The organism is Flavisolibacter nicotianae (assembly GCF_003628535.1).
In the GTDB taxonomy this organism is placed as follows: Bacteria; Bacteroidota; Bacteroidia; order Chitinophagales; family Chitinophagaceae; genus Flavisolibacter; species Flavisolibacter nicotianae.
This window is the reverse complement of the sequence record NZ_RBCI01000004.1, coordinates 346,029-403,699: the sequence shown is the minus strand read 5'-3', so window position 1 is coordinate 403,699 and position 57,671 is coordinate 346,029. Positions and strand designations below refer to the sequence as shown.

The window sequence follows — 57,671 nt, the reverse complement described above, 5'->3', positions numbered from 1 at the left end:
GGCGTTTGTTGCCTTCCATCAGGAATAGCTGGTTGATCTTTTCAAATGAACCATTGCTTTCGTTTACAAGCTCCATCCCGGTTTTAATTGTTCCGGAGTAGACCTTGAAAAAAGACATGTCGCCAACATGCGGTTCGGAGATTGTTTTGTACACAAAAATGCACGCCGGGCCGTCGGCGTCACAGGGCAAATCTTCACCTTTACGGGTTTTTTGCGGGGGCATTTCGTTGGCACTCGGGCAAACGTTGTCAATAAAACCCATGAGCCGTCCGCTGCCCATGTTCCGTGTTGCACTGAGGCAAAAGAGCGGGAAGATGTCGTGATGGATCATTGCTTTTTTGAGCCCTTCTTTCAGTTCATCTTCTTCGAGTTCTCCCTTGTCGAAATATTTTTCCATCAGGGCTTCGTCGTTGGCGGCAACTGCCTCCACCAATTCCTTGTGCAAATTGTCGGCTTTTTCCCGTTCGTCGTCGGGAATGGCCAGTTTTTCGGGTTTGCCACCGCTGTCGTGAAACTTATACATCGTCATGCGCAGCACATCGATGATTTCGTGAAAGCCGGCGCCCTGTTGTCGCGGGTATTGTACAACAGTCACTTTGCTGCCAAAATGGTCTTTGGCCTGCTGGACCGTTTTATCAAAATCTGCACTGTCATCATCCAGCTTGTTCACTGCAAAGATCATCGGTGTCTTGAATTTTTCCGTGTATTCCCAGATGATATCGGTGCCAACTTCCACACCCATCGCGGCGTTGAGCAACATCACGCCTGTGTCTGCAACACGCAGCGCCGACAGAACTTCGCCTACAAAATCGTCATAACCCGGTGTATCGAGAATATTGATTTTGTAACCGCGCCATTTGGTGTGCATCAGTTTTGAAAAAATCGAGTTGCCGCGTTCCTGTTCCAGTGGGTGGTAATCGCCAACCGTGCTGTTTTCTTCAACAGTGCCGCGGCGGTTGATGAGGCCTGCTTCGTAAAGCATGCATTCCGCCAGGGTTGTTTTGCCGGACCCGGCGTGGCCCAGCAAAACAACATTTTTGACGTGTGAGGTATCAAATTCGGCTGCCATTTGATTTGTGTTTTAAGTGAGGCAATGGAGTAATCGGCATACGGTGCCGCATGCGTAAAAACAAAAAAGCTGATAAGAAGGTCTTATCAGCAGGTCGTATTGTTTATAAAATTCCTGAACTCGTCCCGGAGTTCCTGTAAAGTGCCTTCCAGGCCCAGGAACTCGTTGAGCAGGTGTTCGTGCTCGGAAAAGACGTCATCACCGGCACTTTCCTGCTGCGCTTTTCGTTCGTGTGTTTTGATGGTTTGTTTGAGGTCGTGAATGTTTCGGAGCTGAATGTCGAACTGGTTTTGAAAGTGTTCGACCTGCGTGAGGTGGTCTTTCGTAAGAGACTGTTTGCACGTTTCTGTCAGGGCTTTTTCGCAACTATGGAACTCGTCACGATAATTGCGAAGGATTTGCCGCCAGTCTGCGCACTCTGCGGCCAACTGCGAGATGTCTGTCTGAACCATGAGGTGAAAATTTAAAGGTTAAAAAATCGAAATTGTTCGTTTTCATTTTCGTGTTCCTCCAGGTGTAGATGGTAGGTTAAATTTAAACCTCTTTTCAGGGAAAAAAATCTATTTTTTGTCAGGTCTTTTCTTTAAATTATCACCAAGCAAGCTGATTATTTTCATTTGTTTCCTCGTAAAACAAACCGATGCCGTTCAGCAATTTTATCCAGTTCATTTGTGCGGCTCGTTTATATTTGACCTCTTGTGATCACGCAAAACACCATACAACAAATTCTCTCGCGGCTTGACATCGTTGAGGTCGTCGGCTCCTTCGTGAAGCTGAAAAAGCGCGGTGCCAATTACCTGGGCAACTGCCCGTTTCACAACGAGCGGACACCGTCGTTTACCGTATCGCCTTCGAAGGAGATTTTCAAATGTTTTGGGTGCGGCAAAAGCGGCAATACAGTTTCCTTCCTGATGGAGCACGAGAAGCTGACCTATGTAGAAGCCTTGCGCTGGCTGGCCAACCGCTATAATGTCGAAGTCGAGGAGACCGAAACTTCCCCGGAGCAAAAGCTCCACCAGCAAACGGCTGAAAGCCTGCACATCATCAACGCATTTGCACAAAAGTTCTATGCCAGGCAGTTGCTCGAAACACCGCAGGGAAAAGCAAACGGGTTAAGCTATCTCGATGAGCGAGGTTTTACCAAAGACATCATCCAAAAATTTGGTTTGGGCTATGCGCCCGAGTCGCGGGATGCGCTGACAAGTGAGGCCCTCACCAATCAATACAACAAGGAGTTGTTGCAAAAGGCCGGCCTCGTGGTGGAGCGGAATGGGCAACTCCAGGATAATTACCGCGACAGGATCATTTTCCCTGTTCACAACAACAGCGGCAAGGTGATCGGTTTTGGTGCCCGCCTGATCAAAAAAAACGACAAGGCGCCAAAGTATATCAACACGCCGGAGAACGAATTGTACGTAAAGAGCAAGATACTTTATGGGACCTACTTCGCACGGCAGGCCATCGACAAAGCCAACGAATGCTACCTGGTGGAAGGGTATACCGATGTACTATCGCTTCACCAGGCAGGGATTGAAAACGTGGTGGCCAGCGGCGGTACCTCGCTCACGCAGGACCAGCTTCGGCTGATCAAGAAATTTACGACCAACCTAACCATCATTTACGACGGCGACTCGGCTGGTGTCAAGGCTGCGCTACGGGGCCTGGATATGGCACTTGAAGAAAGCCTCGTCGTTAAACTGGTGTTGATCCCGGATGGTGAAGACCCGGATAGCTATGTTCGGAAAGTGGGTGCAGCCCGTTTTCACCAGTTCGTCCAGGAAAACAAAAGAGACTTTATCCTTTTCCAGCTTGATGTCTTGTTGAAGGACGCCGGGAATGATGCGGCAAAAAAATCGCAGGTCGTCAACCAGGTGGCCGAAACGATTTCGAAAGTTGACAAAACGGAAGACTTCACCCGGCAGCAGGATTACATCCGGCAGTGTTCGCAATCCTTGCATATCGACGAAGCCGGCTTTACGGCGCTTGTCAATAAATTTATCCGCAACCGTCTTTCTTCCGATAAAAAGCTGCCTTTTGATGAAGCACAGTTTTACGAAGAAAATGCGCAAAAAGCCGCTGTTAACGAGTACGACGACAATACCTTCAATCTTCTTTTTAAAGACGAATTGCAGGAGCGGGAAATTGCAAGGGTTTTGCTGGAACTCGGCAACAAGCCCTGGGAAGATGGCTTGCCAACAGCAACCTATATTTTTTCGGAGTTACCGGAAGATGACCTGTTTGAAAACGACACGGTTCTCCGGATCTTACACGATTACAAGAACCACATTGACCAGGGCGAACCCATAGACAAAAATTATTTTATCTATCACCCGGATAGCAAACTGAGTACATTCGCTGTATCCCTTTTTGAATTTCGCCACCAGCAAAGTCACCACTGGAAAAGCGACAAAAACCAGTCGGCCGGTTACCAGGACCGTTTGTTTCGCCAGGATTTTAAGTCCTTTATGCACACGGTCGACAAAAACAATTCACAGGCGTTGGAGCATTTTTTAAAGATAGAAGAAGACCGCAGCCATGAGGAAGTGCTGTCGGCTATTACCTACCTCAAGCTCAAAAAGATCAAAAAGCTGCTTACGCAAAACCAGGCGGATATGGAAAAAGCGCCACCCCAGGAACAAATGACTCTTTTTCTTACCCATCATCACCTGAAGCAAATGGAAATGGAATTAACCGGGCGGCTCGGCAGCGTAATTGTCAAATAAGGTTGTTTGCTTGTACCGCGAAGTTTTTATTCCGGTTGTTTTGCAGTTTTGTCTCCTGGTCAATTCCTCACGACTGCAGCAGAAGAAAAACATGGGACAGGCCGTCTACAAGGTGGGAGGGAAGCATCGCTTCTTTAGAAAAACGCTTAGCCGCTACATCGCCTGCCCAGCCATGAATGTAAACGCCCAGTTTTGCCGCATCGATCGGCGAATAACCCTGGGCAAGCAGGGACGAAATAATTCCCGTTAAAACATCTCCGCTTCCGCCTTTGGCCATCCCGGCATTGCCGGTAGAATTAAAAAATGCCTGCCCGTCGGGACAGGCGATCAGGGTATGATGTCCTTTTAAAACAACAATGAGATTTAATTCGGTGGCTTTTTGACGGGCTGTCGCCATCCGCTCAAAATCGTTGGGATGATCGCCAAACAGGCGATCAAATTCCTTTGGATGCGGTGTAAGGATAGAAGAGTGCGGAATAGAGGTAAGCCAACCTTTGTGTTGCGAAAGACAATTCAGGCCATCAGCATCAATAACCAAAGGCTTGGAATAACGACGAAGGACAAATGATAATAGAGAAGCCGTCTCCGGCGCCGTTCCCATACCAGGCCCAATCCCGATGGCACTAAACCGGTCAATGTCATCGGGCAGTGTTGTCAGTTTATCCTCGCTTTCGTCAATAAGCGTCATGGCTTCAGGCAGCGCTGTTTGCATGATGCCGTATCCGCATTTTGGCAGAAACGCAGTGGTCAGGCCGGCACCGGTGCCTAGGCAGGCTTTGGTTGCCAGCACCAGGGCACCCATTTTTCCATAACTGCCGCCAACAAGTAGGGCATGACCAAAACTACCTTTATGCGCAAAGCGTTTTCGGGGCCGGAAAATTTTCCGGATCATGACTTCGTCGAGTAACTCTGTCTGGCTATGTGTTTGTTGAAGGTAGTCTGGATGAAGGCCGATGTCGAGCACCTGGATCTCCCCGATAAACGGTGCATTTTCCTGCAACAGCAAGCCGGTTTTGTAACACTGAAACGTGAGGGTGTAATCCGCTTGGATGACTGTGTTCCCTAAAGAGCTTTGATCCATAAAAAGCCCGCTCGGCAGGTCGATGGAAACAACGGTTGCATGAACATGGTTGAGATAACCAACCAAATCGGCGCTTAGTCCGGAGAGGGGCTTGTTAAGCCCTGCGCCAAAAAGGGCGTCTACAACAATGTCTTCTTTTTGCAGGATAGGAAAGTGCGAGGCAGATTGCAGGAAGTGTAAATCCGTGGCGGGTATGTCGTGCAGCCGTTGAAGATTGGTTTGAAAATCTTCGCTGCCCAGTTTTCCGAATTCCAATATGTAGAAAGAAACCGTATAGCCTGCGCTCAGCAGCATGCGTCCAATGGCCAGCCCGTCGCCGCCATTGTTGCCTTTGCCGCAAAAAATACGGAAGTTCCGTCCTTTCCAGCTCATGTCTTTCAGCCAGTCGACGCATTTGCGGGCGGCCCGCTCCATCAGGTCAATGGAGGCAACCGGCTCGTGCTGAATCGTGTACTGGTCCCAGGCCCTGATTTGTTCTGCTGATAGAATTTGCACGCTTAAAAATACAACGCGGAATGCACGTGTACGCAAATGAAAATCGCCAATTGCGAACGGCCTTCGTTTTTTGCATCAACCGGTTGATCGGTCGGGCCTAAACGAAATTACCATTGACAATTGGCGACTGTTTTTTGACGTCTTATTCTTCGCCGTCTTCGGGCTTGCCGTTGTACCGGCCAAAAACTTCGTAAACTTTTTTGGCCACGGTATAAATGAGGTTGTTGTGCTTGTTGGTTAAAATGATGATGGTGGCATCTTCATTGGGAAGTCGCGAGAAGGCCGAATGGAATCCATGCCAGTGGCCGTTGTGATAAATGACTTCCTTGCTTTGTTCCGGGAAGAACAACAGGCGCCATCCCAGGCCATAATTGTGAACACCCGGCTTTTCGTTGCTATAAGGTGTGTAGGCAGAATCCAAGGTGGCTTTTTGCAGGACTCTTCCATCCGTTAGCGCCCTGTCCCATGTGAGGAGGTCGCGGGGTGTGGAATAAATATTTTTGTCACCGTACGGACCATCCGAAAAATCGAGGGCCCAAAGCGCATTGTTGCCCTGGAAGGAAACCATATGTCCCGGCTGCTGGTTCGGGCCAATGACAAAGGAATGGTTCATGCCCAGGGGCTCGAAAAAGGTTTTCTTCATGAAATCGGGAAACGCCTGTCCGCTCACTTTTTCCACGATCAGGGCCAGCAACACATAGTTGGTATTGCAGTACTGAAAGCGTTTGTCTGCCGCTGCAGATTTTGGCGGTTGCCACTGGATCAGCGAGTTTAATACATCGGTATTGGTGACCTGCTGCTGGCGGTTCCATTTCGCTTTTTCGAAATAATACAAATAATTGGGCAGACCGCTGCGGTGGTTGAGAAGGGTTTTTATCGTTACGCCGGGATAAGGAAAGCCCGGGAAATATTTTGTCACTTCATCGTTGATGTTCAGTTTTCCCTGTTCCCACAACTTCAGTACAGCCGCTGATGTCATCGTTTTTCCTGTGGAGGCAATCTGAAAGGAGGTTTCTGCGCTCAGGCTGTCTTTCCCTTTCAGGCGGGGGTCCATCACACCGGCATAATGCTCGTACACGACGTTGCCGTTTTTGGCCACCAGGATAGCACCGTTAAAGGAACCCCGTAACAGGTTTCTTTGCATGATGTCCTCGACAGTGTCGTGGTATTTTTTCAGTTCGGAAGGGGGGAGAGGCTTGACCTGGGTTACAACCGGGGCCGGTTCATCTTTTAGCTGCGGAACATCGGCTTTTTGCGAATGGCAACTGCAAAAGGCTGCCAGTAAAAGAATAGATAGATATGAGTTTTTCAAAAGACGTAGATTGTTTGTTCGAAAAGCCGTAAAAATAATTTTTTAATCTGTTACAAAAACTTCACCAGCCCTAAATTTTTGCATCTTTTACGATTCAACATCTTCCTGCATCTTTGCGCCATGGAAACCACAAGCTACCCCAGGGAAAAAATCAAGATCCTGTTGCTCGAAAACATCAGCGACACCGCTGTAAGAAGCTTCAAGGCAAATGGTTATGTACAGGTTGAAAAGCTCACCAAGGCCGTTCCTGAAGAGGAACTGGTGCAACTGGTGAAAGACGTTCACCTGCTGGGTATCCGTTCCAAAACCCAGATTACCGAGAATGTTTTAAAGGCCGCCAAAAAATTGCAGGCCATCGGTTGCTTCTGTATCGGCGTCAACCAGGTGGATCTCCATACCGCGACCATGTGTGGCGTGGCCGTCTTTAACGCACCTTATTCCAATACCCGCTCTGTAGCCGAACTGGTCATCGGGGCATCCATTATGCTGATCCGTCGCATTCCCGATAAAAACGTCGCAGCCCACAAAGGCGGCTGGATGAAGGACGCCAAGGGCAGTTACGAACTGCGGGGGAAAACGCTGGGGATTATCGGCTATGGCAACATCGGCTCACAGGTTAGCGTGCTGGCCGAAAGCCTGGGCATGAAGGTGATTTTTTACGATATCGAAACCAAGCTGCCGCTGGGTAATGCGTCCGATGCTAAAACACTCAAAGAGCTGCTGTCGCAGGCAGATATCGTCACCTTGCATGTTCCCGAAACCGACCAGACCAAAGACCTGCTGAATAAATCCAATCTCAAATACTGCAAAAAAGGATCGATCATCCTGAACTATGCCAGGGGAGAGGTCATCGAACTTCCCGCCCTGGCCAAGGCCATCGAGAGCGGCCAGATTGCCGGTGCCGGCATTGACGTTTTCCCGGTCGAGCCCGAAAAGAACGGTGATGTGTTCAGCTCGCCGCTGCAGGGTCTTCCCAATGTCCTCCTGACCCCGCATATCGGTGGATCGACAGAAGAAGCCCAGCAAAACATTGGTGAAGATGTGAGCGCCAAGCTGCTCAACTACCTGGAAAAAGGCATTACCTTCGGATCGCACACAGTGCCGGCGCTTTCGCTTCCTCCACAGGCAGGTGCCCACCGGATCCTACATATCCACCGGAACGTTCCCGGTGTGCTTTCTGCGATCAACAGCGAACTGTCGCGGAACAAGATCAACATCCTGGGACAATATCTCAAAACCAACGAGGAGATCGGTTATGTTGTGGTTGACGTGGACAAGCAGCTTTCCAAAAAGGCAGAGGCATTGCTTCGCCAGGTTCCGGAAACCATAAAAGTGCGCCTGCTGTACTAATGCCGGGAGAAAGGCTAGTCGTGTTCTTTTTCTTCGTTTACAGTGGCCTGCGATCCGGCGCTGCCTGACTTGGCGCTTTTAAACCAGTTGATCAGCATTTTCTGCTGTGCTTCGGAAAGCTTTGCATCGCCGTGCATCAGCAGGTACGACTTCAGCGGCATTTCTCCTTTTTCGATCTGCTCGGCGCTTTCGTCCAGTTTTTTTGCCTTGCGGCGTTGGTTGTATTCGGCAAAAGTGGAGAAATTGAGCTCCCTTTTTCCTTCGTTGATGTGGTGGTTCACCCACCAGTTCACCGGTGTGATATTGTCGTACCAGGGGTAGGTGGTATGGTTCGAATGACAGTCGTAACAGGATTTTTTCAGGACAGTCATCACGCTGTCGGGTACCTGCATCGCGGCTGTAATATCGGTTGGCCCGGTTGGACTTCCCTGGTTTTTGGATGGCTGAATGGCCTGGACTGCAATAAATAAAACCATTAATCCCAGCAGAATCTTCTTTCGTTTGCTCCAATTTTTCATGTTTCTAATTTAAGTACGAACCAAAATAATTTACCTGACTTTAGACAACTTGCAAGAATCTTTCCTGCAAACCACAACGCATTCATTTTATATTTTCAATAATTTTTGAAAATATAAAAACATTTGTTTTCTTTGGCTTGTGAAACTCGCAGAAGCCAAAAAGCAATTCGTTCAGACCTGGGCACGGTTGGGTGCCGAATGGGGCATCAACCGCACCATGGCGCAGGTACATGCGTTGCTCCTGGCAACGGAAAAACCCCTGAGCACCGATGAAGTCATGGAAGAACTGAGCATTTCACGGGGAAATGCCAATATGAATCTCCGCGAACTGATGAACTGGAACCTGGTTTACCGGGAGCTGGTGCCGGGTGAGCGCAAAGAATATTTCCGTGCGGAAAAAGACATTTGGGAGGTGGCCAAACGCATTTCCCGTGAACGGAAGAGGAGGGAAATTGAGCCGCTTTTGCGCGAACTTTCGCAGATGGAGACGGTTACCGATGATTCCACAGAAGCAAAGCAGTTTGTCAAAACGGTGAAAGACATTCACGAGTTTGCCGGTAAAATCGATAAAAGTGTGGAAACGATGCTGAAGGCCGACGAAAACTGGTTTTTTGGTGCGATCCTGAAACTGTTGCGATAATTTTTTTCATTTTAATTTTCAAAATTTATTGAAAATATGAAAACATTAAAAGATCACGTCATTCTTTACGATGCGGTTTGCCCGATGTGTAATTTGTATACGAAGGGCTTTGTCGACACGGGCATGCTCGATAAAAACGGCCGTTTGCCTTACCAGGAGATGCCTGACAAGATTGCCTGTCTGGTAGATCCGGACCGGTTTACCAATGAAATCGCACTGGTGCATTTGCCGTCCGGCAAGGTCTACTATGGTGTCGAAAGCCTGCTACAGATCATCGGGAACTCCTTTTCCTGGTTGCGGCCCTGCCTGCGAAACAGAGCCTTATTTAAAATGTGCACTGTCCTTTATAAGTTTGTCTCTTTCAACCGACGAGTTCTTGTACCTGCAAAAAAAGATGAGGCGAGAACCAGCCCGATGGAACCCTCTTTCCACAAAGGATACCGGATAGCCTTCCTGGTTTTTACCTGGCTGATTTCCTCCTTTTTCCTTTCGAGGTATAGTTTACGACTGTCTGCCATTTTGCCGCAAACGTCCGGATACCGCGAGTATTTGATCTGTGGCGGACAGGTGGCCTGGCAGCTGGCTGCCGTTTGTCTGATCCGGAAAGAAAGAGCATGGGATTACCTTGGCAACATGATGACGGTTTCGTTTGCCGGGAGCATTTTGCTCGGCCTCATCATGATAATCGGTAATTGGATGGCCTTGCGCAACCCCGGTTTTTACGCGGCTGGGTTTGGAATGGTGGTGACCGCCATGCTGCTCGAGCACATGCGACGGGCCGCCTTGCTGGGGATTGGCCACCAGGTCACGGTTAGCTGGATCGTCTATCGCCTGTTGGTTTTGCTGCTCATTTTTTAAACCTCCTTTATGTTTACGAAAATTATCCTCGCTGGCGGTTCCGGTTACCTGGGCAAGGTTCTCGCAGATTATTACAAAGACAAAGCAAAAGAAATCGTCATATTTAGCAGGAGTGAAGCCGATACCGGCCGGCCCGGATGCCGGATTGTGAAATGGGATGCAGAAAGCCGTGGTGGCTGGGAAGCGGAACTGGACAACGCCGATATGGTGATTAACCTGTGCGGCAAGAACGTCAACTGCCGCTACACAGCAAAGAACAGGGCAGAAATTTTCCGCTCCCGGTTGGTGCCCACAACGCTGTTGGGCGAAGCCATTGCAGGGGCAAGCCGACCGCCAAAACTGTGGATCAATATCGCCTCGGCTACCGTTTACCGGCATGCGGAAGACCGGCTGCAGGATGAAGAAACCGGCGAGGTTGGCTCGGGTTTTTCGGTTGATGTTTGCACGGCATGGGAAGAAAATTTTTGGAAAACAGAAACTCCACAAACGCAAAAACTGGTTTTGCGGGTTGGATTGGTGCTTGGCCGGGCCGATGGCGTTTTTCCCCGGCTGAAGCGATTGGTGGCCACGGGTTTGGGCGGACACCAGGGCACGGGAAACCAGCTGGTTTCATGGATACACGAGCAGGATTTTGCCCGGGTGACGGAATGGGTTTTTGGGCAGCAAAAGCGGGCTGACGTTTACAATTGTACCGCACCGGGAGCTGTTTCCAACCGGAAACTCATGCAACTGATCCGGCAGACGTATGGGATCCCGGTAGGTTTGCCCACGCCGCAGTGGATGCTCGAAATCGGTGCGAAACTGATCGGAACGGAAACGGAGCTGGTGCTGAAAAGCCGGTGGGTTTATCCACGGAGGCTGCTGGGTGAAGGATTTACATTTAGTTTTCCGGAGGCAGAACACGCCATTCACGAAATCATGAGCACAAGAACGTAGAGCAGGGATGATTTCACAGACCGTTGGCGTCCGGGCTTGCCGTTTTTGCGTACTTATACAAAAAGACGATGCGTATTGGTTTTCTACCGTTCCTGGCGCTTTTCTTCCTGGCTTCCTGTGAAGAACGGAAAGGTTTTGTCTTCAAAGCGCCGCTGCCCGACAGTACGGCACCGGCAAAAAACGAAGCGGTTGCGACGTTTGCCGAGGGCTGTTTCTGGCACACGGAAATTGTTTTTCAAAGCCTGGCCGGCGTTCGTGATGCCGTGTCGGGTTATGCAGGCGGAAGCAATCCGGCGCCGGGCTACGAAAATGTCAGCACCGGAAGCACCGGTCATGCAGAAAGCGTGAATGTCTATTACGACCCGGCCAAAATTTCGTTTGACCGGCTGGTGGCGGCTTTCTTTGCCAGCCATGATCCAACCCAGGTTGGGCACCAGGGACCGGACATTGGCCCGCAGTACCGGTCGATTGCATTCTACCGGAACGACCACGAAAAGGCGGTCATCGTCAAGGCCATAGCGGCAATTGATGCATCCGGCAAATACGGCAAGAAAGTCGCAACGGAAGTTTTGCCGCTGACCAATTTTTACCCGGCAGAAGCCGTTCACCAGGAATACATCGCACATCATCCCGGGAATATTTACGTGAACAATGTGAGCATTCCGGATTATCTCAAATTCAGGCAAAGCTTTGCCGGGCCGTTCAGGGACACGCTGATCCGGCGCTAAAGCCTTATCTCGGAAAATCTAGTTTTTGCCTATAATTTATATTATGTTAAGTAGGCGCTTCTTCACAGGGGGCTGTGCTTTGTTTGTCTTTTTTTTGCCAACGCACCGCGAAGCGTCGATGGTTACAGGTAGCGACGTTTATAGAAGATTGTTAGAGGCGTGATAATGATAAAAGTCTTTACTATCTTGAGCGGAACTAAAACTTTAAACCGCTAATGACTATTCTTTTTGACCTCGAAATTTTAGAACCAGAATTTTACCGGAACGGATTGACGTTTGAAGAAAAGATTGTTTTTGAAGAAATTAGAAAGTATATGATGCAAAGATTTAGCGCACTTTCAGAAGAAATGAATAAAGAAGAAAGTCAAAAAACCTGTGCTGTTATCATACACTTGTTGCCGCTTCCAGAAGGCAGCGACCTGCCCGAACACCTTCGCAAGAACCCTATCAACATAGCTATTAGAGGCTACTCATCTAATCTTAGAGACAAGCTCCACGCCTCTTTCACGCAGACGGACGTAGAGATTATCGAGCAGCGGCTTCAAAATGTTTTGAGTAGATTGGGGAATTAAAACAAAGGTTGCGTCTCCGCCATAACCTTTAGCAAACTTTACAAGGGCTTCTGTGTTTTCTATCATAGAGTAAATCTATGAAAAATATACAACATATAGAGAATATCTATTTGCAGGTTGGGGGCTGAACACCTATTTTTATTGTACGTAAACACAACGCAGAAATGCGGTTCGTTCGTGGGCAATGGTGGTGGCTTAAAAAGACCAACCAAAACTCCGAACAAAATTAAAGGTCGGATTCATCACCCGACCTTTATCAATCTTGCTGGCAATTCCGCCATCAATAAACCGTATAGTATGAAAGTTCGTTTACGTATCAATTGGAAACGCCTACGAGTTCGTCTACAGATTGAATTTTAGATGTATCCGACCCTCGGTCTGATGAACCGGGGGTTTTGATTTTTACGAAACGACTACTTTGACAAATTTGCCGAGGCTTCGCTTTTGCGGTGGGAGGCAAAAGCAGGCTTAACACGTATGCCTTGCGGCATTGCTTAGACCTTTCAGGTCTATACTCCGTGGAGAAAAAAAAGACAAACAGCCGCCCACGCGGACGGCCTACGCCCAGGTGGATTTGCGTCTGAAATGAAAGGTCGCAAATCCCCACCCGCCCGTCGGCCAACCTACTTAGACATAATACGAGTTATCGGCAAAGTCTACCACTCTCGCCTTACAAGAAAGGGATTTTCCGAAGCGCCCCCGCAAAGTGGAATACCCACCGCACAGGCTTGGAAAATCCCTTTCTTGTAAGGCGGCAACCGCCTTCGCCGATAACTGCCTTTTATGTTAAGTAAGCGCACAGGGCTTTGGCTTCAAGTCCACCCTTCGGGTGTCTTTATTTTTTTGCCCACGCTTCTTGGTGTACTGAATTATTAGGGTCGCCTACTGATAGGTAAAGCGGGCTGCTTATACAATGAAGTTTACTTTTCGATTTTCACCCTCTTTACGGAAGTATCTAAACTCTGAAGGATTTTCTGAATCTCTTGGAAATTTTGTTGTGTTTGCTGTTGCGTTTGCAGTATTTGCTTTAGTTGTGGTATCTCTGTGCTTGTTTTTTGCGTCCTATCCTTGTCCGCCAGCCAAATAATCAACGGGACAAAAGCAGTTATTGCGGCTACACACAAAGAAATATAAGTTACGTTCCTCGAAAATTTGGTGTTAGCAATCGCTTGCCGTTTTATTTTAATGTCCAATCTTTCATTTTCGGCTTTTGATTCCTTATCACGCTTTAGCTTTTCAAGTCTTGTTCTGCCTGTGTGATTTAGTACATATCCATCAATTGTAGGATTATCAATGTACTTATGTATCTCATCCATCCAATCATAAAACCCGTTAGCTGTTCCAGGTATTGGCTGACCGTCTATTTTAGAGTGATATTTAAAATTATCAGGGAAGTCAAAATCATGAACTGGCTCATTCCTGTTATTCATAAAAACAAGGAATGCGTACTCAAAGTCATCAATTATGTGTTCTTCGATCAATCTGCTTTCCGCTTTTTCCTTTTCATTTATTGACCTTATGGCCAAATCGGTAGCGTAAACTCGACCATCCTCAAAACGCAACAACCCATTCCTCTCAAGATTTGCAAGAAAATCATCGCTCCAGCAGTGCCGAGTTATTAGTTCACGCAATCCTTCAATAGTAAATGGCTCCCTGCGTTGCTGTCTATTCAAAACCCTATTAATCAAGTGAAGTTCCCTACCCCTTATGTCTACGGTATGCATGGCATCGAAAGTTTTGGTTAATCACCTAAGATAACCAAGAAACTTTTTCGCAGAAACCTTTCTTATTGTAATTTAGTTGCAGAAGTAAAAAGCCGCTTCTTAATTCAGCGTTTGACCCGATCTATTGTCGGGGCGCTACGATTAAGAACCGGCTTTTTACATTTTTAGCTTGGAAGGCTAATCACGACCCTGCGAAAACATTTCTATGCTCTCCCGCAAAGAGTGCTAGTCCCGTTTCTACGGGACTTTTGTTTTCGGTCAGTCCTACAAAATTATGCTTGTTTTGAATTGCGGTCTTTTTTGGCCTGACGGCCATTGTTCGGCTTTGCAAGCCGATGCTCCGCTGATGAAAAAAATCAATACACCCCCGCCGCACAACCGGCGCTGCCCCACGCGATCGGCCAACGCCCAGGAAAAATGCGTTGCGTAAAACATACGCATTTTCCACCCGCCCGTCGGCTAACTTACTTAGACATAATATAGAGTTATCAGCAAAGCCCATAAATGGTGTAGCCGCTTGTTTCCAAATTTGCGGCGAACTTGCTAAGCAACAAAAGCTGGGAGTAAGTTCGCCGCAAATTTGGAAAGCGGCTACGTTCTATTACGTGGGCTTGATAACTGCCTTTTATGTTAAATAGGCGCTCCGCACAGGGGCTAAGCTTGTTTGTCTTTTTTTGCCAGCGCACCGCATAGCGACGTAGAGCCGTGCTATATTTAGGGATAAACTAAACGCTTATGACAGGTAATGTAACTCCCCTTGCTCTTGATGTTATCAAATGGGAAACAAGCAAAACGCTTGAACAAGAGTTTCCCGACTTCACAGTATTCAACGTTGAACCGGATGCGGTTAGAATCCAGAAAATAACTTACAGGAAATTTGGCAACAAGTCTATTACAAACTATATAATTTGGAATTATGAACTTAAGGGGTTCATAACCTTTGTTGCCACAGATACCGTCTTTTTGGAATGCAACAATTTTGACAATGCCGAAACGCTCATAGATGAATTTGTCAGACAATCCTACAAGCGTTTCTCTGATAAGTTCGATGAACTCAAGAAGCAGAATAACATTCGGTTTGCGTTACCTCCCTTATCAGAGGCCATCCGCCTGAATTATCGGAATAAATTAATTGAGACGCTACGTGCGGATGCAGATTTACAGAAGTAATTGGAATATCAACTTCGTTGATTGGTTCGCCTAACGGCTCACTCTCTAATATTTTCACTATCTTTACGATAGTTCAACATCCCCGAAGCGGTTTCTACCCTTTGGGGATTCTGCTTTTATATTGTTAGATAATAATCCTTTATCCGAGGCTTCGCTTTGCGATTGGGAGGCAAAGCAGCCCGACCTCTTTCGCCTACGGCGATTATTCGGCAAAGCCGATACTCCATGGATGAAAAAAAGACAAACAGCCCCCGACCCCCATCAAAAGAATCTCCCCGCTACACCACCCAATACCCCTTTTTCGGTATTTTCTCCAATGCGGGCAGGGCTATCTTTGCTATTCCGAGACTAACTGCCAAATGCTATCCGTAGCAAATTATGAAAGCGGCCGCAAGCCGCTTTTATTTTTTAGACCGGTAAGCCGGTCAGGGCTCAGCCAAAAAACAGGTAGGCCAGCACGATGGAAGCGATAATCCCCACCAGGTCGGCCAGCAACATGGCTCCCACCGCGTACCGCGTATTCTTTACGGCCACGGCACCAAAATAAACGGCAATCACGTAAAACGTGGTATCCGACGATCCCTGTAACACGCAGGCCAGCCGGCCGGCAAACGAATCCACGCCATAGGCTTTCATCGTATCGATCATCATGCCCCGGGCGCCTCCGCCACTCAGCGGCTTGATGAGGGCTGTGGGCAACCCGTCAACGAACCGGGTGTCGGTGCCAAAAACGGCAAAGGCGCTTTTCATAGCGTCGATAATGGCTTCGAAGGTGCCGCTGGTGCGCAGCAGGGAGATCGCCACCAGCATGCCGACGAGGTACGGAATGATGCGGACCGCCGTTTCGAACCCACCCCTGGCACCGTCGATAAAGGCGTCAAAAATGTCGATGCGTTTGTAAAGGGCACCGATGATGATGAGAAGAAAAATCCCAAGAATGATGGCGTTGCTCAGCAGGGAGGAAAACGTCTGCACATTGTCGGAACTCATGCGAACCAGGAACTGCACCAGCAGGGCAATCAGCAGCGACAGCCCGCCGATCCAGAGCAGGATCACCGGCTGAAAAAGGTTGATCTTTTGCTTGATGGACACGATGATCATCGCGGCCATGGTGGCGATAAATGTGGCCACCATGCAGGGCACGAAAATATCGGTTGGATTGGGTGCTTTCAGGGCGGCCCTGGCGGCGATGATGCTCACGGGGATCAGGGTCAGTCCCGATGCGTGCAGGCAAAGGAACATGATCTGCGCATTGGAAGCCCGCTCCGATCCGCCGTTCAGTTCCTGCAGGCTTTGCATGGCCTTGATGCCAAACGGCGTGGCGGCATTGTCAAGTCCCATGAGGTTGGCCGAAAAGTTCATCATCATATGTCCCATGGCCGGGTGGCCCTTGGGGATGTCGGGGAAAAGTTTGGAGAAAAACGGCCAGATGATCCGCGACAGCAGGCGGATGCCGCCGGCCCGCTCGGCGATGCTCATGAACCCCATGAACAGGGCCATGATCCCGATGAGGCCAATGCTGATGTTGACGGCGCTTTTGCAGGTTTCGATGATGCCGTCGGCATTTTGCACCTGGAAATACTGCAACTGCCGGTCGGCCGATCGGATGACGCTTTTTTTGCCGACGGTGAGCAGTTTGGCAGAGTCAAGTTTTTGAAGGGAAACGGCATCCAGCGTGGTGGTATCGGCTTTGGCCAGCTTGATCGTGTCTCCCGCCTTGCCCGTGACCATCGACGTAAAGATCCCTTTGTTTTCGGTGGTGGTCATCCGGATCACCGCTACGGTCACTGCCACGATAATAAATGCTGCCCAAATTCTGCTTAAAGCCATCCCGGTTTTACGTTTTCAGATTACGAATGGTGGTTTGAATCGGGTTTGAAGGTAATGGTTTTGAAAGTAAATTTCTGACAGCGCCGGCCTTGTCGTGCTCCATTCATACAGTATGTGCCCGGGGTATTCGGGCATTTGGTAACTTATTGTAAAATTCATGGTTATGAAGAAGGCAGTTCTCATTCTGCTGGTCCTGTTGACCCAGGAGATCCAGGCGCAGTACCGCTACGACAACGTTGCTTTCCAAACCGTTTATTGGAGTGCCCTGTGCCGGTCGCTGCAACAGCACCCGGGTTACCTCCTGCTCGATGTGCGCAGCAAGGGTGAATTCAACGATACGTCTTCGTTCAAAAGTCTCAATATCGGGCACCTCAATTGTGCCGTCAATATCGACATCAACGAGATCGGCACCCGGTTGCAGGAAATTGCCGGATACAGGAACAAGCCGGTTTATGTTTACTGTTCGCACAGCCAGCGCAGCCGGCGGGTGAGCAAGATGCTGGCCGACAGCGGCTTCACCCAGGTCTATAACATCAACGGTGGCCTGTCGAACCTGCGGCTGTACAATTTCAAAGAAGACTGCCACCTCCTCTCGACCAACCTCGCCTACCGTATTCTTTCTCCCCTTGAATGGGCAAAGGCAAAAACGGCTGATTATTTTATCCTCGACGTCCGTACCGACTCTGCATTTCAGGGGATCGCTATTCCGGAGCGCCGCAATGCCTATGGAAAATTTTCCGGCGCAGTCAATATTCCTCTTGCGCTCCTCGAACAGGCAGCGGCCACCCTGCCCACCGATAAAACCATCCTGCTGGTAGACGAAACCGGGAATGAAAGCCCGGTGGCTGCAAACGTACTGGCGCAAAAAGGTTTCAGGAATCTGGTTGTCTTGTTCACCGGGTTGGATGGTTACCTGGCTGAAGTTCCCGAAAAAGACCGGAACAACTGGACAAGCCATGTCGCCTACCATGCCATCAGCGCACCGGAATTTGACCGGCTTGCAAAACAAGACAGGCCCGTCCTGCTCGATGTGCGGAAGGCGGAAGAATTCAGCAACAATTCCAAAGAATCCTTTCGCAATATCGGCAACCTGAAAGGAGCCGTCAGTATTCCCTTTGCTGATTGGGACAAACAGTTTGCGTCCTTGTCGCTCGACAAGGATAAGCCCATCGTGGTTTATGCGATGAGCAGCCAGAACGAAGTGTTTGAAGCGGCGAAAAAACTGACTGGGCAGGGATTTACCAATGTCAGTGTGCTCATGGGCGGCCTGTTCAACATGCGCTGGCGGGCAGCCAATGTCGACGGCTACGAATACCTGAAGGGCTGGGTTGTTAATGTTCCACCCGGCAACCAATAAAAAGAGGTCAAGTCCTATATTTGCGGCCTGAAAAAAGTCTTTAGTCTTTAGTTGTCAGTCTGTAGTAAAGCAACACAAACTAAAACTGGAGACTAAAAACTAAAGACTGAAACATGGCTTTACAAGCAGGTATCGTAGGACTTCCGAACGTTGGGAAATCAACTCTTTTTAATGCGGTCAGCAACAGCGCCAAGGCACAGGCCAGCAACTACCGCTTTTGCACCATCGACCCGAACGTGGGCCTGGTGGACGTGCCGGACCCGCGGCTGTACAAACTGGCCGAGCTGGTGAAACCCAACCGGGTTGTTCCCACGCAGATCGAAATTGTGGACATTGCCGGCCTGGTACGGGGTGCCAGCAAGGGCGAGGGACTGGGCAACAAGTTTCTGGGCAACATCCGCGAAGTGGATGCCATCATCCACGTCATCCGCTGCTTCGAAGACGAGAATATCCTCCGCGACGAAGGCGCCATCAATCCGGTTGGCGACAAAGAAATCATCGATACGGAACTGCAGTTGAAAGATCTCGAAAGCGTTGAAAAGAAACTGAGCCGCGTGGAAAAGCTGGCCAAGAACGATCCCAAGGCGAAGGCCGAACTGGAAGTGCTGCAGCGCTGCAAATCGCACCTGGAAGCCGGGAAAAGCATCCGGGAACTGGACCTTTCGAAAGAAGAACTGCCGGCCATTGCCGACCTGTTTTTGCTCACCGGCAAGCCCGTGCTGTATGTTGCCAACGTGGACGAAGCATCCATGCACACCGGCAACAAATTTTCCGAACTGCTGAAGGAAGCCGTGAAGAACGAGAACGCACAGGTGATCGTGATGAACAATTCCATCGAAGCGCAGATTTCCGAAATGGATAATGCCGACGACAAGCAATTGTTCATGGACGAATACGGCATGAAAGAACCGGCGCTGGACCGGCTGATCCATGCAGCTTATAACTTGCTCGGATTGCAAACCTACTTTACGGCGGGTGTGCAGGAAGTACGGGCCTGGACCATCCACGAAGGATGGAAAGCACCCCAGGCCGCCAGTGTGATTCATACCGATTTTGAAAAAGGTTTCATCAAGGCCGAAGTGATCGGCTACGATGATTTTGTAAAATACGGTTCGGAAGCGGCTGCCCGTGATGCCGGCCGTTTGCGCATCGAAGGAAAGGAATACGTGGTGAAAGACGGTGATGTCATGCATTTTCGTTTCAACGTCTAAGTCTAATGGAGAACGCAGCCAATCGAATATAAAATTCGTTTGTACGATATGGAGGCCCGGTTGCGATTGCAACCGGGCCTCTTCATTTTGCCCCGGTAAAGTAAAGCCGCTTGATTGCAGTGCACGAATGCATCGCAGGTAGGAAAGATCAGTTGCGTTGCATGTCATTTCAGCCAAACCTTCCGCTTTGCTTACATTTGCCCAATGCCCGGCTATGAACTATCGGTATCGTTTTGGCAGCAATTGCTCGATTGGGACAAAGGATTGTTTCTCTTCCTGAATCATCGCCTGGCCAATCCCGTTTTCGATGCCGTTCTCCCCTATTTCCGTGACTCGGTTTTCTGGGCGCCTTTCTATCTTTTTATGATCTCGTTTGTCGTTCTCAACTATGGAATCAAGGGAATTTGGTGGACCCTGGCTTTTCTTGCAACCGTGGCTCTCTGCGACCTGACGGGAACCTATGGTTTCAAGGAAACGGTGCAGCGCATACGGCCCTGCAACGAGCCATCGTTGGCCGGCCAGGTGCGCCTGGTGATCCGTTCCTGCCCCGGCGGATACAGTTTTCTCTCCAACCATGCAGCCAATCATTTTGGTTTGGCAACATTTATGGTGTGCAGTTTTCGGAGTATTTTTAAATCCTGGGCCTTTCTTTTTTATCTGTGGGCCATCTTGGTGGCCTTTGCGCAGGTTTATGTTGGCGTTCACTATCCCACCGACTTGCTGGCGGGAGCTTTGCTGGGGGTTGGTGCAGGATTTTTAACGGCTTCCGGTTACCGGCATTATTTCGGAACTTTGGGGCCGGTCACTTAAAAAACAGAAATGGAAGTTGTTATTCTGCTCGGTTTGATCTTTTTAAATGGATTGTTTGTCATGTCGGAGATTGCACTGGTCTCGGCCCGGAAGCCAAGACTGGAAAGCATGGCCGAAAAAGGCGATGCCAAAGCAAAAAATGCCCTCGATCTCTCCAATAGTCCCGAACTGTTTCTTTCGGCCGCCCAAATCGGCATTACACTGATCGCCATCCTGACGGGTGTGTATTCGGGTGAAAAATTCAGCAAGTACCTGGAACCTTTTTTTGCCAAATTCCCGGCGCTTCAACCCTATTCACGCACCATTTCCACGACTGTTGTGGTGGTGATCGTCACCTTTCTATCGATTGTTTTCGGGGAGTTAATTCCCAAACGCATAGGCCTGATCAATGCCGAAAAGATCGCCAAGATCGTGGCGGCGCCCATGCGCATTTTCGCCAAGATCACCTATCCCATCGTCTGGGCGCTCAATCACACCAGCAACTTTATCTTCAAGCTGTTCAACATTAAAAGCAAGCGGGAAGACTTTGTTACGGAAGACGAGATCAAGGCCATCATCACCGAAGGAACGGAATCGGGCACCGTGGAAGAAGAAGAAAAAGAAATGATCGAACGGATCTTCCACCTGGGCGACCGCAACATCACCTCCCTGATGACCCACCGAAGCGATATTGTCTGGTTCGACGTGAACGACAACGAAGAAAAAATCCGGGAGAAAATCCTGCAGGAACCCCATTCGTTCTACCCGATCTGCGACGGCGATATCGACAACATTAAAGGAGTCGTTTCCATCAAGGACCTGTACACGAGCGATGATTTTACGCTGTTCAAAGACCTGATGATCACGGCGATCTTTGTGCCCGACAACAATACGGCCTACCAGGTGATGGCCAAGTTCAAGTCGTCGCGTTTTCATGTTTGCTTTATCGTGGACGAGTACGGCAGCCTGCGCGGCATGATAACGCTGAACGACATCCTTGAAGCCATCATTGGCGACATGCCCGATACCGGGCAGGAAGACTATGCGATCGTTGATCGCGGTGACGGCACCTTCCTGGTGGATGCACAAATTCCGTTCTACGATTTTCTTTCCCGCTTTAACCGCACCGAGTGGCTGTCGGAAGAAGAGCTGGATTTTGATACCCTGGCCGGTTGTGTCCTGCACGAACTGGAGCACATTCCAGCCTGCGGCGAAAAATTAAAATGGAAAGGTTTCCAGTTCGAGATCATGGACATGGACGGGCACCGGATCGACAAGGTACTGGTCAGTCCAAGCAAAGAGATCCAGGACGACCTGAAAGAGCGGGACGAAGAAGAAAGCGAGTGATTTTTTTAAACTCCTTAAGATGGACCCGGTTACCATTCGGCAGGCAACGTTGCAGGACTTACCCACTCTTCTTGCGTTCGAGCAAGGAGTGGTTGCCACTGAACGCCCATTCGATGAAACACTGAAACCCGGCAGCATTCACTACTACGACCTGGGCGCAATGATCCAAAGGGACGATGTGTATGTTGCGGTCGCGGTGGCCGATAATGAAATTGTCGGCTCCGGCTATGCCCGGGTCGAAGAAGCTAAACCTTATCTAAAACACCCGTTCCATTGCTACCTGGGATTTATGTATGTGCGTCCGGAGTACCGGGGAAAAGGGATCAATGCGAAAATCATCGAGGCATTGAAGGCCTGGTCCCTGTCGAAAGGAATTACGGAATTACGACTCGATGTTTACCACCAAAACGAAGCGGCCATCCGGGCCTACGAAAAGTTTGGGTTTTCAAAACTGCTGGTCAACATGCGCATGGGACTGGATGATAACGCGTAATTTTTTTGCTGTTTGTGCCCTATTTTTTAGGTGAAATTCTTGCTACCCATCCCCCACCGTTCATGAGCATGACTGTTTTTTTGTCATTCTTCGTTACGGTGATCACCTCGCGTTTATAGTCTGTTGCATCCCGGTCGGCGTTGATACCGTCGCGGAAGATTTCAGCCTCATAACTGCCTTCGCCCAAAAATGAAAAATCGATCGTTAGTTCCCGGGGCGTCCAGTTCGTCATGGCACCGATATACCATGTCTCATTTTTGCGCCTGGCGGTACAGATGTACTCGCCCACCAGGCCATCGAGGACAACGGTTTCATCAAACGTTGTCGGAACCGAGGCAATAAATTTTGTGCTCTCCTGCTCCTTCATATACGCCGTTGGGTTATCACTCAGCATGCCCAACGGGGCTTCGTAAACAACATACATCGCCAACTGGTGGCAGCGTGTGCCCTTGCTCATCGGCATGTTGTTGACAGGGCGAAAATCTTCTTTCGTTGCATTGCGCATGGCGCCGGGAGTATAATCCATCGGGCCGGCAACCTGGCGAATAAAGGGCAGTGTGACATCGTAACGCGGCACATCGTCGGCCGGCGCCCATTTTACATTTTCCATGCCCCGCACGCCTTCAAATCCGATGACGTTTGGATAGGTGCGTTGAAGACCGGTTGGTTTATAGGCACCGTGCAGGTCGACAAGCAAATGGCGGGCAGCGGCTTTTCGTGCAATCTCGTAGGTGGACGCCACCATCTTCTGGTCGTCGCGATCGAGAAAGTCGATCTTGAATCCTTTCACGCCCATGTCTGCATACTTCGAAAAGATTTCATCCAGCCGATTGTGCAGGGCATACCAGGTTGCCCAAAGGATCACACCAACACCTTTGCTCCTGCCGTAGTCAACGATCTCCTGCAGGTTGATGTTCGGCGAGATCTGTGCGATATCCGTATTCACACTCCAGCCTTCGTCCATCACGATATATTCAAGACCGTTGGCCGCAGCAAAATCGATATAGTATTTGTAAGTCGGTGTGTTGATGCCGGCCCGGAAATCCACATGGCTGATGTTCCAATTGTTCCACCAGTCCCAGGCAACTTTGCCGGGCCTGATCCATGAAATATCACCGATTCGCGACGGAGAAGCCAGCTTGTACACCAGGTCATTGTTGGCAAGTTCCTTGTCGGAAGTGCTGATGACGACAGCCCTCCACGGAAAGGCCCTCCTGCCGGCCGTACGGGCAATATAGGCGGCCCTGGCCGTGACGATATAATTACGGCCGCCAACGTTGCCACCCAGCATTTCCTTTACCGGGTAAGGCGCATGAACGGATTTGAAAGCGTTCGCCGTTTGCTTGTCCTGTTCCAGGTAAAGACCCGGAAAGTCTTCAAGGTCGGCTTCGAGGAGCACGGCTTTTTTGTTGTCGTTGAGTTCTACAAGCACCGGTAAAAACGCCAGGGTGTCTTTGGCAAACTGCGAGATCTTTTTTTCTTCATACAGGGCTTCGAAGGACGTTTGAAACTTGTCATTGTCGAAGCGGGGTTCCCGTACATAAGGGGTAAATGCCTTATAGTCGTTATCGAAACGGAAACCGGCTTCTTCGCTGCTGACCACCAGGCTGTCTTTCCGGTCGGTCACAAAGCGGTAGGCGACACCATCGTCGTAGGCACGGAAGATGACGCTGTAATCATTGCGAAACCGGAGCTCGAGTTGGTTGTACCGGTCCCGTATGGTTTTCTTCTTGTAAACCGGCCCATTGATCGTGTTGTCGGCCGACGAATGTTTGCCCGCTGAAACAACGCCTCCCCGGCCTAAAATCTCACCACCTGCCAGTGAAAGCGAAATGGGCGAAGTTGCCAGCACCGGCGTGCTTTCGTGCTTTACAGCCCAGGTCAGGTTGGGTGTAGTCGTAATTGCAACCGTGATTTTTCCACCAGGCGATTGAAGCGAGTACGTGTTGGGTTTTTGCGCATGCATACCCAGGCAGGAAAACAAGAAAGCAAAAAGCCAGCAACCGGCAGCGTTATGGTTCATTGTGGAAATTTGATGGCCGAATTTAGCCTGTTTCGCGGTTCGGTTGAAGATCTATTCCCCAACCAGGTATTGCGATCGGAATTTATGTTCAAACGGACATGGTGTAATTTTAGTCGGCATGGAATGCTTTTCCGGCCGATTTTAAAAACAGCGCAGATGAAAATAGATCTCTTGAAAACGGAAGCCTTTGTCAATGGCAAATGGGTAAAGGCAGCGAGCGGCAAAACCTTCAACGTGACGAACCCGGCAAACGGAGAAGTCATCGCTGCTGTTCCGGATATGGACCGCAGCGATGTAAAAAAGGCGATTGATGCCGCGGACGCCGCCTGGCCGCAATACCGCGACCTGACCGCCAAAGAACGGTCGGCCCTGCTGCGAAACTGGTTTAACCTGATGCTGGAGCACAGGGACGAACTTGCCTACCTCATGACCATTGAATCCGGTAAGGTGATCACCGAAAGCCAGGGCGAGGTGACCTATGGCGCTTCGTTCGTGGAATGGTTTGCCGAAGAAGCCAAACGGACCTATGGCGATGTCATTCCGCCGCACACCAAAGACAGGCGTCTCGTGGTGATCAAGCAATCGGTGGGGGTTGCCGCCGCCATTACACCCTGGAATTTTCCCCTTGCAATGATCACACGAAAAGTGGCCCCCGCCGTGGCGGCAGGGTGTCCTGTGGTCGTAAAGCCACCGTCCGAAACGCCACTGACTGGCCTGGCAATTGCTTCCCTTGCCGAAAAAGCCGGCTTCCCACCAGGGATTTATAATACCATTACATCAGCGCAAAGCAGCGAGACCGGCAAAGAGTTTTGCGAGAATCCAAAAGTGCGCAAGCTTTCTTTTACCGGTTCAACACCCGTCGGTAAAACCCTGATGCAGCAATGTGCACCGACCCTCAAAAAATTGTCGCTTGAACTGGGCGGCAATGCTCCTTTCCTCGTGTTTGAAGATGCCGATATCGCTGCTGCCGTGAAGGGGGCACTGGTCTCCAAATTCCGCCACAATGGCCAAACCTGCGTCTGTGTCAACCGCATCCTTGTGCAGGAGACCGTTTATGATGAATTCGTTGAAAAATTCACCAAAGCGGTGTTAGCATTGAAAACGGGAAATGTGTTGGAGAAAGACGTGCAGGTAGGGCCGCTAATCAGCGAAAAGGCGCTGGAAAAAGTGCAACGCCACATCGACGATGCGGTCAGCAAGGGAGCACATATCACCACCGGTGGCAGGCACCTCGAAGGTTTGTTTTTCCAGCCAACGGTATTAACGGAGGCAACACCGGAAATGATCATTGCACGGGAAGAGGTTTTCGGACCCGTGGCACCAATCTTCCGGTTCCGATCCGAAGAAGAAGGAATTCGGATGGCCAATGATACGGAGTACGGGCTGGCAGCTTATTTCTACAGCCGCGATGTGGCCCGTTGCTGGCGGGTAGCGGAGGCACTCGAATACGGCATGGTTGGCATCAACGAAGGGTTGATTTCAACGGAAGTGGCGCCGTTCGGCGGTATAAAAGAGTCTGGCTTTGGCCGCGAAGGATCGAAGTATGGAATGGACTATTTTATGGAGATCAAATACCTGTGTTTTGGTGAAATAAAATGATCATGAGTATGTACCGTTTGAAAATTCGCCGTGTTCCTTTTTATGAAAGATGCGAAGCGCTTTTTGCGGGATCTTCTGCTGAACATTTTAATAACAGACAACCTCACCTATTTTACAGATGATCTTGCTACGGTCGTTCTTAACAGTTTCACAGACTTTCACCGGTAGTTTTCACAAGTTACTATCATCTCTTGGGGTATTTTTACGAAGATTAATTCGATTTGCATGAACAAACCTATCAGACGTGCCCTTTGGTCAACATTATTGGCGGGCATTACGCTTACCTCGTTTTCACAGAAAGAAGCGCCGGATGGCTGGCACTTGAAAGACCCGAAGACAAGCGGGTATTACGGCATTAGCCTCGAAAAAGCCTACCAGTTTTTAAAAGGCAAACCCAGCAAGCAAGTGGTTGTGGCCGTGATCGATTCCGGTGTGGATACCACACACGAGGACCTGCGCCCGATCTTATGGAACAACCCCGGCGAAATTCCCGGCAATGGCATTGACGATGATAAGAACGGTTACGTAGACGACGTGCACGGCTGGAATTTTCTTGGTGGAAAAGACGGTCGCAATGTCAGCGAAGATTCCTATGAGGCGGCACGGGTTTACCACAAGTACAAAAGCAAGTTTGAAGGCGTGAAGGACCCGTCCACCTTAAGCAAGGACGACCAGGAATTGTACAAAATGTGGTTGAAAGCCGGCAGCGACCTGAAGGGCGACCCGACGGCTTCGCTGAATCTTATGCTGATCAACAATGCCTACAAGGCTGCCGCTTCGGCTGATACCACGCTCCAACGTATCCTTGGCAAGGCGGAGTTTACAGGTACCGACGTAGACGGCATTCATGCGAATGCAGAGCCGGAGCGTTCGGCCAAACGTAAATACCTTATTTTATACCAGGGACTGAATATTGAAATGTCCCGTACGAACAAGGATGTCCTTTCCGAAATCGGCGACTATGTAAAAAGCGAAGAGCGGAAAGTGAATGCAAAAGAAACGGCTCCCGAAAACTATCGCGGCGAAATTGTAAAAGATAACGAAGACGATATTAACGATCGTTTTTACGGCAACAATGACGTGATGGCGTCTACCGCCGAACACGGCACACACGTTTCCGGTATCATTGCCGCAGCTCGCAACAACGGAAAAGGAGTTGACGGCATTGCCGACAATGTTCGCATCATGATGGTGCGTGCCGTGCCGGATGGCGATGAGCACGACAAGGATATTGCACTGGCTATCCGCTACGCGGTTGACAATGGCGCAAAGGTGATCAATATGAGTTTCGGTAAGGGCGTTTCTCCCCAAAAACAATGGGTGGACGATGCCGTGAAGTACGCGGAAAGCAAAGGTGTTTTGCTGGTACATGCGGCCGGTAACGAAGGCGCCGACATTGATACGGCCTGGAACTTTCCAACACCTGTTTTCAAAGGTGGATCGGTCCATGCAAGCAACTGGATCACCGTCGGTGCATCAGCCGCGGCCAAGAACAGCCTGGTTGCCAGTTTCTCCAACATTGGTAAAAAAGAGGTGGATGTCTTCGCACCCGGTGTCAATATTTATGCAACAGTTCCCGGCGGCAATACCTATCGAAACCTGTCCGGAACGTCTATGGCTTCACCCGTTGTTGCCGGCCTTGCTGCATTGATCTTTGAATACTATCCACAGTTTACACCCCAGCAGGTGAAAGCGGTCATCGAGAAAAGTGCTGTTCCCTTTACCGACGTTGTGACAAACCCGGCCACAGGTGAAAAGACGAAGCTTTCTGAGCTGAGCCGCACGGGTGGACTGGTCAATGCCTACGAAGCCGTTGTCATGGCAGATGCCCTTGCAAAAGGCGGAAAGGTAATCACCCCGGAAGGACAGAAAATCAAGGTTGACGGAAAAGAACTAAAGCTGAAAACAAAAACTCCTGCCGGGAAAACAAAAGAAAAGTCGAAAGCGGCCTAAGATCGTTTTCTCTTGGATGTGAATGCGAATTGGATATGGTGATATTGGTGGCGTCCCCACTTTCTTCCAATCTCGATATCCTGCTGGCAAACTGAAAAAGCTACAAAACAAGGAGTAGTTCGAAATAAAAATCAATGAAAACCCTCCCGGTCAGCCGGGAGGGTTTTTTTATGAACATTGTTTGGTTTACGAGGGTTTTTCCCTTTTTAATAACGCCGGTATGGGTCATAACGTCGCCCAACAACCGTTACGGTTGCCCGGCCCGAGAAAATACCACCCAGCGACCGGTATTTGAATTCAATCCTGTCGAGGATCCGTCCGTCTGCTGCGAGTTCGATGGTGCGGCTTTGTTGTCCTGCCTTGATGTCTTCATTAATTGCCGGCTGTAGCACGTCGCCATTGTTCATTACAATTTTCAGTTCGCTGATCCGGACATCCTTGTCTTCCACGGCGAAACGAATGGCGGTATACATGTTTCGCTGCCGAATGGTAATTACGTCCTTGTCGCGGATAAAATTCACCTTCGCCTCACCCAGCAGGTCCCACCCTTCTTCCAGGCCCATGACTTTTCTGGAGGACCCGCAGGAAAAAAGGGAAAGCGTAAACAGTGCGGCGCAGCCAAAGAACAGGAGTTGTATCAATCGTTTCATATGCGTTTCCTTTTGCGTTTAGGGTTGTTTCTTTCAAAAATGAGGCCGCCATCTCCGCCTTTACTGAACAAGATTTATTTTCGGGTTGTTTCCTCCTTACTACATCACAAAAACATTAAACCATGAAAAGGATTTCCCTTGCGTTGATAACAGGCACCTTTGTAGCCGGTCTGTTTGCCTGTGGCAACCAGGCCTCAACAACTACTGCAAAAAAAGAGGACAGCACCATGAACGAAACATCTGCGGTTTCGGCATCTATCAAAGAAGAGCCGGTCAGTTATACGGCCGGTAATACGAGTTTGAAAGGCTATGTTGCCTACGACGAAAAAAAGCAAGGCCCGCGGCCCGTGGTACTGGTTGTCCCGGAATGGTGGGGCATGACAGACTATCCCCGTATGCGGGCAAAAATGCTGGCCGAAATGGGCTACCTCGCCATGGCCGTCGACATGTACGGCGATGGAAAAATTGCTCCCAATCCCGATGAAGCACAAAAAAGCGCCATGCCTTTTTACCAAAACCCGCAAATGGCAAAAGAGCGTCTCGATGCGGCCCTGGCAAAGGTTCGCTCGATGCCGCAGGCCGATACGGCAAAGACTATTGCCATTGGTTACTGTTTTGGCGGTTCCATGGTGTTGAACTATGCCAAGATGGGCGCACCGGTGTTGGGCGTCGTCAGCTTCCACGGTGGACTGCAGGGTGTGCCACCGCATAAAGGCACAAAGGCCCAGTTCCTGGTTTGCCATGGCGGTGCCGACAGCTTTGTACCACAAGACCAGGTAAACGCCTTCAGGAAAAGCATGGATTCTGCTGGTGTTGCCTATGATTTTAAGGTGTACGAGGGAGCTACCCATGCGTTTACCAACCCCGACGCCACGGAAAAGGGCAAACAGTTCAATATGCCGATCCGTTACAATGGTGCTGCCGATACGGCTTCATGGAACGACATGAAAGCATTTTTCGGAAAAATCCTGAAATAAATTTTTTACAACGCAAACCAAACCATTATGGCAAAACCTGCTCTTTCGTCCATCCCGGAATTCTATCACAAATATGTAAAGCTGGTTGAAGAAGACAATGCAAGCAGTGCATTGGAAAAAAACAGCGAATCGCTACGCTCTTTCCTGCAAGCGATCCCGGAAGAAAAATGGGACTTCCGCTATGCGGAAGGCAAATGGAGCATCAAAGAACTGGTACAGCACATGATCGACACCGAGCGGATCTTTTCGTACAGGGCGCTGTGCATAGCCCGTGGCGAAAAACAAAGCCTTCCCGGCTTCGACGAAAATCTCTACGCTGCCAACTCGCAGGGTGACAGGCGGAGCAAGACCGAACTGGTTACGGAATTCAGTGCCGTGCGAACGGCAACAAAGTTGTTATTTGCCTCTTTTACCGAAGAGCAGCTGACTTCTACAGGCCAGGCAAACAATAACCCGATCTCGGTAAACGGTATCGCCTTTATTACGGTTGGACACGTTCTGCATCACCTCAATATTTTACGCGAACGCTACCTGGTTGCATAAAAAAAATCCCCGCCACCGGCGGGGATTTTTCTGATCGTTCTGATCGCTTAGAAAGGTTTCACGGCTTCTTTCTTCTCGCCCACCTTCGCCACGTTTTGTTGCGTGACCATGTCCTTGATCACCTTCACGGCCTGGTCAACATAAATGTCTTTGCTAACTCCGGCCATCCACTGCTTGTACCGCTCGGTCTTGTCCTTGTCCTGCGAAACAAAGCGGCTTTCGTCCTGCTTCATAAAAGATACCGGCAAGGGTGTTTTCAGCTTCGTCAAATTTTCAATGTTTTTCACGGCATTGCGGATTTCCTTCTGCTCGGCGCGGTATTGATCCAGTTGCAACGAATACACTTTATCATTTTGTTTGGCAACGAAAACGCTGGCATCGGCGATGCGCTTGAACGTGGTATCGTTCGCGATGCGTGTTGAGGCCATTTGCTTGATGCCGTCGAGGCTATAACCCGGCTTCCAGCTCTGGAAGGCGGCTTTACCGATTTCGTCGTATGGCAGCGAATACGGGTTGTCTTTTTCACGGATTTTCAAATTCTGCAGGTAATCCGGAATGACCACGTCCGGCACGACGCCCCTTTGTTGCGTAGATCCGCCGTTGATCCGGTAGAATTTCTGGAGGGTGATTTTCAATGAACCCAAGTCAGAGTTGGTATTCATGAAACCTGATTCGGGATCAAGGCCGATCGTTCTTTGCACCGTACCTTTTCCGTAGGTATTTGTGCCAATGATGATTCCGCGGCCATAGTCCTGCATGGCAGCCGCCAGGATCTCGGAGGCGGAAGCGCTCATTTCATTTACCATCACAACCAGCGGTCCATCATACAAAATGCCGCCATCCCTGTCACGCATAACGGTTGGTTTTCCCTGGCGGTCGCGAACCTGCACCACCGGTCCATCGTCGATGAACAAACCGGCGATCTGGATCACATCGTACAAGGCACCCCCGCCGTTGTTGCGCAGGTCCATGACAATACCGTCAACACCTTCGGCCTTCAGCTTCTTGACCTCTTTCGCCACATCGTCGCCGCTATGAGCGCCGTTGGCTTCCTGGAAGTTGGCGTAGAATTCCGGCAAATAGATATAACCGACTTTCTGACCGCCTTCTTTAACCACGACACTTCTGACGTAGGCTTCGTCCTGCACAATTTCTTCGCGGACAAGCGTGATGGTTTTCAGCAAGCCATCTTTTTTGCGAAGGGTCACACTCACCTTGGAGCCCAGTTTACCGCGGATCAGTTTCACGGCATCCTGCACGGTAAAACCTGAGAGGTCAACTGCAGCTTCCCCTTCCTGCGCCACTCGCACAATGATGTCGCCTGCTTCGACGCCACCATTTTTCTGCGCCGGTCCGCCAGGCAGCACACTGGCGATCTTAATATTGCCTTCATCGTACGAAAGCTGGGCGCCAATACCATAAAACTTTCCGCTCATGGTTTCGTCGAAATAGCGTTTGTCGAGTGGCGGCATAAATTCGGTATGCGGGTCCATCATTTCCGTGATCACGTTTACAAAAACATTGAACTTGTCTTCTTCATTGAACTTGGTGCGGTACCTGTCGAAGGTGCGGTTCATGATGGCCAGCACTTTGTCACGGGCTTCTTTTTCCAGATCGGCGTCGGTTTTATTGACAGCGCCTTCTTTGCCCTTGTTGCTTTCACGGCTGTCGAGGAGGTCGGAATAGCGTTGGAGGGTCAGGTATTTCAAATATTTTTTCCACTCTTCGCGGCGTGCGGCTTCGTTAGCCGGAAAGCTTTTCTTCTCGTCATCGCCAACATAGGTTTCATTCACGGTAAAGTCGAAAGGCCTGGAAAGAATCGACTTGTAGACTTCCTCCAGTTCTTTCACACGGGCATCGAAGATTTGCCCGGCCGCTTTGAAAAATTCAACCGGCGCGCCTTTGACTTCGTCATCGATACGGGTAGCATATTTATCCAGCGACTGCAGATCGGATTGCAGGAAAATGTTTTTTTCCGGGTCCAGGTCTTCAAAATATTTGGCGTAGATCTTTTTTGAAAAGTCATCGTTGATGTCCTTCGGTTCGTAGTGACCCTGTGTGAGGATGGCTCCTACGAGTTGCAAGATCTTCTCATATTTGGTCGGCGGAGTTGTGTTTGATTTTCCCAGAGAACGAACGGTCAGAAAAACTCCTGTCAGCACCAGCGCCAGGATAATTGGAAAACGTTTCATGTCAAAAATGTATTTTAATGCTTGCTGCATACCAATCAAATTTAAGGCAAAAAGGACGCCTAATTTGTTAAGGCCTGTTTTTAACGATTGTTTTTTGATGAGTGGAAAAAAGGTGGCATTTTGTTCTTGCGGGGTGTCACAGAAGACCCATCGCAGCGGGGTTCTGCTCACCGCACGTTTCAGTACAAAACAATTTCACAGCACCGGTAGTTGCATCTTGAACGCCGCAAGAACCATGCTTGCGGTAAAGAATTTTTGCTGTCTGTTGTTTTTTCTATCCTCCAATTCTTTATTTTTGCACTCTCTCAAAACGGTGATTGTAGCTCAGCTGGTTAGAGCACTAGATTGTGGTTCTAGGGGTCGCCGGTTCGAACCCGGTCAGTCACCCAAAGCCTGTCAGCCCTGACAGGCTTTTCTTTTTCACCCATCCTTTCATCGCATTTCCTGGTCGCCGTTCATCCTGCCGGATTGCAGCTCGTGTGAATAAAAGTTAATAATGGTTAATGGAAAGAAAGTGCTCCAATGTGCACGATTACCTTTGCGCCTAGTCAATTGTTATACATGAAGAAAATTGTTGTTTTGATGGGTGTTGCGCTCTTAACCATTAACTTAAATCTGTTTGCCCAAAATCCTGCTTTTAATCGCGGTGCCGGCCGGACCGGCGGACAAATGCCCACCGGACGCTTTTATGGAAAAGTGGTGGATATGTCCAACAAAGGCATTGACGCCGCATCCGTCACGCTTGTCACCAACCGCATGGACTCGGCGACGAAGGCGATGAAGGAAGTCATTGTCGGCGGCATGCTGAGTGACAAAGGCGGAAATTTCAGCATAGAGAATGTTCCCCTTTTTGGAAGATACCAGATCAAAATCACAGGAATCGGTTTCAAGACCTACCAGAAACCCGTTTCTTTCGACATGCCCAGCCGCGACCAGATGAGCAATGGCGATCCTTCGGCGATGATGGGCGCCCTGGATAAAGACCTGGGCAATATCAAAATCGAAGTGGACGACAAGGTGATGAACAGCATTACCGTGACAGCGTCCCGCCCGACCCTGACCATGGGAATCGACCGGAAAATTTTCAACGTGGACCGGAACATTACATCGGCCGGTGGTACGGCCGTCGACGTCATGAAGAACGTGCCTTCGGTGAATGTTGACATCGACGGAAACGTAACACTGCGTAATACCTCGCCAACGATTTTTGTGGATGGCCGTCCGACAACCATGACGCTGGAGCAAATTCCGGCAGACGCCATCGAAAGCGTGGAGATCATCACCAACCCGTCGGCCAAATTTGATGCGTCCGGCGGAACAGCGGGCATCCTGAACATCGTGATGAAAAAGAACCGCCGTGTCGGATACAGCGGTAACGTGCGGGCCAACCTTGACTCCCGTGGCCGTTTTGGCGGCGGCGGCGATGTGAACCTACGGCAGAACAAGGTCAACGTTTTTGCCAGCGGTATGCTCATGCAACGCAAATCCATCAGCACTGGCGTGACCGACCGTCTGACCTATGGCAAATCCGATTCTACCTTTCACAGTATGCAATATGACCGTTCGGTTGGCGAAGGCCAGTTTGGCTTTGGCCGTTTCGGCATCGATTATTTCATGGATATCCGAAACACCATTACAATCACCGGGAGCATTGGCGGCGGTTCGATGAAGCCGGAAGCGGTGGGCAATATTTACATCGACTCGATGGTTCATGCCGTTACAACCCGACAGGAATACCAGCGTCGCCTGAGCAACTCGGATAATATTTTCCGCAACAAAGGAGCCCAGGTCAGTTACAAGCACAACTTCCCACAATCAGGACACGAACTGACAGCCGATGCAACCTATAACAAGGGTCGTAACGAAAACAACGGAACCATCGTCACCGATTATTACACGATGCCAAACGAAGTGTTCCGCAACCGGTATTTCCAAAACCAGACAGGCCAGGGCACTAATGAAAACCTGACCCTGCAAACCGATTATGCCAAGCCGCTTTCGGCCAACAGCAAGATCGAAGCCGGCGCCAGGGCTACAATGCGAAAAATCGCCAGCGAAAACACCATAACCGTTGCCGGTAAAGACAACACGACATTTTACAACAGCAACGACAACGTGTATGCAGCGTATGCAACTTTCTCTAACCGCATCAAGAATTTTGGTTACCAAATGGGGCTTCGGGCCGAAAGCTCAAACTACGAAGGCGCCCTGCCCAATAAAGGCCAAACGTTTAAGACCGATTTCCCGATCAGCTTTTTCCCCAGTTTTTTCCTGAGCCAGAAACTGGGCGAGGACGACGAACTGCAGTTCAATTACAGCCGCCGGATCAACAGGCCGAATTTCTTCCAGTTATTCCCCTTCACGGACTATTCCGACTCACTGAACATCAGCCGTGGAAATCCCGGTCTGAAACCGGAGTTTACCAACTCGCTGGAATTGTCGTTTTCCAAAATCTTTAAAAACCGCGACAACCTTTTGTTCTCGGCTTACTTTAAACATACCAACAACCTGATCACCCGTATTCAGGCGCTGGAATACGACACCATTTTCAAAAGGGAAATGCCGGTGAACACCTTCCAAAATGCGGACGCTTATTATGTGACTGGTCTTGAATTGACAAGCCGGAACAAACTGACCAAGTTCTGGGACATTACGGCCAACGCCAATTTGTTCACGGCGAAAATTGACCTGGCAACAGGACAGAATCCCGACCAGTTTGTGAGCTATTTCTTTAAGTTGAACAACACGTTCAAACTGCCGAAGAACTTTTCGTTCCAGCTTTCCGGCGATTACCAATCCAGGGTTATTTCATCACCCGGCGGTCGCGGTGGTGGTGGCGGCGGAATGTTTGGCGGCGGTGGCGGCTTTTTTGGTGGGTCGATGTCGGCTGCGCAGGGCTTTATCCGCCCGAACTATGGCGTGGATGCAGCGCTTCGCTTTGAGTTCCTGAAAAACCGTGTTGCATCGCTTTCACTGAATGTAAACGACATTTTCCGTACACGTCTTTACGACCAGCATACAGAAACGGCTTTCTTTGTGCAGGATGCGCAGCGCCGGAGAGACCCGCAGGTTTTCCGCCTGAACTTCAATTATCGTTTCGGCAAGATGGACGTTTCCCTCTTCAAGCGGAAGAATACAAAAGCTGACAACAACGTGGACATGGGCAACCAGAATTTCTGAGGTCTTTCTGCTCGATTGCGAAAGATGGACGTGATGACGTCGTTAAAATAGAATCTTCATTAAAAAGCACGAGCCGTTCTGAAAAGAGCGGCTCGTGCTTTTTTTCTATAAATCCGATGCATCCTGTCGATCCCGGATCAGACAGCTTATTTTTGCCGCTATGAAAAAATTCGCCGTAGTTGGCTGTGGCCGAATTGCAAAAAGGCATGCGGAGAACATTGCCAGGGTGGGATCGCTGGTAGCCGTGTGTGACATTGTGCCGGAAAAGCGGGATGCATTTGCCAATGTGTATGGCGCTAAAGGATACGACTCCATCGACAGCCTGCTTGCAGGTGAGCCGGATGTCGACATTGTTGCTGTTTGCACACCCAACGGACTGCATGCAGAGCATACCATCAAATCCCTGCAGGCCGGAAAGCACGTGCTTTGCGAAAAGCCGCTTTGCCTGACATCGGCAGCCGCATGGCAGATTATCGAAACCGAAAAGTTTTGCCGTCGCAGGCTTTTTGTTGTGAAATCCAGTCGGTACAATCCCCTTCTCCAGGGTTTGGAAAAGGCGATCAAGGATGGACAGTTGGGAAAAGTCTATAGTTTCCAGGTCAGTTGTTTGTGGAACCGGCCGGAATCATATTATACGGACTGGCGTGGAAAACTCTTTCCCGATGGCGGAACACTTTATACCCAGTTCAGCCATTACATCGACGCCATGCTTTGGTTGTTTGGTGAAGTGAGTGAAGTAAAAGGTTTTCAACAAAACGCTGCGCATCGTCACAGCATCGAGTTTGAAGATACCGGTACGGTTGCGCTGAAAATGCAAAGCAGTGCACTTGGCACGCTAAACTGGTCGGTCAATGCCTTTCAAAAAAATCACGAGATCGCTTTTACCCTTCTTGCGGAAAAAGCGACTATCCGTATCGGCGGCGAATATTTGAACGAAGTCCAGTATTGTGTTTCCGAAAGTCCACTAGCGTTGACGCCTTCCGGCAATGGCGCCAACGATTATTCGACCTACAATGGCTCCCTGACCCACCATCGCGAAGTCTATGACCAACTGGTGCAGGCTCTTGATGGCGGTAACCAGGCAATGATCGGTGCGTTCGAAGGGTTGAAGACAGTGGAAACCATTGAACGGATTTACAAAGCCATTGCAGACAAGTGAAGCGGATTTATTTTACCGTTACGAACGACCTTACCTACGACCAGCGCATGCACCGCATCTGCACATCCCTGGCGCATGCAGGTTACGATGTGACGTTGGTGGGACGTGAATGGAAACACTCCCTCCCCTTGCAGCAACGGCCATTTGCCCAAAAGCGGCTGCGTTGCCTTTTCAACAAAAGCTTTCTGTTTTATGCTGAATACAACCTGCGCCTGTTGGCCTTTTTGTTGACCAAAAAAATGGATGCAATTTGTGCCATCGACCTGGACACCATTCTTCCCGGGCTTTTCATTTCCAGGCTAAAACAGATTCCGCGGATTTATGATGCGCATGAATATTTTACCGAGCTGAAAGAAGTGCGGGTGCGGCCATTAGTAAAAGGGTTTTGGACAAAGGTCGAAAGATTTGCCGTACCGAAATTTGATTACGGCTACACGGTCAGCGATGGGCTGGCCGCTGAATTTCAAAAAAAGTATGGCCGGAACTATCCGGTAATTCGCAATCTTCCCATGCTGCAGGTGCAGCGGCAAGAAGAAGTGCGGCAACCCTTCCTTGTGTACCAGGGCGCTGTCAACGAAGCGAGGGGTTTTGAATACCTGATCCCCGCGATGAAAAAAATTCCGTATCGCCTTGTTGTATGTGGCGATGGGAATTACATGAACCAGTTAAAGCAACTCATTCGTGAGCAGGGAGTGGAAAGTCGCGTAGAGCTGAGAGGGATGCTGTTGCCGGATTTGTTGCGGGACATCGCTGCTAAAGCGTCGCTTGGGATTGGGCTCGCAGAAAAGGAAGGGATCAACCAGTTTCATGCCCTGCCCAATAAATTTCTTGAATACATGCACGCCGGCCTTCCGCAGATCGCGATGAATTTTCCCGAATACCAAAAAATCAACCGGCAGTTCAAAATCGCCGTCCTTCTCGACGATCTGACGATCGACGGTGTGGCCGAAGCGATTCATTCGGCAATGGACGATCAGTGCCTGCTGGCTGATATGCATGAAAATGCCGTTAAAGCAAGAGAAATTTATTGCTGGCAAAACGAGGAAAAACATTTACTTCAATTTTACCAGCAATTGTTTTCGTGAGCGACACCCTGCATATTGTTTGCCTCGACTCGCCTTCACCGCCGGATTATGGCGGTGCCATCGACATGTTTTATAAGATTAGGGCATTGAAAGAGACCGGCAAACGGATCATCCTTCATTATTTCAGGTATAACGAACGCCGAAACACAACCGGCATCGCACCTTATTGCGATGAAATCCATTCTTATCAACGCAAGGCGATCTGGCAGGCACCGCCCCTCTCCCAGCCTTTCATCGTTCGGTCACGAATCAACCACGAATTAGTAAAGCGTTTGAACCGTGATGATCATCCCGTGTTGCTGGAAGGACTGCATTGCGCCGGTGTCGAACCCTTTCTTCAAAACAAAGAGCGGATCGTTGTGCGGCTCCATAACGACGAAGCGGCTTATTACCGGCACCTGGCCCGAACATCGCCCTCGTTGTTTAGGCGTCTTTACTTCGCACAGGAAAGCAGGCTGCTTCTCGCCTTTCAAAAAAGCCTCGATAAAGATATCCCCCTCGCCTGCTTGTCAACCCAGGACCTTTTGCAGTTCAAAAATGTTTACGGGTTCAGGAATTTATCTTTTATTCCCTGCTTCATTCCCTGGCAGCACGTGCGGAGCCGGGAAGGCAAAGGTTCCTATTGCCTTTATCACGGGAATCTTTCGGTACCGGAAAATGAAAAGGCGGTTGAATGGCTGGTGCAGGAGATTTTCTCCAAGTTGCCGGTGCCTTTTGTTGTCGCCGGCAAAGGCATTTCAAAACGGCTTTCTGCGCTGGCGAAAAAGTATCCAAACATTTCACTGGTCAATAACCCGCCGGACGACGAGATGCAGGCCCTGGTCACAGATGCGCAGGTTCATGTGTTACCATCGCTCAATGCAACAGGTGTGAAGCTAAAACTCCTGAATGCCCTGTTCAATGGCCGTTTTTGCCTTGCCAACGCAAACGGTATCCAGGGAAGCGGAATGGAAGACCATGTGCAGGTAGTGGAAACGGCAGTCGAATGGATATCCGCGGTGGAGAGGCTGATGCAAACGGAATTTACAGCGGCTGACAAGGAAGGCCGTAAAGCGATCCTATCGGTGTATAACAACCGGGAAAATGCTGAGAAGCTTATCGCGCAATGGAGGCATTGTCAATAACACGGCCATTTTCCGTTTTTACCATGCGGGCCGGGTATTTTTGGATCACGATATAGTCGTGCGTAGCCATAACGACCGACGTGCCATAGTCGCGGGCAATGTGCATGAGCAGGTTCATGATCTCGTCAGAAGTTTCCGGGTCGAGGTTTCCGGTCGGTTCATCGGCCAAAATCAGTTTCGGAGAGTTCAGTAAGGCGCGGGCAATGTCGATACGCTGTTGTTCGCCACCGCTCATTTCAAACGGCATTTTGAAGCCTTTCGATTTCAGGCCTACCTTGTCCAGTACGTCGGAAATTTTTTCATTCATCAATTTATCATCCTTCCACCCAGTGGCCCTGAGCACGAACTTGAGGTTTTCGTGGACATTGCGGTCGGTGAGCAGTTGAAAATCCTGGAACACTACGCCAAGGTTGCGACGTAAATAAGGAACGGTTTTCCACGTCAGGTCGCGCAGGTTGTAGCCAACAACGGAAGCCTGTCCTTCTTTCAGCGGAAGTTCACCATACAGCGTTTTCAGCAAGCTGGATTTACCGGTGCCTGTTTTGCCAACGAGATAAACGAACTCACCTTTGTTTACCTCCAAATTCACATCCTGCAAAACGAGGTTATCGCCCTGGTAAATGTTTGCATTCTTGATCTCGATGATTAGTTCCGCCATCCGAAATTTATTTGTCGCAAAATAAAACAAGAAACGGCAAGCGACTGCGATTTATTTCAAAAACTAAAAAATTAGTTGTTAAACTAAAAATATAGTTATAGCTTTATCCTGCAATCAATTTGTATGAAGACATTAACAAAGGCCGAGGAGCAGGTGATGCAGGCCGTCTGGAAAGTAAAGCAAGGCTTTATCCGCGACATCATCGAGGCGCTACCAGCGCCAAAGCCGCACCAGAACACGGTTTCCACCATTTTAAAAATCCTGGTCGACAAAGAATTTGTCGGTATCAATGTGTTTGGCCGGCAACATCAATACTACCCGCTGGTGAGTAAGGACGCCTATTCCAAGTCGAGTATCAAAAACCTCGTCAAAGGCTATTTCGGTGGCTCGTTCAGCGATGCGGTATCGTTTATGGTGAAAGAAAACAGCCTGAGCATCGAAGACCTTGAAACCCTCTTGAATCAACTGAAAAAAGCAAAAAAATGATCGCATTTGCCTTCTACCTTTTGAAAGTAGTATTTTGCTCCTGTATTCTTTTCCTCTACTATTGGCTGTTCCTGCGCAACAGGATTTTTCACCAATGGAACCGGTTTTACCTGCTCTTTGCAGTCGTTTTATCGTTGGTACTTCCGCTTATTCAGTTCACATTGTTTTTCGCGGACGAAGGCCGGAACGATGCCCTGCTTTTCCTGCAGAAAATGCAATCGCCCAATGACTACCTGGACGAGATTGTTATCACCACAAACAGTCAGGTGGCGACTGATATTTGGTTTTGGACAGGCTATTCGTTCGTCTCTGTGCTCTTGCTTTCTTTTTTCCTGCTTTCACTCATCAAAATAATTTCGCTCATTCGGCAACACTCCTTCGAAATAGCCGGCAAGGTTCGGTTTGCAGACTCCACTTTGCCAGGGACGCCATTTTCTTTTTTCCACTACATTTTCTGGAATAAAGAAATTCTGCTTGAGTCTGAGGCCGGGCAGCAGATTTTTCAGCACGAACTGGTCCATGTAAAAGAAAAGCATACACTCGATAAATTGTTCCTACAGTTCATCCTGGGTTTTTTCTGGTTCAACCCTTTTTTTTGGCTGATCCGGAGAGAGCTTTTATCCATACATGAATTTATCGCAGACAAAAAATCGATCGCTGGTAGCGATGCCACGGCTTTTGCTGCCATTATCCTGCAAACGGTATACCCGCAGCAATTCGCATCACTTGTTCATCCATTTTTTCAATCACCCATAAAAAGAAGAGTAACGATGCTTACAAAAAATCAACGTGTGAATTACGTCAGCCGCATTATTGCCCTGCCAGTTGTGGCGATAATCGCCTTTGCTATTACAATGCGTACAAATGCCAGCGGGCAAAAGGAGTTTACCGGCCAGATTTCGCCGGTCGTCAGTACGGTGGCCAATACGGATCCGGGAAAGGAAAACTATGTCAACGACATTGATGTTGATAAAAGCAACAGCACGGCAATGCCTGCACAGGCAACTTCAAAAGCGCTGGCAAAGGAAAACCCCGAAAAAGCTAGACCAATTCGTGTGAAAAGCGGAAAAGATACGTTGCCGGCAAAGCCATCAGGTCCCAAACCCCTGTATTTCGTTGACGGCAAAGAATTTTCCGGTGATTTAAACACAATTGATCCGCAGCGAATCGAGTCAATGAATGTATTGAAAGACAAGTCCGCGATTGATAAGTACGGTGAAAGAGGAAAGAACGGTGTAGTGGAGATCACGCTAAAAAAAAGCGGCCAGGTGAATGAAAACAATATTGTTTTTGAACAAACAGAAATACCAGCATCCATTGACAAACAGGAATGGCGGACCTTTCTGGAAAAGAACGTTCAGCCTATCATAGTGAATGCGGCCAGCAAGGGTGCAAAACCCGGTACCTACACCGTTAATATCCGGTTCCTGGTAAAGAGCGACGGAAGCTTATCGGAATTTACAGCACTCAATAATCCTGGTTACGACCTTGGAAAACAAGTAGTAGCCCTGATGCCATCTTCGCCCAAATGGAAGCCGGCACAACAGAATGGGAAACCAGTAAGTTCCTATCACACCCAGCCCATCACACTGGTTATCCAGGCACAATAATTAAAACAGGTATTGAACAGGACCGGAAGGTGCATTTAATTCAAGTGAATTTGACCGGGCTTCCTCTACCCTTCCGATCACTTGTGCATCAATGCCAAATGCGTTTGCAGTGCTGATGATAGCGTCAGCACTTTTTTCGTCGGTATAGACCTCTAACCGGCAGCCCATGTTGAATACCTGGTACATTTCCCGGTCATCGGCCCCGCTGCTTTGCTGGATCAGTTGAAAGATTTTCGGTGCGTCAAACAAATTGTCCTTGACCACACGAACCCCCTGCGGCATGTATTTCATGCATTTGGTTTGTCCGCCGCCGCTGCAGTGGATCAATCCTGCCACATCTTCAAAATGCTCCGTGAGGATTTGCCGTACAAACGGTGCAAAGGTTCTCGTTGGCGAAAGAATTAATTTGCCTGTGTTTGTTTGAAAGACCTCGTTGCGAAAGCTGATTTCCATTTCGTCAGTCATGCGGCCCAACCCGATATAGGTCACATCCTCCTCCAGTGTCTCATCAAAAGTTTCGGGGAAATTTTTTGCGTAAAACTTGTTCAGCACATCGTGCCGTGCGCTGGTCAAACCGTTGCTGCCGATGCCGCTGTTGTATTCGGTTTCATAGATGGCTTTTCCATAACTGGCAAGACCAACGATCACATTACCCGGCTTTATCTTTTCATTGGTCACGATCCGGTCACGTTTCCCCCGGGCTGCCATCGTTCCGTTCACGGCTACCGTTCTCACGACATCGCCCACGTCAGCAGTTTCGCCACCCATAAAATGAATTGCAACGCCGTGTTTTTTCATTTCATCAAAAAAAGCCTGTGTTCCTTCGATGATAGCCTGCAGCACTTCGGCCGGTATGCGGTTTTTATTGCGGTCGATCGACGAGGAGAAAAGCAGGTTGTCGTAAATACCCACGCAAAGCAGGTCATCCAGGTTCATGACGATCGCGTCCTGCGCAATGCCCTTCCAAACGGAAATATCGCCGGTTTCTTTCCAGTACAGGTAAGCCAGGATGCTTTTTGTTCCGGCGCCATCGGCATGCATGACATTGATCCAGTCTTTGTCGCCACCCAGCACATCATCGTAGATTTTGCAAAACGCTCTTGCATAAAGTCCTTTGTCGATATTTTTTGTTGCTGCGTGAACTTCTTCTTTCTGTGCCGAAACACCCCGTTTGGAATAAAGTGACATGCGGCAAAAATAAGGAGAAGAACAAAGGAACAGCCGAACAGAAGAACAAGGAACAGAAGAAGTGGTTTGACGGGTTCATTTTTTCGACTGGCCATCTGCCGATACGCCGGAGAATCGAGTGCACCAAAAGCACTTCACCGGTTCACCGGTTCCTTCTGCTGCTGTTCGATATTCGCCTCCCTCCTTATCTTAGCGGCCCTTTATGCAAGTGCACTATGATATCGATCGGCTTCCGGCGTTTACCCATGCGGTGATCACCATCGGCACGTTCGACGGCGTTCACCAGGGGCATCAAAAAATTCTGACGGCACTGAAAGAAGAAGCTGCAAAGGTGCACGGCGAAACGGTCGTTATATCTTTTCATCCTCATCCGCGAAAAATAGTTCAACCGGAAAGAGCCCTGCAACTCCTGAATACCACGACGGAAAAAATCGAACTGCTCGACAAGGCCGGCATCAATCACCTGGTGATCGTACCGTTTACGACGGCGTTTGCCGAACAGACGGCCGAGGAATATATCAGCGACTTCCTGATCCGCCGCTTTCATCCGGCAACCATCATTATCGGCTACGATCATCGTTTTGGAAAAGGTCGTTTGGGCGATTACCACCTGATGGAAGAAAAGGCCGCAACCTTTGCCTACCGGTTGCGTGAAATTCCAAAGCATGTGCTTGACGAAATTGATGTGAGTTCGACGAAGATCAGGAACGCCATCCTGAACAGCGATATCGAAACGGCAAACAAGCTGTTAGGCTATTCCTTTTTCTTTGAAGGAACGGTTGTCCATGGCGACCAGCTTGGCCGCCGGCTGGGTTTTCCGACGGCCAACCTCCGTTACGAAGACAGCGATAAGATCCGGCTCGGACACGGCGTCTATGCCGTTTATGTGGACGTCGAAGGTGTGCGAAAAGGCGGCATGCTTAGCATTGGCAACCGTCCCACACTGACAGGGTCGGATGAACGCATTGAAGTGAATATTTTTGATTTCGACCGGCAGATCTACGGCCAATCGCTTTGCGTTCATGTTGTAAAATACCTGCGGCCGCAGGAAAAATACGCGTCGCTTGACGAATTGATCGAACAACTCCACCGCGACAAGCAAGCCAGCCTCGCGGTTTTATAGCGGCGCAATCATTTTTACCACCATTTCCTTCAGCAATTCCGCATCGTCGGTGCCCGCATCGTTTACGCCAAGATTTCGCAGGTTGTATTCGTACAAAAGGAGCAGGATCTTCTCAATTTCCGGGTACGAAAACCGGGTGGCTGTCGAAACATAATCTTTTACGAAAAAACTGTTGACGCCAAGTGCCGTTGCCACCGAACGTTCATCTTTTGCCGGTACCGAATAAACCACCTGCACTTTGCTAAAGAAATTATAAAGCGAGGGAAAGATCAACTGGATCGGTGCAGCCTTTGGGTTGGAGCCGAAATAATTGACGATTCGAACGGCCTTATAAAGATCACGCTGTGCGATGGCCTGCTGCAATTCAAAGACGTTAAATTCCTTGCTGACACCGACAAATTGTTCGATATCATCTTCAGTGATTTTTTCCCGGTTTTTCAGGTTCAGCGCCAGCTTGTCGATCTCGTTGCTCAGGCGGCTAAGATCGTTTCCAATGTGATCGATCAGCAGAAAAAGCGCTTTTTTGGTGATCGAAAATCCCTTGGCGGTAACCAACTCCGACGTCCAGTCGGGCAAGGCTGAATCATAGATTTTTTTACTGGTAAACAGAACAGCTTTTTCTTTTAAAAGCTTTGCCAGCTTGGTGCGGCCATCGACTTTTTTCCCTTTGTAGGCCACAAAAAGCAGTGTCGAAGAAAGCGGTTTTTCCACGTAGGCTTCGAGCTTTTCAATGCCTTTCAGGTCTTGTGCCTCTTTGATGATCACCACCTGCTTTTCGGCAAACATGGGATAGCGCCGGCATGCATTGACCACATCGGCCCAGGCTGCATCACGGCCATAAAAGATTGTTAAGTTGAATCCGGCCTCGCTTTCCGGCAAAATTTTATGCTCGGCAAACTGGATTACCTGGTCGATAAAAAAATCTTCTTCCCCTTCCAGCCAGTAAACAGGTCTGAACTGGCCTTTCTTGATATCACTGATTATTTTCTCCGGAGTCATGTACGGCAGGTTTAAGCAAAGTTTGTTATTTTTCTGGCACGGTTTTCGAACCGGCGTGGCGAAAATCAAAAATACATCTTCAACCTTTCCAAAAATTGTCAACTTAAAACGTAAACAATGTCAAACACTAATTCTCCTTCATCCAGCACACAAACGACAAGCAGGTCAACTAACAGTACACGCAATGTTTTGATTGGCTTGTTGGCAGCCGGTCTTCTGGGTACCTGGGGGTATGTTTTGTATGATAAAAACAAAACACAGGAAACCATCCAGGTGAAGTCTGCTGAAGTATCCAACGCAACTTCTGCACGGGATTCTGTACAAACCATTTACAACGAAGCTCTGACACGCCTGGACTCACTGGTGGGCAGCAACAACACCCTGACGGGCCAGTTGACCGATCGCCAGACTGAGATTGTAAAGCTGAAAAACCAGATCAACAGCATCATGCGGAATAAGAACGCAACTGCCGGCGATTTGAAAAGAGCAAGAAACCTTATTTCGTCGTTGAACGATAAGATCTCTGGCCTTGAAGCCGAAGTGGCCCGCCTGATGGGTGAAAACCAGCAACTGGCCGCATCAAACACCGTGTTGACGAACGAAAAGCAAACGCTGACAACGAACCTGCAAACAACCACGCAGCAAAAAGAAGAGCTGTCGCAAAAAGTGGATGTCGCATCGACGTTCTCTGCTTCCAATTTCACCATCCGTGGTGTTGATGAAAAAGGCAATGGCAAAGAAAAAGAAACAGACAAGGCAAAGAAAGTCAACAAGCTGATTGTTTCTTTCGATGTTGAAAACCGCATTGCACAATCGGGACCTGCTGATATGTATGTGATCGTAACAGCTCCGGACGGCCAGGTGATCAGCAACCCTTCCATGGGTTCTGGTACGCTGACAACCCGTAACGACGGAGAAAAAACATTCACTACGAAGCAAAGCATCGACTATGTACAGGGTCAGCACCAGACGGTGAGCTTCCCGCTGCGCCAGGACAAGTTCCAAACCGGCGATTACAAAATTGAAGTTTACCACAATGGTTTCAAGATCGCTGAAGGCGTACGCAACCTTCGCAAGAGTGGTTTCTTAGGACTGTAGTCTCATTTCCAATTCCAATAAAATACGCCGCTTCTTTTTGGAGGCGGCTTTTTTTATGAAGGCATGAATCGTCGAAAAGCGAAAGGCCGGAATCAGGAAGGCCTGTTCCGGGCTAACGGGTTGAATTTTGCCTTTTGCCTCTTGAATTTTGACACGACCTTGCAACTTCACCTATATTTGTGCACACTCAATTACAACTAGATGGTATCACCGTTTGAAGATTTCGAGTCGAACCTGGCTGGTGAAGAAGGAAAGACGCCGGAGACAAGAACAAGCTGGTTTAAGCGATTGAAAAAGGGCATTACCACTCCCTCGTCTGAAAAAAAGGAAACGCCGGAAGGCTTGTGGAGCAAGTGCCCGGAATGCAATTACATCTGCACGATCAACGATTTACGGGAAGCGTTATTCGTCTGCCCGAAGTGCGGCTATCACCACCGGATTGGCAGTGATGAATATTACGAGATCCTCTTTGACGACAACCAATACACGGAGCTTTTCGACAACATCCGCTCAAAGGACTTCTTGGGTTTTACCGACCTGAAGCCCTATCAAAAAAGGCTGGAAGAAACCTGGTCGAAGACCGACCTGACGGATAGCATGCGGGTGGCCGTGGGCAAGATCAATGGGCACGAGATTGTTGTTGCAGCCATGGATTTCGAATTCATTGGCGGCTCGCTCGGCAGCGTGATGGGCGAAAAGTTCAGCCGCGCCGTTGATTACTGTCTGGAACACAAACTTCCTTACCTGATCATCTGCAAGAGCGGTGGCGCACGGATGATGGAAAGCGCCTTTTCACTGATGCAACTGGCAAAGACCAGCGGTAAGCTATCGCAACTCGCCGATGCCAGGCTGCCCTATATTTCCTTACTCACCGACCCGACCTTTGGCGGTATCTCAGCTTCTTTCGGTATGCTGGGCGATTTGAACATTGCCGAACCCGGCGCACTGATTGGCTTTGCCGGTCCCCGTGTGATCAAGGAAACCATTAAAAAAGATCTGCCGCCCGGTTTTCAGCGCAGCGAATTTATCCTGGAGCATGGCTTCCTCGACTTTATCGTTCCGCGACCAGATCTGAAAAACAAACTGGGCACCGTGTTGACGCTTTTTAAGAATTAGGATGGAAATCAAAAACAGGCAGGCATATTACGAGTATTTTATCGACGATAAACTTCAGGCCGGCATTTCGCTGCTGGGAACCGAAGTGAAGTCTTTACGTGCCGGTAAGGCCAGCTTTGTGGATGCCTATTGTATTTTTCAAAAAGGCGAACTGTGGCTGAAAGGCATGAATATTTCCGAATATTCACACGGAACGGCCAACAATCATGACCCGGTTCGCGAACGGAAATTATTGCTGACCAAACGTGAATTAAAACGGTGGGAAGCCAAGCTCAAAGAAAAAGGCTACACCATCATTCCGTTGCGAATGTTTTTAAATGATAAAAATTTTGTGAAAGTGGAGATCGGCCTGGCAAAAGGGAAAAAGCTTCACGACAAACGGGAAACCATCAAGCAACGCGACACAGACAGGGAGATCAAACGGTATATCAAGTAATGGCCCTGTCCCGAAAAAAACTTCGGACAGCGACAGACCTGCTTTGTGTTTATTCTCTTCAGTCAATAAAAAATGCCTGTTTTATAAAACAGGCATTTTTCTTTTTATGTTTCGGGAAATCAGAACAGTTCGGCCTGGGTTTTTGCCCCTTCCTTCATCTCCCACTCCATCATCGTGTTTTTATTGAAATCGACCAGCTTGGCGCCGACGGCTTTCCAGCCCATCACATCCACCATCTTTGCGATCTTAAACTTGGAGCTCCGCACCTGCGATCCCTTGCCCGTTTGAACGATCAATACCGGTTCTTCTTCGGTCGACACAGCTTCCAGCAGATTGCCCTTTCCTTCCTTGATGAAAAGAAACTTTGATTTCATGGTCGTCGTTTCAATCCGGAAACGCTTGACATTGTATTGCTGCTTTTCGTTGTCCAGGTAAATGGCAGTAATGACACGTTCGGGGTCGAATTTTTCAACCAGCATCACTTCTTCCGGGTTGAATCGCTGCGTCAGTTCCTGGTCGGTGATCTCGTAGGTGCCGTCGTTGTTGATGACAAGGATGCGGTCTTCCGCATCAAAATCACCCAGTTCAACTCCTTTGCCATCATGATTGAGGCGTCCGAACTTGTCATCAAACCAAAGCTTGATGCTGCCAAGTGTGGCAACGCCGGCTTCCTTAAACTTCACGGCACGAACCGGGTATTTCGATACCTGGTTGCCGATACTGCCACGGTTTTTGATCTCGAGTTCTTCAAAATAAAAATCGAATTCCTTGATGCGTGCCGTGCAGGCAGGACTCAAGATGATCCGGACGACTTCCGCCTCACCATTCGGGTTGATGGTGAGGTAATGAACCTTGCTTTTATCGCTGCCCTTCGTCAGGTCGTATTCCTTGTCGCGTGTTACACCGGTTACATTGAAACGTTTGGCAAAGGTTGTTCCGGATCCACCATCCGTGTAAATGAGGTTATAGGTTGTTCGTTCGTCGCCCTTGCGGAAAACGTTGGCATAAAGAATGTCTTTGCCGATAAAGACCTTATCCTGCACCTTCACCACCTTCATGACGCCGCGTTTGGTAATGGCGATGATGTCATCCAGGTCGGAACATTCTACCAGGAATTCGTCTTTTTTCAGCGAGGTGCCGATAAAACCTTCGGCGCGGTTGATGAAAATACGGGTGTTGGCGATGGCAACGTGTTTGGCTTCGATGGTTTCGAAAACCTTGATTTCCGTTTTCCGTTCGCGGCCTTTGCCATATTTCTTCAGGAGCCCTTCGAAATAAGAAATCGCATACTCGGTCAGGTGCTCCAGGTCATATTTTACCTGTTTGATCTGTGCTTCGAGGTCGCGAATTTGGGCATTCAGTTCGTCGATATCCAACCGGTAAATCCGGCGCACAGGCTTTTCGGTCAGCTTTAGAATATCTTCCCTGGAGATCTCTCTTTTCAGTTTCTTTTTGAATGGATCAAAGGCTTTGTCAATTGCTGCAATCACTTTGTCCCAGGTCTCGTACTTTTTCTCCAGTTCCTTGTAAATCTTTTCTTCAAAGAAGATTTTCTCCAGCGACGTATAGTGCCACTTTTCATTCAGTTCGCCCAGTTTGATTTCGAGTTCTTTTTGCAGAAGATCCCGTGTGTTGTCGGTCGAAACTTTTAATAGGTCGTAAACCGAAACGAAGTGTGGCCGCTGGTCAATGATCACACAGGCGTTGGGCGCTATGGATACTTCACAGTCGGTGAATTTATACAGCGCGTCGATGGTGATATCGGGAGAAATACCCGGCGCCAGATCAACCTGGATTTCCACCTCGGCCGCCGTGTTGTCCGTTACTTTTTTGATTTTGATCTTTCCCGCATCATTGGCTTTGACAATGCTGTCCATCAATCCGGTTGTCGTTACACCGTAGGGAACACTTTTAATCAAAAGCGTTTTCTTGTCAAATTCTTCGATGTGGGCCCGCACTTTCACCCGGCCGCCGCGTTGCCCGTTGTTGTAATCGGTCACGTCGATCATTGCGCCGGTGGCCTGGAAATCTGGGTAAAGGTCAAACTTGCGGCCTTTGAGGTATTTGATCGATGCTTCGCAAAGCTCGATAAAGTTGTGGGGTAAAATTTTTGTGGACAGGCCAACTGCAATTCCCTCAGCACCCTGTGCCAGCAGCAAGGGAAATTTTACCGGCAGCGTTACCGGTTCGTTTTTACGGCCATCATAACTTAATTGCCAGACCGTTGTTTTGGGATTGAACACCACTTCCAGGGCAAATTTGCTCAGGCGGCCTTCAATGTAACGGGACGCCGCGGCATCGTCGCCGGTGCGTACATCACCCCAGTTTCCCTGCGTTTCAATCAGCAGGTCTTTCTGCCCCATGTTCACCAGTGCATCGCCGATGGAGGCATCACCATGTGGGTGGTACTGCATGGTTTGCCCGATAATATTGGCCACCTTGTTGAACCGTCCATCATCCATTTCTTTCATGGCATGCAGGATACGGCGCTGCACGGGTTTCAAACCGTCTTCCACGGCCGGCACGGCCCGTTCGAGGATCACATAAGAGGCGTAATCCAAAAACCAGGTTTTGTATTGCCCGTTGATCCCATGATCGGTTTGTACGTGTTCGAAATTTTTGTTTTTCATGCTCGTAGTGCTCGTTTTTTTATATCTCTAACAGACTTAGAAGGTCCACTAGAGAATCTGTTGATTATTGGATTGTTGTTTCCTCCGTTGTAACCGGTGCTTCCGTTTTCAGCTTTACGTCAAATTCCTTCCAGCCTTTTGCCGTTTCGCCGATGATCTCGATTTTTTCTTCTGCCGCCAGGTTGATCATGCGCCACAAAAGATAAACGTCGCCGGTTTTGATTTTCATTTTGCCAAGAATAGCAGCCATCGCTTTTGCCCCCTTTTGCGGCTCGGCTGTCAACCCGGCTAAAATATCCTTGTCATAAAAGTCGGCGTCCTTGCTGACGATCTTTTTACCGCCTTCAAGGATGCGGACCATGGCATTTTCGGCACAAAGCTTTCTCCATTCATCCGGGTCCACTTCAAATTCGCTGAGCGTGATTTTCCGGTTCAGCTTTTTGGCTTTCAAAAACTCTTTCGGCTGAATCTGGTGAATCGCCGTCGGGTAAAAAATGTTGCCCTTTTCATTAATGAAGGGAAGGTTGTTCAGGTAAAGCACAAGAATGCGACCCTGGTAATCGGCCAACTGCGACATCAGCCAGTAATAGCCACAAACGTCGTGTTGGTTTTGTCCCATCCAGATCCAGACTTCCTCTTTTTCGCTTTCCTCCAGTGATTTTTTCAGGTTGTGCACCAGGAGCCGGTCGTCTACCATTTCCATCAACTGGTCGGTGTTGTACGGCGATAGTTCCAACAGGCGCCGCCACCATTCCCGCCGCTGCTGGTAGCCGTCCACTTCGTAGATATTTTCTACCGGCCCCACGGCATAGTCATCCCGTACGATCAGCACTTCGCCGGCCAATGATTCGTCAAGCTCCTGTGCCTGTTTCAGCACGGCAATGTCAGCTTCCTGAAAAACTATGTGTATCATCTTTCTTTTCGCAGTTTTCGTGTTTATGCCATGGCTTCTACTGGTTCTTCCACCGTATCCAATTCAACCTTGAGGTTGTTGATAATGAATTCCTGTCTTTCCTGGGTATTCTTACCCATGTAATATTCCAGCAGGTGCTGAATATGGTCGCCGTGCTCCAGGATAACCGGCTGCAAACGCATTTCATCGCCGATAAAGCGGCCAAATTCGTCCGGCGAAATTTCCCCTAATCCTTTAAAGCGGGTGATCTCCGGTTTAGCGCCCAGCTTTTTTACGGCCGCCTGCTTTTCCTGTTCGGAATAACAGTAGATCGTTTGTTGCTTGTTCCGTACCCGGAAGAGCGGCGTTTCCAAAATATAGACGTGGTTGTTCTTGACAAGATCAGGGAAGAACTGCAGGAAGAAGGTCATGATCAGCAGGCGAATGTGCATGCCGTCCACGTCGGCATCGGTGGCAATGACAATGCGGTTGAAGCGCAGGCCGTCCATTCCTTCTTCGATATTCAGCGCATGCTGCAACAGGTTCAGCTCCTCGTTCTCGTATACCACTTTTTTGGTCATGCCAAAGCAGTTCAGCGGCTTGCCGCGAAGACTGAAAACCGCTTGGGTTTCAACGGCCCTTGCCTTGGTGATGGAGCCACTAGCCGAGTCACCCTCGGTAATAAAGATGGTCGTCTCTTTTTGCGTGGCAAAGAACTCCTGCTTTCCTTTTGCCGGTGGCTCGTCGTTCAGGTGAAAGCGGCAGTCGCGCAGCTTGCGGTTGTGCAGGTTGGCTTTTTTGGCTCTTTCGTTCGCCAGTTTTTTAATGCCGGCCAGTTCTTTCCGTTCCCGCTCGCTTTGCTCGATCTTTTTCTTCAGTGCTTCGGCAACGGAAGAATTTTTATGCAGAAAGTTGTCCAGCTGTTTGGATAAAAACTCGTACACAAACTGGCGCATCGTTGGACCGCCTTCATCCACGTTCAGTGAGCCGAGTTTGGTCTTGGTCTGCGACTCAAAAACGGGTTCAACCACCCGCACAGATACAGCGGCCACAATACCCTGGCGGATATCCGCTGCGTCATAGTCTTTTTTGAAGAAGTCGCGGATCACCTTTACATAGGCCTCCCGGAAGGCTGCCTGGTGGGTACCACCCTGCGTGGTGTGCTGGCCGTTGACAAACGAATGGTAATCTTCGCCGTAATCATTGTTGTGGGTAAGGGCCACTTCAATATCGTCACCTTTCAGGTGAATAATCGGATAGCGAAGCCCTTCCGGTGCGGTATCGGCGTTCGTTTCCCGGGTAAGCAGGTCCAGCAAACCGTTGCGGCTCATATAAGACTTGCCGTTGAAAGAGATTTTTAGTCCGGCATTCAGGAAACAGTAGTTCCAGATCTGCTTTTCGAGGTATTCGGGAATGAAATGGAAGTTCTTAAACACCGTATCGTCCGGCACGAAGGTCACCAGGGTGCCGTTCTGTTCGTCGGTTTTCGCTTCTTTGTGCTCGCGGACCAGGTTGCCCCGTTCAAATTCGGCCATTTTTACCTTGCCTTCGCGGTGCGACGACACCTTAAAGTAATTGCTCAGGGCGTTCACCGCTTTGGTACCTACGCCATTCAGGCCCACGCTTTTTTGGAAAACCTTGCTGTCGTACTTGGCGCCTGTATTGATCTTGCTCACCACATCCACGACTTTTCCCAAGGGGATACCGCGGCCATAGTCCCGAACGGTGACAGTTTTGTCTTTTATAGAAATCTCCACGGTCTTTCCATAACCCATGGTGTATTCGTCAATACAGTTATCGAGAACTTCTTTTACCAATACATAAATACCATCGTCGGGGCTGGAACCGTCGCCCAGTTTGCCGATATACATCCCCGGGCGGAGCCGGATGTGTTCTTTCCAGTCAAGACTTTTGATACTGTCTTCGGTGTATTCGAAGAGGTTTTTTTTTGTTTCTGCCATAGGAGTTTTTCAAATCTCGGTTTGCGAAAATAGGCTTCTGATTCCAATCCATTCCGCCAATCTGGCAATTGCAGCAGTCAGCACGTAGAAAAAGCAGATTACGGAAACAAACGGCGAATGGTAAAAAAAACCGGTTGTTTTCAATTGGTTCAAAAGCAGGCAAATATAAGGAAATTCGGTTCGCATTTTACTAAAAAAATTAGTTTTTTGAAAATATTTTCTATCTGGAAAATTGCCGATTTATTGTTGAAAATCAATAAGATATAACCTTACATTTTTTTTAGCGAAGCGGTGTTTGTCAAAATCCGAAAAGGCCTAATTTTGACCCATGAGCAGAAGGAATTTTTGAGGTTCTTGGACCCTACTAACCCCGATCGCAGAGTACTACCCATTAAGTCAACGCAAGAAAAGTTAATAACCACCTAAAACGGAGGAAGAACATGTATTCGTATGGATTGCTGGAACCTGGATGTTATTACCTGGTGCAGGAAGAATTTGACTCCATTATTGAACTCGTAAAAGTGACTGTCGAAACCGATCACTGTCTTTATGTATTTAAATACCAGGATGAACTGATCACGGAATGGCGCCGGAAAACCGACCCGATTTATGATATCATTGAATGCCTTGATGACAAAAAGGTCGAGGCATGGGAAAAACAATACAACAGCAACAACGAAGAATCGTATTACGAAGAAGACGAAGAGTAAGGGCGAGGCAGACAGATAGACAAGGAAGGATGAATGTAGAAGGGGTTTCAGTGCAGCGTTCCCCTTTACGGGCGGACTGCTGTTCAATGAAGGCTAAGCAGCGAGGATTCTTTCAACTTTCGATATTCCTTGTTTGTCTGTTCTGCAACTCAACTCCCTGTTCCTCTGTTCGGTATTCTTGCATAGCATAACAGCTTCTGCTTATTTTTAGAGCAAATTCTGCTTCTATGCAACGAAAGCTATTCGGCTGTTTCTTCCTGTTTATTGTAACGGTATTTTCGGCCGCCAGCCAGAAAGATGTCCCGACCGACTACCTGCCCAAAGAGTTTCACAAAGGGCGCCGGGAGGCGGCCCGTGCGCTGATGCCCGACAGCAGCGTGATGGTTGTCTTTGCGGCTTCTCCACGCACCTTCTCCAACGACGTGGAGTACCTCTATCATCAAAACCCCGACCTGTATTATTTTACCGGTTACAAAGAGCCGCATGCGGTTTTGTTTCTCTTTAAGGATGCGCAAACAGCACCAGACGGCAGCTCCTACAACGAATTGTTTTTTGTGCAGGAAAAAAATCCCGTGATGGAACAGTGGACCGGCCGGCGACTCGGCGACCAGGGTGCCAAAGAAAAGCTGGGTATTGCCGCTGTTTACACCGGGAATAAATTCAAAGAGTTTCCGCTCGATCTGTCATCCTTTCCGAAAATCATCATGGACGTGTTGCCTGTTGACGTAAAGAAAGGCCGCGGCGACGGTGACCTGTACAATCTTCTGCAGCAGTTCAGGACCAAGGCTGCCCTGGCTGATGAAAAAGACCCGCGTCTCGACTATAAAGCCTTTCGGCAAATCACGTCAAAGCTCCGCGAGACCAAGACCCCGGAGGAAATGTACATGCTCCGGAAAGCCGTTGAGATTTCCTGCATGGCGCACAACGAAGTGATGAAAACACTGCGCCCCGATATGTCGGAACTGGAAATCCAGGGCCTGATGGAATATGTGCACAAACGGTATGGTTCGGAAGAAGTGGGCTATGGCTCAATTGTCGGTGCCGGTGAAAACGGCTGCATCCTGCACTACATGGAAAACAGCCGGACGAAAATCGGCAACGACCTGTTGCTGATGGACGTGGGTGCTTCCTACCACGGCTATTCTGCCGACGTCACACGGACTATCCCGGCCCGTGGTAAATTTTCGCCGGAAGAACGCACGATTTACCAACTGGTCTACGATGCGCAGGAAGCCGCTTTTAAAACCCTCAAGGACGGTTCTACCTGGGCTGATGCCAGCAAAGCTGCCAATGAAGTGATCGGCAACGGCCTGCTCAGGCTGGGAATCATCAAAGACAAAAAAGATATCCGTAAGTACTATCCGCACGGACTTGGTCATCACATCGGGCTGGATGTGCACGACAAGAGCGAATACGGTCCGCTGAAAAAAGACATGGTGATCACGATTGAACCCGGGATTTACATCATGCCCAACAGCGACTGCGATAAAAAATGGTGGGGCATTGGCGTTCGCATCGAAGACGATGCGCTGATCACCGAAAAAGGGTATGAACTGCTTTCGGCTTTTGCGCCCCGTTCCATCGAAGCAGTGGAAAAGCTGATGGCCGAAAACAGCGTGATCGATAATTACAAGCTGCCCGCACTAAAAACAGTACAGAAAAAACCGTTTTAACAGCAGCGCCGGCTTTTTAATGTCAATGGCCAATGTTGAATTACGAGGTTTCTACCTCTCCACTCGGCATTGGCCATTGACATTTTTATTTACCACTCCACATTATTTCCGTTTGATCTGCGTATTGCGGAGTTCGAGCAGGTTGAGGGCATTGGGTACAAAACCAATAACGGTAGGCTGTACCAGGTGCACGGCAACGTCGTACCAAAGCGGTACGACCGGTGCGTCTTTCATCATCAACTGGTCGGCCTGCCGGTACAACTGGTAACGAAGGGAATCATTGGTTTCCGCTATGGCTTTTTCAAACAAGGCATCGAACGCTGGATTTTGATAGCGGGTATAGTTTGGCGGCGCAGGATTTTTTGAGTAAAACACCGACAAATAATTCTCCGCATCGGGATAATCGGCAATCCAGCTGCCGCGAAAAAATGAAGCCCTTGAATTGGACGTCAGGTCGAGCAACAGCGATTTCTGCACGGCATCTACCTGGACGTTCAGGCCAATTTCTTCCAGTTGGCGGGCAATGTAGCTGGCAATGTCGGAGTAGATCGGGATCGTGTATAACTTGATGACGGGTGAATTTCCCCGACTGATTCCCGCCTCTTCCACCAGCTTCCGGGCCAGTTGCGGATTGTACTCATATCCCTTTACCTGGAGCGAATCGAAAGAAGGCAGGCCTGCCGGCACAAAACCCGAAGTGGCCGGTATGCCCAGTGAATTTCGCAGGTACAGGACCATTTTTCGCCGGTCAAATCCATAATTGATGGCTTGCCTGATCTTCTGCAGGCGAAGGGGGGACGATTTCACCAGGGGATTTTTATCGTCTACCAAAATGCCAAAGTATTCGATGTTCAAATAAGGATGGGTGTGCAGGCTGATCTTGTTTTGCCAGTCTTTGCGCAGTGTACCGTTCTTCGTCAGAACTTCATCCTTAAACGAAGCGTCGATGTCATTGATGAAGTCCAGTTTTCCCTGGCGGAACAGGAGAAACTCGGTTGCCTTGCTATCGTAAAAACTGATTTTGACGCCGTCGAGATAGGGCAGCCGCCTTCCGGCGGCATCGGTTTCAAAATACTTCAGATTTTTTTGGAGCACCATCGCCTGCCCTTCTTCCCAGGCCACGAAACGGAAAGGTCCTGATCCCACCGCCTGGCGCCGGAAATCGGTACCGTATTTTTCCACCGCCTCGTGCGGTACAATGGAGCAATATTGCATCGACAAAATGCCAAGGATCGGTTGATAGGGCCGCTGCAACTTCAACTGAAACGTTGTGTCGTCCACCGCCTTGAACCCCTCGGCGCTGTCGACTTTCCCGTTAAAAACCCAGGCGCCGGGACTGGCAGTTGCTTTTGCTACAAGGCGATTGAAACTATACACCACATCCGGTGCGGTCAGACGCCGGCCCTTCCCGTTTGGAAAACAGGGATCATCGTGAAAAAAAACATCACCGCGTAAAAAAAAGGTGTAGGTTTTTTTGTCGGGTGCAATCTCCCACCGCCTGGCAAGGGAAGGAACAATGTGCAGGTTGCTGTCCACTTCCACCAGCGTATTGTACAACTGGTGAATGACCCACATGATGGACTGGTTCTTTGCAAACGCCGGATCGATCGACGCCACACCGGTCGTTTCGTTGTAATGAAAAATGGCAGTTTCTTCTTTTTCGCCGCTGTAGCAGGAAGCCAGGATAAACAAAAAAAGACAGGGAATGGTTAAATATTTGGTACGACGGAACATATGCATCACAGTAACCGTCTAAATTAGCGAACGATTCGGATTGTCAACCTGAAAACCCAGCGATGAAACAGTTTTGGCCTGCGTTCTCTTTTATTTTCTTCTTATCTGCAAGTGCAACAGCTCAAACAGCGAAGCAAACGTTTTCCCATCTCGATACCTTGTTTGGCAGCAATACGCCGCAGCGTTCCTGGTGGGATGTGCAGCGATACGATGTGTCCGTAACCCCCGATATAGACACCAAAACGATTTCCGGCAGAACAACCCTGACCTATTCGGTACTGACCGATCAGCATGATGATTACCTGCAGGTGGATTTGCAACAGCCCCTGGAGATCGACAGTATTTTTTACAACGGCAAGCGCTATGTCAGTGATCCCGCCCGACCCATTTATTCAGCCGGCGGTCATTGGTTTATCTCGCTGCCGCAAGCGGCCAAAGGCACGACGCAGCAACTGACAATCGTATACCACGGCAAGCCGAAAGAAGCGCATAATCCGCCGTGGGAAGGAGGCTGGGTCTGGAAGAAAGACAAGCAAGGCCGTACCTGGGTTAGCGTTGCCTGCGAAGACGATGGTGCTTCGCTTTGGTATCCCTGCAAAGACATGTGGAGCGATGAACCCGATAAAGGAGCGTCGCTGACCATCAATGTGCCGGAAGAACTGGCCGCCG

General features: G+C 49.2%; 47 protein-coding genes and 1 tRNA gene (2 of these 48 cut by a window edge). 31 read left to right on the top strand and 17 right to left on the bottom strand.

The window, feature by feature from the left end; genetic code table 11:
* Together D6024_RS13505 and D6024_RS13500 are read right to left on the bottom strand one after the other, a co-directional pair.
* Positions 1–1,069, bottom strand: partial view of an elongation factor G gene (locus D6024_RS13505; protein ID WP_121355151.1) — the start only. The gene continues 1,070 nt to the left of window position 1, outside the view; 1,069 of the gene's 2,139 nt are visible here — the first part of the coding sequence; its start codon is at positions 1,067–1,069; the stop codon falls past the left edge of the window.
* Positions 1,070–1,155: 86 nt separating this feature from the next.
* Positions 1,156–1,521 carry a hypothetical protein gene (locus D6024_RS13500; RefSeq protein ID WP_121355150.1) on the bottom strand — a complete coding sequence of 122 codons (366 nt, stop codon included), beginning with the start codon at positions 1,519–1,521 and terminating at the stop codon, positions 1,156–1,158.
* Between the two features lie 246 nt (positions 1,522–1,767).
* On the opposite strand from D6024_RS13500, the gene dnaG reads away from it, so the two are divergent.
* Positions 1,768–3,792, top strand: a complete 2,025-nt coding sequence (dnaG, locus tag D6024_RS13495; RefSeq protein WP_121355149.1) for a DNA primase — start codon at positions 1,768–1,770, stop codon at positions 3,790–3,792.
* 67 nt (positions 3,793–3,859) lie between these two features.
* On the opposite strand, the gene D6024_RS13490 is transcribed toward dnaG, so the two are convergent.
* Positions 3,860–5,368 (bottom strand): NAD(P)H-hydrate dehydratase, encoded by a 1,509-nt coding sequence (locus tag D6024_RS13490; RefSeq protein WP_121355372.1) that lies wholly within the window; start codon positions 5,366–5,368, stop codon positions 3,860–3,862.
* Positions 5,369–5,510: 142 nt separating this feature from the next.
* Entirely contained in the window at positions 5,511–6,680 is a 1,170-nt protein-coding gene (locus D6024_RS13485; RefSeq protein WP_121355148.1) for a serine hydrolase domain-containing protein, read from the bottom strand.
* A 120-nt stretch (positions 6,681–6,800) separates the two neighbouring features.
* On the opposite strand from D6024_RS13485, the gene serA reads away from it, so the two are divergent.
* The gene (serA, locus tag D6024_RS13480) at positions 6,801–8,030 is read left to right on the top strand and encodes a phosphoglycerate dehydrogenase (protein ID WP_121355147.1); all 1,230 of its coding nucleotides are present in this window, start codon (positions 6,801–6,803) and stop codon (positions 8,028–8,030) included.
* A gap of 14 nt (positions 8,031–8,044) precedes the next feature.
* Here the strand turns inward: serA and D6024_RS13475 are convergent, their stop codons facing one another.
* On the bottom strand, positions 8,045–8,548 hold the full coding sequence (locus tag D6024_RS13475) for a heme-binding domain-containing protein (protein WP_121355146.1): 504 nt from the start codon (positions 8,546–8,548) through the stop codon (positions 8,045–8,047).
* A gap of 139 nt (positions 8,549–8,687) precedes the next feature.
* Here D6024_RS13475 and D6024_RS13470 point away from each other — a divergent pair, with 139 nt between their 5' ends.
* The 5 genes from D6024_RS13470 (at position 8,688) to D6024_RS13450 (ending at position 12,282) form a co-directional block, all read left to right on the top strand.
* Complete coding sequence (locus D6024_RS13470) at positions 8,688–9,188, top strand: GbsR/MarR family transcriptional regulator (RefSeq protein ID WP_121355145.1); 501 nt, start codon at positions 8,688–8,690, stop codon at positions 9,186–9,188.
* 36 nt (positions 9,189–9,224) lie between these two features.
* On the top strand, positions 9,225–10,046 hold the full coding sequence (locus D6024_RS13465) for a thiol-disulfide oxidoreductase DCC family protein (RefSeq protein ID WP_121355144.1): 822 nt from the start codon (positions 9,225–9,227) through the stop codon (positions 10,044–10,046).
* Between the two features lie 9 nt (positions 10,047–10,055).
* A complete protein-coding gene (locus D6024_RS13460) occupies positions 10,056–10,982 on the top strand; it encodes a TIGR01777 family oxidoreductase (RefSeq protein ID WP_121355143.1) in 927 nt (308 codons plus the stop codon).
* A gap of 68 nt (positions 10,983–11,050) precedes the next feature.
* Positions 11,051–11,710 carry a peptide-methionine (S)-S-oxide reductase MsrA gene (gene msrA / locus D6024_RS13455; protein WP_121355142.1) on the top strand — a complete coding sequence of 220 codons (660 nt, stop codon included), beginning with the start codon at positions 11,051–11,053 and terminating at the stop codon, positions 11,708–11,710.
* A 215-nt stretch (positions 11,711–11,925) separates the two neighbouring features.
* Entirely contained in the window at positions 11,926–12,282 is a 357-nt protein-coding gene (locus D6024_RS13450) for a hypothetical protein (protein ID WP_121355141.1), read from the top strand.
* A 920-nt stretch (positions 12,283–13,202) separates the two neighbouring features.
* Here the strand turns inward: D6024_RS13450 and D6024_RS13445 are convergent.
* Positions 13,203–14,006 (bottom strand): hypothetical protein, encoded by an 804-nt coding sequence (locus D6024_RS13445; RefSeq protein WP_121355140.1) that lies wholly within the window; start codon positions 14,004–14,006, stop codon positions 13,203–13,205.
* Positions 14,007–14,741: 735 nt separating this feature from the next.
* On the opposite strand from D6024_RS13445, the gene D6024_RS13440 reads away from it, so the two are divergent.
* Positions 14,742–15,176, top strand: a complete 435-nt coding sequence (locus D6024_RS13440) for a hypothetical protein (RefSeq protein ID WP_121355139.1) — start codon at positions 14,742–14,744, stop codon at positions 15,174–15,176.
* Positions 15,177–15,608: 432 nt separating this feature from the next.
* Here D6024_RS13440 and D6024_RS13435 read toward each other — a convergent pair whose 3' ends face one another.
* Complete coding sequence (locus D6024_RS13435) at positions 15,609–17,006, bottom strand: nucleoside recognition domain-containing protein (RefSeq protein WP_121355138.1); 1,398 nt, start codon at positions 17,004–17,006, stop codon at positions 15,609–15,611.
* Positions 17,007–17,169: 163 nt separating this feature from the next.
* Here D6024_RS13435 and D6024_RS13430 point away from each other — a divergent pair, with 163 nt between their 5' ends.
* From D6024_RS13430 to D6024_RS13410, 5 genes are all read left to right on the top strand, one after another.
* Entirely contained in the window at positions 17,170–18,363 is a 1,194-nt protein-coding gene (locus D6024_RS13430; RefSeq protein WP_162944750.1) for a rhodanese-like domain-containing protein, read from the top strand.
* Positions 18,364–18,476: 113 nt separating this feature from the next.
* Positions 18,477–19,574, top strand: coding sequence for a redox-regulated ATPase YchF (gene ychF, locus D6024_RS13425; protein ID WP_121355136.1), 1,098 nt, complete (start codon positions 18,477–18,479; stop codon positions 19,572–19,574).
* Between the two features lie 204 nt (positions 19,575–19,778).
* Complete coding sequence (locus tag D6024_RS13420) at positions 19,779–20,384, top strand: phosphatase PAP2 family protein (RefSeq protein WP_121355135.1); 606 nt, start codon at positions 19,779–19,781, stop codon at positions 20,382–20,384.
* A 9-nt stretch (positions 20,385–20,393) separates the two neighbouring features.
* Positions 20,394–21,710: a hemolysin family protein gene (locus tag D6024_RS13415; protein ID WP_121355134.1), complete on the top strand. Its 1,317-nt coding sequence runs from the start codon at positions 20,394–20,396 to the stop codon at positions 21,708–21,710.
* A 19-nt stretch (positions 21,711–21,729) separates the two neighbouring features.
* Positions 21,730–22,203 carry a GNAT family N-acetyltransferase gene (locus D6024_RS13410; RefSeq protein ID WP_121355133.1) on the top strand — a complete coding sequence of 158 codons (474 nt, stop codon included), beginning with the start codon at positions 21,730–21,732 and terminating at the stop codon, positions 22,201–22,203.
* A 19-nt stretch (positions 22,204–22,222) separates the two neighbouring features.
* Here the strand turns inward: D6024_RS13410 and D6024_RS13405 are convergent, their stop codons facing one another.
* The gene (locus tag D6024_RS13405; protein ID WP_121355132.1) at positions 22,223–24,226 is read right to left on the bottom strand and encodes a glycoside hydrolase family 97 protein; all 2,004 of its coding nucleotides are present in this window, start codon (positions 24,224–24,226) and stop codon (positions 22,223–22,225) included.
* Positions 24,227–24,382: 156 nt separating this feature from the next.
* Between D6024_RS13405 and D6024_RS13400 the strand changes: the two genes are divergently transcribed.
* Positions 24,383–25,825, top strand: coding sequence for an NAD-dependent succinate-semialdehyde dehydrogenase (locus tag D6024_RS13400; protein WP_121355371.1), 1,443 nt, complete (start codon positions 24,383–24,385; stop codon positions 25,823–25,825).
* 225 nt (positions 25,826–26,050) lie between these two features.
* Positions 26,051–27,778 carry a S8 family peptidase gene (locus tag D6024_RS13395; RefSeq protein ID WP_121355131.1) on the top strand — a complete coding sequence of 576 codons (1,728 nt, stop codon included), beginning with the start codon at positions 26,051–26,053 and terminating at the stop codon, positions 27,776–27,778.
* Positions 27,779–27,984: 206 nt separating this feature from the next.
* Here the strand turns inward: D6024_RS13395 and D6024_RS13390 are convergent, their stop codons facing one another.
* On the bottom strand, positions 27,985–28,428 hold the full coding sequence (locus tag D6024_RS13390; RefSeq protein WP_121355130.1) for a hypothetical protein: 444 nt from the start codon (positions 28,426–28,428) through the stop codon (positions 27,985–27,987).
* Positions 28,429–28,550: 122 nt separating this feature from the next.
* Here D6024_RS13390 and D6024_RS13385 point away from each other — a divergent pair, with 122 nt between their 5' ends.
* Both D6024_RS13385 and D6024_RS13380 read left to right on the top strand, forming a co-directional pair.
* Positions 28,551–29,405: a dienelactone hydrolase family protein gene (locus tag D6024_RS13385; protein ID WP_121355129.1), complete on the top strand. Its 855-nt coding sequence runs from the start codon at positions 28,551–28,553 to the stop codon at positions 29,403–29,405.
* Between the two features lie 27 nt (positions 29,406–29,432).
* Positions 29,433–29,948 (top strand): DinB family protein, encoded by a 516-nt coding sequence (locus D6024_RS13380; protein WP_121355128.1) that lies wholly within the window; start codon positions 29,433–29,435, stop codon positions 29,946–29,948.
* 47 nt (positions 29,949–29,995) lie between these two features.
* Here D6024_RS13380 and D6024_RS13375 read toward each other — a convergent pair whose 3' ends face one another.
* Positions 29,996–32,140: a carboxy terminal-processing peptidase gene (locus D6024_RS13375; protein ID WP_121355370.1), complete on the bottom strand. Its 2,145-nt coding sequence runs from the start codon at positions 32,138–32,140 to the stop codon at positions 29,996–29,998.
* A 313-nt stretch (positions 32,141–32,453) separates the two neighbouring features.
* Between D6024_RS13375 and D6024_RS13370 the strand changes: the two genes are divergently transcribed.
* The 5 genes from D6024_RS13370 to D6024_RS13350 all read left to right on the top strand — a co-directional run bounded on the left by D6024_RS13370 (position 32,454) and on the right by D6024_RS13350 (position 38,688).
* Positions 32,454–32,527, top strand: a tRNA-His gene (locus tag D6024_RS13370).
* 174 nt (positions 32,528–32,701) lie between these two features.
* On the top strand, positions 32,702–35,320 hold the full coding sequence (locus D6024_RS13365; protein WP_121355127.1) for a TonB-dependent receptor: 2,619 nt from the start codon (positions 32,702–32,704) through the stop codon (positions 35,318–35,320).
* A gap of 160 nt (positions 35,321–35,480) precedes the next feature.
* Positions 35,481–36,479, top strand: a complete 999-nt coding sequence (locus D6024_RS13360) for a Gfo/Idh/MocA family protein (protein ID WP_162944749.1) — start codon at positions 35,481–35,483, stop codon at positions 36,477–36,479.
* On the top strand, positions 36,476–37,564 hold the full coding sequence (locus D6024_RS13355) for a glycosyltransferase (protein WP_121355125.1): 1,089 nt from the start codon (positions 36,476–36,478) through the stop codon (positions 37,562–37,564). Before D6024_RS13360 ends, D6024_RS13355 begins: the two co-directional genes overlap by 4 nt.
* Positions 37,561–38,688 (top strand): glycosyltransferase, encoded by a 1,128-nt coding sequence (locus D6024_RS13350; protein ID WP_121355124.1) that lies wholly within the window; start codon positions 37,561–37,563, stop codon positions 38,686–38,688. Before D6024_RS13355 ends, D6024_RS13350 begins: the two co-directional genes overlap by 4 nt.
* Here D6024_RS13350 and D6024_RS13345 read toward each other — a convergent pair.
* Positions 38,660–39,346: a cell division ATP-binding protein FtsE gene (locus D6024_RS13345; protein WP_121355123.1), complete on the bottom strand. Its 687-nt coding sequence runs from the start codon at positions 39,344–39,346 to the stop codon at positions 38,660–38,662. The genes D6024_RS13350 and D6024_RS13345 overlap by 29 nt on opposite strands.
* A 123-nt stretch (positions 39,347–39,469) precedes the next feature.
* Between D6024_RS13345 and D6024_RS13340 the strand changes: the two genes are divergently transcribed.
* On the top strand, positions 39,470–39,832 hold the full coding sequence (locus D6024_RS13340) for a BlaI/MecI/CopY family transcriptional regulator (protein WP_205573278.1): 363 nt from the start codon (positions 39,470–39,472) through the stop codon (positions 39,830–39,832).
* On the top strand, positions 39,829–41,442 hold the full coding sequence (locus D6024_RS13335) for a M56 family metallopeptidase (RefSeq protein ID WP_121355121.1): 1,614 nt from the start codon (positions 39,829–39,831) through the stop codon (positions 41,440–41,442). Before D6024_RS13340 ends, D6024_RS13335 begins: the two co-directional genes overlap by 4 nt.
* Here the strand turns inward: D6024_RS13335 and D6024_RS13330 are convergent, their stop codons facing one another.
* A complete protein-coding gene (locus D6024_RS13330) occupies positions 41,443–42,630 on the bottom strand; it encodes an AIR synthase-related protein (RefSeq protein WP_121355120.1) in 1,188 nt (395 codons plus the stop codon).
* 202 nt (positions 42,631–42,832) lie between these two features.
* Here D6024_RS13330 and ribF point away from each other — a divergent pair, with 202 nt between their 5' ends.
* Complete coding sequence (ribF, locus tag D6024_RS13325) at positions 42,833–43,753, top strand: riboflavin biosynthesis protein RibF (RefSeq protein ID WP_121355119.1); 921 nt, start codon at positions 42,833–42,835, stop codon at positions 43,751–43,753.
* Here the strand turns inward: ribF and holA are convergent.
* Positions 43,748–44,752: a DNA polymerase III subunit delta gene (gene holA / locus D6024_RS13320; protein ID WP_121355369.1), complete on the bottom strand. Its 1,005-nt coding sequence runs from the start codon at positions 44,750–44,752 to the stop codon at positions 43,748–43,750. The two genes, ribF and holA, sit on opposite strands and share 6 nt — an antisense overlap.
* Positions 44,753–44,869: 117 nt before the next feature.
* Here holA and D6024_RS13315 point away from each other — a divergent pair, with 117 nt between their 5' ends.
* The 3 genes from D6024_RS13315 to smpB all read left to right on the top strand — a co-directional run bounded on the left by D6024_RS13315 (position 44,870) and on the right by smpB (position 47,402).
* On the top strand, positions 44,870–45,850 hold the full coding sequence (locus D6024_RS13315) for a hypothetical protein (RefSeq protein WP_121355118.1): 981 nt from the start codon (positions 44,870–44,872) through the stop codon (positions 45,848–45,850).
* A gap of 201 nt (positions 45,851–46,051) precedes the next feature.
* Positions 46,052–46,966, top strand: coding sequence for an acetyl-CoA carboxylase, carboxyltransferase subunit beta (accD, locus tag D6024_RS13310; protein WP_121355117.1), 915 nt, complete (start codon positions 46,052–46,054; stop codon positions 46,964–46,966).
* A 1-nt stretch (position 46,967) separates the two neighbouring features.
* Positions 46,968–47,402: an SsrA-binding protein gene (smpB, locus tag D6024_RS13305; RefSeq protein WP_121355116.1), complete on the top strand. Its 435-nt coding sequence runs from the start codon at positions 46,968–46,970 to the stop codon at positions 47,400–47,402.
* Between the two features lie 119 nt (positions 47,403–47,521).
* On the opposite strand, the gene D6024_RS13300 is transcribed toward smpB, so the two are convergent.
* From D6024_RS13300 to D6024_RS13290, 3 genes are all read right to left on the bottom strand, one after another.
* A complete protein-coding gene (locus D6024_RS13300; RefSeq protein ID WP_121355115.1) occupies positions 47,522–50,032 on the bottom strand; it encodes a DNA gyrase/topoisomerase IV subunit A in 2,511 nt (836 codons plus the stop codon).
* Positions 50,033–50,096: 64 nt separating this feature from the next.
* On the bottom strand, positions 50,097–50,945 hold the full coding sequence (locus D6024_RS13295; RefSeq protein WP_121355114.1) for a DUF1835 domain-containing protein: 849 nt from the start codon (positions 50,943–50,945) through the stop codon (positions 50,097–50,099).
* 23 nt (positions 50,946–50,968) lie between these two features.
* On the bottom strand, positions 50,969–52,885 hold the full coding sequence (locus D6024_RS13290) for a DNA topoisomerase IV subunit B (RefSeq protein WP_121355113.1): 1,917 nt from the start codon (positions 52,883–52,885) through the stop codon (positions 50,969–50,971).
* A gap of 440 nt (positions 52,886–53,325) precedes the next feature.
* Here D6024_RS13290 and D6024_RS13285 point away from each other — a divergent pair, with 440 nt between their 5' ends.
* Together D6024_RS13285 and D6024_RS13280 are read left to right on the top strand one after the other, a co-directional pair.
* Entirely contained in the window at positions 53,326–53,595 is a 270-nt protein-coding gene (locus D6024_RS13285; RefSeq protein WP_121355112.1) for a hypothetical protein, read from the top strand.
* A gap of 227 nt (positions 53,596–53,822) precedes the next feature.
* On the top strand, positions 53,823–55,268 hold the full coding sequence (locus D6024_RS13280; protein ID WP_121355111.1) for an aminopeptidase P N-terminal domain-containing protein: 1,446 nt from the start codon (positions 53,823–53,825) through the stop codon (positions 55,266–55,268).
* Positions 55,269–55,370: 102 nt separating this feature from the next.
* Here D6024_RS13280 and D6024_RS13275 read toward each other — a convergent pair whose 3' ends face one another.
* Entirely contained in the window at positions 55,371–57,002 is a 1,632-nt protein-coding gene (locus tag D6024_RS13275; RefSeq protein WP_121355110.1) for an ABC transporter substrate-binding protein, read from the bottom strand.
* Between the two features lie 62 nt (positions 57,003–57,064).
* Here D6024_RS13275 and D6024_RS13270 point away from each other — a divergent pair, with 62 nt between their 5' ends.
* Positions 57,065–57,671 carry the beginning of a M1 family metallopeptidase gene (locus D6024_RS13270; protein WP_121355109.1) on the top strand. It continues 1,040 nt past the right edge of the window, so 607 of the gene's 1,647 nt are visible here — the first part of the coding sequence; it begins with the start codon at positions 57,065–57,067; its stop codon lies off the right edge, out of view.

What these genes read in the sequence shown, in the direction of transcription:
- D6024_RS13500 (WP_121355150.1), bottom strand. Translation starts at nt 1,521, where the DNA reads ATGGTTCAGACAGACATCTCGCAGTTGGCCGCAGAGTGCGCAGACTGG.
- serA (WP_121355147.1), top strand. Translation starts at nt 6,801, where the DNA reads ATGGAAACCACAAGCTACCCCAGGGAAAAAATCAAGATCCTGTTGCTC.
- D6024_RS13475 (WP_121355146.1), bottom strand. Translation starts at nt 8,548, where the DNA reads ATGAAAAATTGGAGCAAACGAAAGAAGATTCTGCTGGGATTAATGGTT.
- D6024_RS13465 (WP_121355144.1), top strand. Translation starts at nt 9,225, where the DNA reads ATGAAAACATTAAAAGATCACGTCATTCTTTACGATGCGGTTTGCCCG.
- D6024_RS13460 (WP_121355143.1), top strand. Translation starts at nt 10,056, where the DNA reads ATGTTTACGAAAATTATCCTCGCTGGCGGTTCCGGTTACCTGGGCAAG.
- msrA (WP_121355142.1), top strand. Translation starts at nt 11,051, where the DNA reads ATGCGTATTGGTTTTCTACCGTTCCTGGCGCTTTTCTTCCTGGCTTCC.
- D6024_RS13450 (WP_121355141.1), top strand. Translation starts at nt 11,926, where the DNA reads ATGACTATTCTTTTTGACCTCGAAATTTTAGAACCAGAATTTTACCGG.
- D6024_RS13445 (WP_121355140.1), bottom strand. Translation starts at nt 14,006, where the DNA reads ATGCATACCGTAGACATAAGGGGTAGGGAACTTCACTTGATTAATAGG.
- D6024_RS13440 (WP_121355139.1), top strand. Translation starts at nt 14,742, where the DNA reads ATGACAGGTAATGTAACTCCCCTTGCTCTTGATGTTATCAAATGGGAA.
- D6024_RS13435 (WP_121355138.1), bottom strand. Translation starts at nt 17,006, where the DNA reads ATGGCTTTAAGCAGAATTTGGGCAGCATTTATTATCGTGGCAGTGACC.
- D6024_RS13430 (WP_162944750.1), top strand. Translation starts at nt 17,170, where the DNA reads ATGAAGAAGGCAGTTCTCATTCTGCTGGTCCTGTTGACCCAGGAGATC.
- ychF (WP_121355136.1), top strand. Translation starts at nt 18,477, where the DNA reads ATGGCTTTACAAGCAGGTATCGTAGGACTTCCGAACGTTGGGAAATCA.
- D6024_RS13420 (WP_121355135.1), top strand. Translation starts at nt 19,779, where the DNA reads ATGCCCGGCTATGAACTATCGGTATCGTTTTGGCAGCAATTGCTCGAT.
- D6024_RS13415 (WP_121355134.1), top strand. Translation starts at nt 20,394, where the DNA reads ATGGAAGTTGTTATTCTGCTCGGTTTGATCTTTTTAAATGGATTGTTT.
- D6024_RS13410 (WP_121355133.1), top strand. Translation starts at nt 21,730, where the DNA reads ATGGACCCGGTTACCATTCGGCAGGCAACGTTGCAGGACTTACCCACT.
- D6024_RS13405 (WP_121355132.1), bottom strand. Translation starts at nt 24,226, where the DNA reads ATGAACCATAACGCTGCCGGTTGCTGGCTTTTTGCTTTCTTGTTTTCC.
- D6024_RS13400 (WP_121355371.1), top strand. Translation starts at nt 24,383, where the DNA reads ATGAAAATAGATCTCTTGAAAACGGAAGCCTTTGTCAATGGCAAATGG.
- D6024_RS13395 (WP_121355131.1), top strand. Translation starts at nt 26,051, where the DNA reads ATGAACAAACCTATCAGACGTGCCCTTTGGTCAACATTATTGGCGGGC.
- D6024_RS13390 (WP_121355130.1), bottom strand. Translation starts at nt 28,428, where the DNA reads ATGAAACGATTGATACAACTCCTGTTCTTTGGCTGCGCCGCACTGTTT.
- D6024_RS13385 (WP_121355129.1), top strand. Translation starts at nt 28,551, where the DNA reads ATGAAAAGGATTTCCCTTGCGTTGATAACAGGCACCTTTGTAGCCGGT.
- D6024_RS13380 (WP_121355128.1), top strand. Translation starts at nt 29,433, where the DNA reads ATGGCAAAACCTGCTCTTTCGTCCATCCCGGAATTCTATCACAAATAT.
- D6024_RS13375 (WP_121355370.1), bottom strand. Translation starts at nt 32,140, where the DNA reads ATGAAACGTTTTCCAATTATCCTGGCGCTGGTGCTGACAGGAGTTTTT.
- D6024_RS13365 (WP_121355127.1), top strand. Translation starts at nt 32,702, where the DNA reads ATGAAGAAAATTGTTGTTTTGATGGGTGTTGCGCTCTTAACCATTAAC.
- D6024_RS13360 (WP_162944749.1), top strand. Translation starts at nt 35,481, where the DNA reads ATGAAAAAATTCGCCGTAGTTGGCTGTGGCCGAATTGCAAAAAGGCAT.
- D6024_RS13345 (WP_121355123.1), bottom strand. Translation starts at nt 39,346, where the DNA reads ATGGCGGAACTAATCATCGAGATCAAGAATGCAAACATTTACCAGGGC.
- D6024_RS13340 (WP_205573278.1), top strand. Translation starts at nt 39,470, where the DNA reads ATGAAGACATTAACAAAGGCCGAGGAGCAGGTGATGCAGGCCGTCTGG.
- D6024_RS13335 (WP_121355121.1), top strand. Translation starts at nt 39,829, where the DNA reads ATGATCGCATTTGCCTTCTACCTTTTGAAAGTAGTATTTTGCTCCTGT.
- D6024_RS13330 (WP_121355120.1), bottom strand. Translation starts at nt 42,630, where the DNA reads ATGTCACTTTATTCCAAACGGGGTGTTTCGGCACAGAAAGAAGAAGTT.
- ribF (WP_121355119.1), top strand. Translation starts at nt 42,833, where the DNA reads ATGCAAGTGCACTATGATATCGATCGGCTTCCGGCGTTTACCCATGCG.
- holA (WP_121355369.1), bottom strand. Translation starts at nt 44,752, where the DNA reads ATGACTCCGGAGAAAATAATCAGTGATATCAAGAAAGGCCAGTTCAGA.
- D6024_RS13315 (WP_121355118.1), top strand. Translation starts at nt 44,870, where the DNA reads ATGTCAAACACTAATTCTCCTTCATCCAGCACACAAACGACAAGCAGG.
- accD (WP_121355117.1), top strand. Translation starts at nt 46,052, where the DNA reads ATGGTATCACCGTTTGAAGATTTCGAGTCGAACCTGGCTGGTGAAGAA.
- smpB (WP_121355116.1), top strand. Translation starts at nt 46,968, where the DNA reads ATGGAAATCAAAAACAGGCAGGCATATTACGAGTATTTTATCGACGAT.
- D6024_RS13300 (WP_121355115.1), bottom strand. Translation starts at nt 50,032, where the DNA reads ATGAAAAACAAAAATTTCGAACACGTACAAACCGATCATGGGATCAAC.
- D6024_RS13295 (WP_121355114.1), bottom strand. Translation starts at nt 50,945, where the DNA reads ATGATACACATAGTTTTTCAGGAAGCTGACATTGCCGTGCTGAAACAG.
- D6024_RS13290 (WP_121355113.1), bottom strand. Translation starts at nt 52,885, where the DNA reads ATGGCAGAAACAAAAAAAAACCTCTTCGAATACACCGAAGACAGTATC.
- D6024_RS13285 (WP_121355112.1), top strand. Translation starts at nt 53,326, where the DNA reads ATGTATTCGTATGGATTGCTGGAACCTGGATGTTATTACCTGGTGCAG.
- D6024_RS13280 (WP_121355111.1), top strand. Translation starts at nt 53,823, where the DNA reads ATGCAACGAAAGCTATTCGGCTGTTTCTTCCTGTTTATTGTAACGGTA.
- D6024_RS13275 (WP_121355110.1), bottom strand. Translation starts at nt 57,002, where the DNA reads ATGTTCCGTCGTACCAAATATTTAACCATTCCCTGTCTTTTTTTGTTT.